This is a genomic window from Pseudomonas sp. LS_2 (genome assembly GCF_042709235.1).
In the GTDB taxonomy this organism is placed as follows: Bacteria; Pseudomonadota; Gammaproteobacteria; order Pseudomonadales; family Pseudomonadaceae; genus Aquipseudomonas.
In genome coordinates, this window is record NZ_JAVAYC010000020.1 from 1 (window position 1) to 57671 (window position 57671).

At 63.5% G+C, this 57671-nt stretch carries 53 protein-coding genes (1 of these 53 running past the window's edge); 25 read left to right on the plus strand and 28 right to left on the minus strand.

Annotation, left to right across the window (positions count from 1 at the left end; all coding sequences use genetic code 11):
• Positions 1-775 (minus strand): rod shape-determining protein MreC (mreC, locus tag RAC97_RS17585; RefSeq protein WP_379671499.1); only part of this gene is annotated, 775 nt, incomplete at its 3' end.
• A gap of 216 nt (positions 776-991) precedes the next feature.
• Positions 992-2029 (minus strand): rod shape-determining protein MreB, encoded by a 1038-nt coding sequence (gene mreB / locus RAC97_RS17590; RefSeq protein ID WP_003255163.1) that lies wholly within the window; start codon positions 2027-2029, stop codon positions 992-994.
• A gap of 203 nt (positions 2030-2232) precedes the next feature.
• Here mreB and gatC point away from each other — a divergent pair, with 203 nt between their 5' ends.
• From gatC to RAC97_RS17620, 6 genes are all read left to right on the plus strand, one after another.
• The gene (gene gatC, locus RAC97_RS17595) at positions 2233-2520 is read left to right on the plus strand and encodes an Asp-tRNA(Asn)/Glu-tRNA(Gln) amidotransferase subunit GatC (RefSeq protein ID WP_375099785.1); all 288 of its coding nucleotides are present in this window, start codon (positions 2233-2235) and stop codon (positions 2518-2520) included.
• Between the two features lie 15 nt (positions 2521-2535).
• A complete protein-coding gene (gene gatA, locus RAC97_RS17600; RefSeq protein WP_375099786.1) occupies positions 2536-3987 on the plus strand; it encodes an Asp-tRNA(Asn)/Glu-tRNA(Gln) amidotransferase subunit GatA in 1452 nt (483 codons plus the stop codon).
• Positions 3988-3998: 11 nt separating this feature from the next.
• Positions 3999-5444 carry an Asp-tRNA(Asn)/Glu-tRNA(Gln) amidotransferase subunit GatB gene (gatB, locus tag RAC97_RS17605; RefSeq protein WP_375099788.1) on the plus strand — a complete coding sequence of 482 codons (1446 nt, stop codon included), beginning with the start codon at positions 3999-4001 and terminating at the stop codon, positions 5442-5444.
• A 165-nt stretch (positions 5445-5609) separates the two neighbouring features.
• The gene (locus RAC97_RS17610) at positions 5610-5984 is read left to right on the plus strand and encodes a septal ring lytic transglycosylase RlpA family protein (RefSeq protein ID WP_375099790.1); all 375 of its coding nucleotides are present in this window, start codon (positions 5610-5612) and stop codon (positions 5982-5984) included.
• Positions 5985-6045: 61 nt separating this feature from the next.
• A complete protein-coding gene (locus RAC97_RS17615; protein ID WP_375099862.1) occupies positions 6046-7089 on the plus strand; it encodes a calcium/sodium antiporter in 1044 nt (347 codons plus the stop codon).
• A 9-nt stretch (positions 7090-7098) separates the two neighbouring features.
• On the plus strand, positions 7099-7476 hold the full coding sequence (locus RAC97_RS17620) for a carboxymuconolactone decarboxylase family protein (RefSeq protein WP_375099793.1): 378 nt from the start codon (positions 7099-7101) through the stop codon (positions 7474-7476).
• A gap of 102 nt (positions 7477-7578) precedes the next feature.
• Here RAC97_RS17620 and RAC97_RS17625 read toward each other — a convergent pair whose 3' ends face one another.
• The 4 genes from RAC97_RS17625 to RAC97_RS17640 all read right to left on the minus strand — a co-directional run bounded on the left by RAC97_RS17625 (position 7579) and on the right by RAC97_RS17640 (position 11967).
• Positions 7579-8940: an amino acid permease gene (locus RAC97_RS17625; RefSeq protein ID WP_375099794.1), complete on the minus strand. Its 1362-nt coding sequence runs from the start codon at positions 8938-8940 to the stop codon at positions 7579-7581.
• A gap of 55 nt (positions 8941-8995) precedes the next feature.
• Positions 8996-9937: an AEC family transporter gene (locus RAC97_RS17630; protein WP_375099795.1), complete on the minus strand. Its 942-nt coding sequence runs from the start codon at positions 9935-9937 to the stop codon at positions 8996-8998.
• Between the two features lie 213 nt (positions 9938-10150).
• A complete protein-coding gene (locus tag RAC97_RS17635) occupies positions 10151-10711 on the minus strand; it encodes a response regulator transcription factor (protein WP_375099796.1) in 561 nt (186 codons plus the stop codon).
• A complete protein-coding gene (locus RAC97_RS17640; RefSeq protein ID WP_375099797.1) occupies positions 10708-11967 on the minus strand; it encodes an ATP-binding protein in 1260 nt (419 codons plus the stop codon). The genes RAC97_RS17635 and RAC97_RS17640 overlap by 4 nt, the downstream gene beginning before the upstream one ends.
• A 196-nt stretch (positions 11968-12163) precedes the next feature.
• Here RAC97_RS17640 and RAC97_RS17645 point away from each other — a divergent pair, with 196 nt between their 5' ends.
• The 9 genes from RAC97_RS17645 (at position 12164) to RAC97_RS17685 (ending at position 23856) form a co-directional block, all read left to right on the plus strand.
• Positions 12164-12880, plus strand: coding sequence for an SIMPL domain-containing protein (locus RAC97_RS17645; RefSeq protein ID WP_375099798.1), 717 nt, complete (start codon positions 12164-12166; stop codon positions 12878-12880).
• A gap of 342 nt (positions 12881-13222) precedes the next feature.
• The gene (locus RAC97_RS17650; protein WP_375099799.1) at positions 13223-14851 is read left to right on the plus strand and encodes an ABC transporter substrate-binding protein; all 1629 of its coding nucleotides are present in this window, start codon (positions 13223-13225) and stop codon (positions 14849-14851) included.
• Between the two features lie 212 nt (positions 14852-15063).
• Entirely contained in the window at positions 15064-16656 is a 1593-nt protein-coding gene (locus RAC97_RS17655) for an ABC transporter substrate-binding protein (protein ID WP_375099800.1), read from the plus strand.
• A 221-nt stretch (positions 16657-16877) separates the two neighbouring features.
• Positions 16878-18206, plus strand: a complete 1329-nt coding sequence (locus RAC97_RS17660) for an OprD family porin (protein WP_375099863.1) — start codon at positions 16878-16880, stop codon at positions 18204-18206.
• Positions 18207-18280: 74 nt separating this feature from the next.
• The gene (locus RAC97_RS17665; protein WP_375099801.1) at positions 18281-19876 is read left to right on the plus strand and encodes an ABC transporter substrate-binding protein; all 1596 of its coding nucleotides are present in this window, start codon (positions 18281-18283) and stop codon (positions 19874-19876) included.
• Positions 19877-19961: 85 nt separating this feature from the next.
• The gene (locus RAC97_RS17670; RefSeq protein WP_375099802.1) at positions 19962-20972 is read left to right on the plus strand and encodes an ABC transporter permease subunit; all 1011 of its coding nucleotides are present in this window, start codon (positions 19962-19964) and stop codon (positions 20970-20972) included.
• Positions 20973-20982: 10 nt separating this feature from the next.
• Positions 20983-21909: an ABC transporter permease subunit gene (locus RAC97_RS17675; RefSeq protein WP_375099803.1), complete on the plus strand. Its 927-nt coding sequence runs from the start codon at positions 20983-20985 to the stop codon at positions 21907-21909.
• 10 nt (positions 21910-21919) lie between these two features.
• Positions 21920-22888, plus strand: coding sequence for an ABC transporter ATP-binding protein (locus RAC97_RS17680; protein ID WP_375099804.1), 969 nt, complete (start codon positions 21920-21922; stop codon positions 22886-22888).
• Positions 22888-23856, plus strand: coding sequence for a peptide ABC transporter ATP-binding protein (locus tag RAC97_RS17685; RefSeq protein ID WP_375099805.1), 969 nt, complete (start codon positions 22888-22890; stop codon positions 23854-23856). Before RAC97_RS17680 ends, RAC97_RS17685 begins: the two co-directional genes overlap by 1 nt.
• A 144-nt stretch (positions 23857-24000) precedes the next feature.
• Here RAC97_RS17685 and RAC97_RS17690 read toward each other — a convergent pair whose 3' ends face one another.
• Positions 24001-24651 (minus strand): NADPH-dependent F420 reductase, encoded by a 651-nt coding sequence (locus tag RAC97_RS17690; protein WP_375099806.1) that lies wholly within the window; start codon positions 24649-24651, stop codon positions 24001-24003.
• Complete coding sequence (locus RAC97_RS17695; RefSeq protein ID WP_375099807.1) at positions 24651-25409, minus strand: SDR family NAD(P)-dependent oxidoreductase; 759 nt, start codon at positions 25407-25409, stop codon at positions 24651-24653. Before RAC97_RS17695 ends, RAC97_RS17690 begins: the two co-directional genes overlap by 1 nt.
• A gap of 208 nt (positions 25410-25617) precedes the next feature.
• On the opposite strand from RAC97_RS17695, the gene RAC97_RS17700 reads away from it, so the two are divergent.
• The 4 genes from RAC97_RS17700 (at position 25618) to RAC97_RS17715 (ending at position 29406) form a co-directional block, all read left to right on the plus strand.
• Complete coding sequence (locus RAC97_RS17700; protein ID WP_375099808.1) at positions 25618-26427, plus strand: helix-turn-helix domain-containing protein; 810 nt, start codon at positions 25618-25620, stop codon at positions 26425-26427.
• 64 nt (positions 26428-26491) lie between these two features.
• On the plus strand, positions 26492-27898 hold the full coding sequence (locus RAC97_RS17705; protein ID WP_375099809.1) for an NAD(P)/FAD-dependent oxidoreductase: 1407 nt from the start codon (positions 26492-26494) through the stop codon (positions 27896-27898).
• A 31-nt stretch (positions 27899-27929) separates the two neighbouring features.
• Positions 27930-28271 carry a cupin domain-containing protein gene (locus tag RAC97_RS17710; protein ID WP_375099810.1) on the plus strand — a complete coding sequence of 114 codons (342 nt, stop codon included), beginning with the start codon at positions 27930-27932 and terminating at the stop codon, positions 28269-28271.
• 55 nt (positions 28272-28326) lie between these two features.
• A complete protein-coding gene (locus RAC97_RS17715) occupies positions 28327-29406 on the plus strand; it encodes a polyamine ABC transporter substrate-binding protein (protein WP_375099811.1) in 1080 nt (359 codons plus the stop codon).
• 129 nt (positions 29407-29535) lie between these two features.
• On the opposite strand, the gene RAC97_RS17720 is transcribed toward RAC97_RS17715, so the two are convergent.
• Both RAC97_RS17720 and RAC97_RS17725 read right to left on the minus strand, forming a co-directional pair.
• On the minus strand, positions 29536-31119 hold the full coding sequence (locus RAC97_RS17720) for a peptide chain release factor 3 (protein WP_375099812.1): 1584 nt from the start codon (positions 31117-31119) through the stop codon (positions 29536-29538).
• A 98-nt stretch (positions 31120-31217) separates the two neighbouring features.
• Positions 31218-31898, minus strand: coding sequence for a type II toxin-antitoxin system RelE/ParE family toxin (locus tag RAC97_RS17725; protein ID WP_375099813.1), 681 nt, complete (start codon positions 31896-31898; stop codon positions 31218-31220).
• A 418-nt stretch (positions 31899-32316) separates the two neighbouring features.
• On the opposite strand from RAC97_RS17725, the gene RAC97_RS17730 reads away from it, so the two are divergent.
• Genes RAC97_RS17730 through RAC97_RS17745 form a run of 4 tightly spaced genes read left to right on the plus strand, consistent with a single transcriptional unit; the run spans position 32317 to position 35732 of the window.
• Complete coding sequence (locus tag RAC97_RS17730) at positions 32317-33003, plus strand: ABC transporter permease (RefSeq protein ID WP_375099864.1); 687 nt, start codon at positions 32317-32319, stop codon at positions 33001-33003.
• A gap of 13 nt (positions 33004-33016) precedes the next feature.
• Positions 33017-33928: a glycine betaine ABC transporter substrate-binding protein gene (locus RAC97_RS17735; RefSeq protein ID WP_375099814.1), complete on the plus strand. Its 912-nt coding sequence runs from the start codon at positions 33017-33019 to the stop codon at positions 33926-33928.
• Positions 33925-34578 (plus strand): ABC transporter permease, encoded by a 654-nt coding sequence (locus RAC97_RS17740; RefSeq protein ID WP_375099815.1) that lies wholly within the window; start codon positions 33925-33927, stop codon positions 34576-34578. The genes RAC97_RS17735 and RAC97_RS17740 overlap by 4 nt, the downstream gene beginning before the upstream one ends.
• Positions 34575-35732 carry a betaine/proline/choline family ABC transporter ATP-binding protein gene (locus tag RAC97_RS17745; protein ID WP_375099816.1) on the plus strand — a complete coding sequence of 386 codons (1158 nt, stop codon included), beginning with the start codon at positions 34575-34577 and terminating at the stop codon, positions 35730-35732. The genes RAC97_RS17740 and RAC97_RS17745 overlap by 4 nt, the downstream gene beginning before the upstream one ends.
• Positions 35733-35847: 115 nt before the next feature.
• Here RAC97_RS17745 and RAC97_RS17750 read toward each other — a convergent pair whose 3' ends face one another.
• The 3 genes from RAC97_RS17750 to RAC97_RS17760 all read right to left on the minus strand — a co-directional run bounded on the left by RAC97_RS17750 (position 35848) and on the right by RAC97_RS17760 (position 39893).
• Entirely contained in the window at positions 35848-38277 is a 2430-nt protein-coding gene (locus RAC97_RS17750) for a TonB-dependent siderophore receptor (protein WP_375099817.1), read from the minus strand.
• A 108-nt stretch (positions 38278-38385) separates the two neighbouring features.
• Positions 38386-39336 (minus strand): FecR domain-containing protein, encoded by a 951-nt coding sequence (locus RAC97_RS17755; protein WP_375099818.1) that lies wholly within the window; start codon positions 39334-39336, stop codon positions 38386-38388.
• A gap of 17 nt (positions 39337-39353) precedes the next feature.
• Positions 39354-39893, minus strand: coding sequence for an RNA polymerase sigma factor (locus RAC97_RS17760; RefSeq protein ID WP_375099819.1), 540 nt, complete (start codon positions 39891-39893; stop codon positions 39354-39356).
• Between the two features lie 568 nt (positions 39894-40461).
• Between RAC97_RS17760 and RAC97_RS17765 the strand changes: the two genes are divergently transcribed.
• Positions 40462-41625, plus strand: coding sequence for a type III PLP-dependent enzyme (locus tag RAC97_RS17765; protein WP_375099821.1), 1164 nt, complete (start codon positions 40462-40464; stop codon positions 41623-41625).
• Positions 41626-41771: 146 nt separating this feature from the next.
• Here the strand turns inward: RAC97_RS17765 and RAC97_RS17770 are convergent, their stop codons facing one another.
• Positions 41772-42311, minus strand: a complete 540-nt coding sequence (locus RAC97_RS17770; protein ID WP_375099822.1) for a hypothetical protein — start codon at positions 42309-42311, stop codon at positions 41772-41774.
• A 168-nt stretch (positions 42312-42479) separates the two neighbouring features.
• Here RAC97_RS17770 and RAC97_RS17775 point away from each other — a divergent pair, with 168 nt between their 5' ends.
• Positions 42480-45032: a PepSY domain-containing protein gene (locus RAC97_RS17775; RefSeq protein ID WP_375099823.1), complete on the plus strand. Its 2553-nt coding sequence runs from the start codon at positions 42480-42482 to the stop codon at positions 45030-45032.
• A gap of 112 nt (positions 45033-45144) precedes the next feature.
• Here the strand turns inward: RAC97_RS17775 and RAC97_RS17780 are convergent, their stop codons facing one another.
• The 14 genes from RAC97_RS17780 to hscA form a co-directional block, all read right to left on the minus strand.
• Positions 45145-45936, minus strand: coding sequence for an amidohydrolase (locus RAC97_RS17780; RefSeq protein WP_375099824.1), 792 nt, complete (start codon positions 45934-45936; stop codon positions 45145-45147).
• On the minus strand, positions 45924-47072 hold the full coding sequence (locus RAC97_RS17785; RefSeq protein WP_375099825.1) for a pyridoxal phosphate-dependent aminotransferase: 1149 nt from the start codon (positions 47070-47072) through the stop codon (positions 45924-45926). Before RAC97_RS17785 ends, RAC97_RS17780 begins: the two co-directional genes overlap by 13 nt.
• 119 nt (positions 47073-47191) lie before the next feature.
• Entirely contained in the window at positions 47192-48658 is a 1467-nt protein-coding gene (gene der / locus RAC97_RS17790) for a ribosome biogenesis GTPase Der (RefSeq protein WP_375099826.1), read from the minus strand.
• A 115-nt stretch (positions 48659-48773) separates the two neighbouring features.
• A complete protein-coding gene (bamB, locus tag RAC97_RS17795; protein ID WP_375099828.1) occupies positions 48774-49916 on the minus strand; it encodes an outer membrane protein assembly factor BamB in 1143 nt (380 codons plus the stop codon).
• Position 49917: 1 nt separating this feature from the next.
• On the minus strand, positions 49918-50559 hold the full coding sequence (locus RAC97_RS17800) for a tetratricopeptide repeat protein (protein WP_375099829.1): 642 nt from the start codon (positions 50557-50559) through the stop codon (positions 49918-49920).
• A 39-nt stretch (positions 50560-50598) separates the two neighbouring features.
• Complete coding sequence (hisS, locus tag RAC97_RS17805) at positions 50599-51888, minus strand: histidine--tRNA ligase (protein ID WP_375099830.1); 1290 nt, start codon at positions 51886-51888, stop codon at positions 50599-50601.
• A gap of 24 nt (positions 51889-51912) precedes the next feature.
• Positions 51913-53022, minus strand: a complete 1110-nt coding sequence (ispG, locus tag RAC97_RS17810; RefSeq protein WP_375099831.1) for a flavodoxin-dependent (E)-4-hydroxy-3-methylbut-2-enyl-diphosphate synthase — start codon at positions 53020-53022, stop codon at positions 51913-51915.
• A gap of 3 nt (positions 53023-53025) precedes the next feature.
• Positions 53026-54054 carry a RodZ domain-containing protein gene (locus tag RAC97_RS17815; RefSeq protein WP_375099832.1) on the minus strand — a complete coding sequence of 343 codons (1029 nt, stop codon included), beginning with the start codon at positions 54052-54054 and terminating at the stop codon, positions 53026-53028.
• On the minus strand, positions 54051-54812 hold the full coding sequence (gene pilW / locus RAC97_RS17820) for a type IV pilus biogenesis/stability protein PilW (protein WP_375099833.1): 762 nt from the start codon (positions 54810-54812) through the stop codon (positions 54051-54053). Before pilW ends, RAC97_RS17815 begins: the two co-directional genes overlap by 4 nt.
• Positions 54813-54825: 13 nt before the next feature.
• Positions 54826-55971: a 23S rRNA (adenine(2503)-C(2))-methyltransferase RlmN gene (gene rlmN / locus RAC97_RS17825; RefSeq protein WP_375099835.1), complete on the minus strand. Its 1146-nt coding sequence runs from the start codon at positions 55969-55971 to the stop codon at positions 54826-54828.
• Between the two features lie 24 nt (positions 55972-55995).
• A complete protein-coding gene (gene ndk / locus RAC97_RS17830) occupies positions 55996-56427 on the minus strand; it encodes a nucleoside-diphosphate kinase (RefSeq protein ID WP_013971021.1) in 432 nt (143 codons plus the stop codon).
• Positions 56428-56514: 87 nt separating this feature from the next.
• Positions 56515-56715: a Fe-S cluster assembly protein IscX gene (iscX, locus tag RAC97_RS17835; protein ID WP_375099836.1), complete on the minus strand. Its 201-nt coding sequence runs from the start codon at positions 56713-56715 to the stop codon at positions 56515-56517.
• A gap of 9 nt (positions 56716-56724) precedes the next feature.
• On the minus strand, positions 56725-57066 hold the full coding sequence (fdx, locus tag RAC97_RS17840) for an ISC system 2Fe-2S type ferredoxin (RefSeq protein WP_375099837.1): 342 nt from the start codon (positions 57064-57066) through the stop codon (positions 56725-56727).
• A 3-nt stretch (positions 57067-57069) separates the two neighbouring features.
• Positions 57070-57671: the final stretch of a Fe-S protein assembly chaperone HscA gene (gene hscA, locus RAC97_RS17845; protein WP_375099838.1), read on the minus strand. It continues 1261 nt past the right edge of the window; 602 of the gene's 1863 nt are visible here — the last part of the coding sequence; its start codon lies off the right edge, out of view; it ends in the stop codon at positions 57070-57072.

Here is a 57671-nt window from a genome sequence, read left to right on the forward strand (position 1 = left end):
TGCGCCGATCGCTGAACACCAGCAACATGTAGCGGCTGCGGTTGAGGGCGGCGGTGGGAATGGCGCGGACGATGGCGAACGGCTGGCCGGAGTCGTGGATCACTTCATTGACCGTGGCCACAGGGTAGCCGGCGGGGAAACGCTGGCCCATCCCCGAGCTGACCAGCAGGTCGCCTTCCTTGATGTCGGCGGTGTCGGCCACGTGGCGCAGCTCCAGGCGCTCGGGGTTGCCGGTGCCACTGGCGATGGCGCGCAGGCCATTGCGGTTGACCTGCACAGGAATGCTGTGGGTGGTGTCGGTGAGCAGCAGTACGCGGGAGGTGTAGGGCATGAGCTCGACCACCTGGCCCATCAGGCCGCGGGCATCGAGCACCGGTTGGCCGAGAAACACGCCATCACGTTCGCCCTTGTTGATCAGGATGCGATGGGTGAACGGGTTGGGGTCGACGCCGATCAGTTCGGCCACCTCGACCTTCTCGTTGACCAGCGCCGACGAGTTGAGCAGCTCGCGCAGACGTACGTTCTGCTCGGTCAGGGCTGCCAGCTTTTGCAGGCGCCCTTGAAGCAGCAAGGCCTCGGTCTTGAGTTTCTCGTTCTCGGCGATCAGTTCGGTGCGGCTGCCGAACTGCCCGGCCACGCCCTGCCAGGCACGCTGCGGCAAGTCGGTGACCCAATAGGATTGCATCAGCACCAGGCCCATCTGGCTGCGTACCGGCTTGAGCACGTCGAAGCGCGAGTCGACCACCATCAGCGCGACCGACAGCACCACCAGCACGAGCAGACGAACGCCCAGCGAAGGGCCCTTGGAGAAAAGCGGTTTAATGGGCCGTTCCTCGTCGACGACGTTTCAGGGGGTCATTGGACATGGGGCAATGCACCGATTCGCCTGCGGGTAGATGGAAAAGGCGCCCGAATGGGCGCCAGCCAGCACATACAGGTAGCACCGCAAGGGCCACCTGTAAACCGCGCATGCCTGCACCTGCGCGTGGAATCACTCGCTGGAGAGCAGGTCCATGGCGTGCTTGTCCATCATTTCCAGCGCACGGCCACCACCACGGGCGACGCAGGTGAGCGGGTCTTCGGCGACGATCACCGGCAGGCCGGTTTCCTGGGCAAGCAGTTTGTCCAGGTCGCGCAGCAGCGCACCGCCACCGGTCAGCACCAGGCCGCGCTCGGCGATATCGGAGGCCAGCTCCGGCGGCGATTGCTCCAGGGCGCTCTTGACCGCCTGGACGATGGTCGCCAGCGACTCCTGCAGGGCCTCGAGGACCTCGTTGGAGTTCAGGGTGAAGGCACGCGGTACGCCTTCGGCCAGGTTGCGGCCACGCACGTCGACTTCACGGACTTCACCACCTGGGTAGGCGGTGCCGATTTCCTGCTTGATGCGCTCGGCGGTGGATTCGCCGATCAGGCTGCCGTAGTTACGGCGCACGTAGGTGACGATGGCTTCGTCGAAGCGGTCGCCCCCGACCCGTACGGATTCGGCATAGACCACGCCGTTCAGCGAGATCAGCGCGATTTCGGTGGTGCCGCCACCGATATCGACGACCATCGAGCCGCGCGCCTCTTCGACTGGCAGGCCGGCACCGATGGCAGCGGCCATCGGCTCTTCGATCAGGAACACTTCGCGGGCACCGGCACCGAGGGCCGATTCACGAATGGCGCGGCGCTCGACCTGGGTCGATTTGCACGGCACGCAGATCAGCACGCGAGGGCTGGGCTGCAGGAAGCTGTTTTCGTGCACCTTGTTGATGAAGTACTGCAGCATCTTCTCGCAGACGCTGAAGTCGGCGATCACGCCGTCTTTCATCGGACGAATGGCGGCGATGTTGCCAGGCGTACGGCCCAGCATGCGTTTGGCCTCGGTACCGACTGCCACGACGCTTTTCTGGTTGCCGTGGGTACGAATGGCAACGACCGAGGGCTCATTCAGGACGATACCGCGCTCACGCACGTAGATAAGGGTGTTGGCAGTACCCAGGTCGATGGACAGATCGCTGGAAAACATGCCACGCAGTTTCTTGAACATGGGAAAGTGACCCTGGGGAAAGCGTGGGTAAAAAAGTGCGGCAAACTCTAACAATGGCAGGGATTTTGGGCAAGGAGCCAATATGTTAAATTGGCAGTTTTTCCGAGCACGCCTGCCGATGATCGCGGCCGTATGACCGCCAGAAGCCCGGCATGTTCCTGATCACGGCCCTAATCCGTTTTTTGTTTCCCTGGAGATCCCCCATGGCGCTTCAACGCTCCGACGTGGAAAAGATCGCCCATCTGGCCCGCCTGGGCCTGAATGAAGGCGAGCTGCCACGCATTACCGATGCCTTGAACAGTATTCTCGGGCTGGTCGACCAGATGCAAGCTGTCGACACCGACGGCATCGAGCCCCTGGCCCACCCCTTGGAAGCCACCCAGCGCCTGCGCCCCGACCAGGTCACCGAAAGCAACCAGCGCGATCGCTACCAGGCCGTCGCACCCTCGACCGAAAGTGGTCTGTACCTGGTTCCGAAAGTCATCGAGTAAGGGATAAAGCCTGCCATGCATCAATTGACCCTGGCCGAGATCGCCCGCGGGCTCGCCGACAAGTCCTTCTCCTCCGAAGAGCTGACCGGCGACCTGCTGTCGCGCATCAAGAGACTCGACCCGCAAATCAATAGCTTCATCAGCATCACCGAGGAACAGGCCGTGCAACAGGCCCGCGCCGCCGACGCCCGTCGCGCCGCAGGCGAGTCCGGCACGCTGCTGGGCGCGCCGATCGCCCACAAGGACCTGTTCTGCACCAGCGGCATCCGTACCAGCTGCGGCTCGAAGATGCTCGACAACTTCAAGGCGCCCTACGACGCCACCGTGGTCGCCAAGCTGGCCGAAGTCGGCATGGTCAGCCTCGGCAAGACCAACATGGACGAATTCGCCATGGGCTCGGCCAACGAGTCCAGCCACTACGGCGCGGTGAAGAACCCATGGAACCTCGAGCACGTCCCGGGCGGTTCGTCCGGCGGCTCGGCCGCTGCCGTGGCCGCGCGCCTGCTGCCCGCCGCCACCGGCACCGACACCGGCGGCTCGATCCGCCAACCGGCGGCGCTGACCAACCTCACCGGTCTCAAGCCCACCTACGGCCGCGTGTCGCGCTGGGGCATGATCGCCTACGCCTCCAGCCTCGACCAGGGTGGCCCGCTGGCCCGTACCGCCGAAGACTGCGCCCTGCTGCTGCAAGGCATGGCCGGCTTCGACGCCAAGGACTCCACCAGCGTCGACGAGCCGGTGCCGGACTACTCCGCCAACCTCAATGCCTCGCTGCAAGGCCTGCGCATCGGCGTGCCGAAGGAGTTCTTCGGCGCCGGCCTCGACCCACGCATCGCCGAACTGGTCCAGTCCAGCGTCAGGGAGCTGGAAAAACTCGGTGCGGTGGTCAGGGAAATCAGCCTGCCGAACATGCAGCACGCCATTCCGGCGTACTACGTGATCGCCCCGGCCGAGGCCTCCTCGAACCTGTCGCGCTTCGACGGTGTGCGCTTCGGCTATCGCTGCGAAGAGCCGAAGGACCTCACCGACCTGTACAAGCGCTCCCGCGGCGAAGGCTTCGGCACCGAAGTACAGAGGCGCATCATGGTCGGCACCTATGCCCTGTCGGCCGGCTACTACGATGCCTACTACCTCAAGGCGCAAAAAATCCGCCGCCTGATCAAGAACGACTTCATGGCCGCCTTCGAAGGCGTCGACCTGATCCTCGGCCCGACCACGCCGAACCCGGCCTGGAAACTCGGCGCCAAGAGCAGCGACCCCGTCGCCGCCTACCTGGAAGACGTCTACACCATCACCGCCAACCTGGCGGGCCTGCCGGGCCTGTCGATGCCAGCCGGCTTCGTCGATGGCCTGCCGGTCGGCGTGCAACTGCTGGCCCCGTACTTCCAGGAAGGCCGCCTGCTCAACGTCGCGCACCGCTACCAGCAAGTCACCGACTGGCACACCCGCGCCCCTAACGGCTTCTGAGGAATTCACACATGCAATGGGAAGTTGTGATCGGGCTGGAGATTCATACCCAGCTCGCCACCCAGTCGAAGATCTTCTCCGGCAGCGCCACCACCTTCGGCTCCGAGCCGAACACCCAGGCCAGCCTGGTCGACCTTGGCATGCCCGGCGTGCTGCCGGTGCTGAACCAGGAAGCCGTGCGCATGGCGTGCATGTTCGGCCTGGCGATCAACGCCGAGATCGGCCCGCGCAACGTGTTCGCGCGCAAGAACTACTTCTACCCGGACCTGCCCAAGGGCTACCAGATCAGCCAGATGGAGCTGCCGATCGTCGGCAAGGGCTACCTGGACATCGCCTTGGAAGACGGCACCATCAAGCGCATCGGCGTTACCCGTGCGCACCTTGAGGAAGACGCCGGCAAGAGCCTGCACGAAGACTTCAGCGGCGCCACCGGCATCGACCTGAACCGTGCCGGCACCCCGCTGCTGGAGATCGTCTCCGAGCCTGACATGCGCAGCGCCAAGGAAGCCGTGGCCTACGTCAAGTCGATCCACGCCCTGGTGCGCTACCTGGGCATCTGCGACGGCAACATGGCCGAAGGCTCGCTGCGTTGCGACTGCAACGTGTCGGTACGCCCGAAAGGCCAGACCGAGTTCGGCACCCGCTGCGAGATCAAGAACGTCAACTCGTTCCGCTTCATCGAGAAGGCGATCAACTACGAGATCCAGCGTCAGATCGAGCTGATCGAGGATGGCGGCAAGGTGGTCCAGGAAACGCGCCTGTACGACCCGAACAAGGACCAGACCCGCTCGATGCGCAGCAAGGAGGAAGCCAACGACTACCGTTACTTCCCCGACCCGGACCTGCTGCCGGTGGTCATCGAGCAGAGCTTCCTCGACAGCGTGCGCGCAGGCCTGCCGGAGCTGCCGCAACAGAAGGTCGAGCGCTTCCAGAGCCAGTACGGCCTGTCGGCCTACGACGCCAACGTGCTGGCGGCCAGCCGCGAGCAGGCCGACTACTTCGAAGAAGTGGTGAAGATCGGTGGCGATGCCAAGCTGGCCGCCAACTGGGTGATGGTCGAGTTGGGCAGCCTGCTGAACAAGCTGGGCGTGGAGATCGACCAGTCGCCGGTGAGCGCTGAATTGCTCGGCGGCATGTTGCTGCGCATTCGCGACAACACCATCAGCGGCAAGATCGCCAAGACCGTGTTCGAAGCCATGGCCGCCGGTGAAGGCACCGCCGACAGCATCATCGAAAGCCGCGGCCTCAAGCAGGTCACCGATACCGGTGCGATCGACAGGATGCTTGACGAGATGCTCGCCGCCAACGCCGAGCAGGTCGAACAGTACCGCGCCGCCGATGAAGCGAAGCGCGGCAAGATGTTCGGCTTCTTCGTCGGCCAGGCCATGAAGGCGTCCAAGGGCAAGGCCAACCCGGGGCAGGTGAACCAATTGCTCAAGGCCAAGCTCGAAGGGTGACGGTTTTACCCCTGTAGACCGGCGAGGGCTTCGCCCTCGTTCGCGGGTAAACCCGCTCCCACAGGTATTGCGCTGCTCGATGAGACGCTGCGGTACTTGTAGGAGCGGGTTTACCCGCGAAGGGCCGCCAAGCGGCCCCGAATGGGCAGCCCTGGAGTACTCGCCTTGATCAAGCGTTCCCTGACCACCCTCGCGCTCTTCTCCCTCCTGGCCGGCTGCGCCAGCCACGACATCGACCCAACCGGCTACGACCAGACCGGCGTCGCCTCCTATTACGGCGCTCGCCACCACGGCAAGCGCACCGCCAGCGGCGAACCGTTCAACCAGCACGGTCTTACCGCCGCCCACCGCAGCCTGCCATTCGGCACCCGTGTCGTGGTCACCAACCTCAACAACCAGCGCAGCGTGGTGGTCCGCATCAACGACCGCGGCCCGCACATTCGCGGCCGACTGATCGACCTTTCCCGCGCGGCGGCAGAAAAAATCGGCATGCTCCGTAGCGGAACGGCGCGCGTCCGGGTACAAGGTCTGAGCGACTGACCCTAGCGGAGCCTCCACCATTTTCGACTTGGCCACCCTCCCCACCTTCAGCCTCCTGCAACTGGGCTTCGGCCTGGTACTGCTGGTCATCGGCGCCGAGCTGCTGGTGCGCGCAGCCCTGCGCCTGGCCGCACGCCTGCATGTGCGGCCACTGATCATCGGCCTGAGCCTGGTGGCGCTGGGCAGTACCGCGCCGCAACTGACCGTCAGCTTGCAGGCCGCCTACCTGGGCGCACCCGACGTGGCGGTGGGTAGTGTGATCGGCAGCAATATCTTCAACGTCCTGGTCATCCTGGGCCTCGCGGCACTGATCATTCCCTTGCGGGTATCCCGCCAACTGGTACGCCTGGACATCCCGCTGATGATCGCCGCCAGCGTGCTGGTGTACCTGCTGGCGGCCAACGGCGAGCTGGGCCGACTGGAGGGCGCGCTGCTACTGGCAGGCCTGGTCGGCTATCTGGTGATGCTCTGGCACCAGTCGCGTCACTATGCGCGCACATACCCCACCCCCGAGGCAGTGTCCATCAACCCCACTCGCTTCTGGAGCAAGACGCTGACCCAGGCGTTGCTGGGCTTGCTCCTGTTGAGCCTGGCCGGCCACCTGCTGCTGGAAGCGGCGGTGGAAGTAGCGACCGACCTGGGGCTTTCGGAGCGCGTCATCGGCCTTACCGTGGTCGCCGTGTGTACCTCGTTGCCAGAGCTCGCAACTGCGCTGATCGCAGCCTTGCGCGCAGAGCGGGAAATCGCCGTGGGCACGGTGATCGGCAGCAACCTGTTCAACCTGCTCGCCGTGCTGGGCCTGACCGCGCTGGTTACCCCGCAGCCGCTGTCGATCTCGCCCAACGCACTGGCATTCGACCTCCCAGTGATGCTCGGCGTGGCCGCCTTGAGTCTGCCGGTGTTCTATTCCGGCTACCGGGTCACCAGGGCGGAGGGCCTGGTGTTCCTGTGCCTGTACCTGGCCTACGGCCTGCACATCGTTGCGTTCACCACCGGCATGCCGCTGGCAGGCCGCCTGGAGCAGCTCATGCTGTTCTACGTCTTGCCGGTACTGGCGCTGGTCTTGCTGTACACCACCGTGCGTGCCTGGCGCCGCCAACATTGAGGAAGCAACATGGCTGATATCGACAAGCAGAACGGTGAGCGAGTCCGCCGCCAGGTGATGGGCGATGCCTTCGTCGACCGCGCCTTGGGCAATGCCACCGAATTCACCCAGCCGCTGCAGGATTTCGTCAACGAGCACGCCTGGGGCAGCGTCTGGTCTCGCGAGGGTTTGCCGTTGAAGACCCGCAGCCTGATCACCCTGGCTGCGCTGACCGCGCTGAAATGCCCGCAGGAGCTCAAGGGCCATGTGCGTGGCGCGTTGAACAATGGCTGCACGGTGGAGGAAATTCGCGAGGCGCTGTTGCATTGCGCGGTGTACGCGGGCGTGCCGGCAGCGATCGATGCATTCCGTGCGGCGCAGGAAGTGATCGACAGCTACCAGGCCTGAAACCGCGCCGCCCCTTTCCCGGGCCAGCCCGCTCCTACAGGGGTTTTGCAATGCCTGCAGGAGCGGGCTTGCCCGCGAAAGGGGCGGCGCATCGGCCGCAGGTCAAGCCGTGGTCTGACGCTTCTTCTTCAAACGGAAGGCTACCCAAAGCACCGCGATCCACAGCGGAATCAGCATCACCGAGATGCGCACCGGCGGCGTCAGGTACATCACCACCAGGATCAGCACGATGAACGCCAGGCACAGGTAGTTGGTGAAAGGGTGCCCCCAGCTCTTGTAGAACGGGGCGATACCCGCCGTCAGCTTGGCCTTGCGGAACTTCAGGTGGGTGATGCTGATGCTCGCCCAGTTGATCACCAGCGCCGACACCGCCAGGGCCATCAACAGGCCGAAGGCCTCGCCCGGCATCAGGTAGTTGATGACCACGCACAGGCCGGTCGCCAGTGCCGAGACACCCAGCGCCACCAGCGGCACGCCGCGACGGCTGACCTTGAGCAGCTGGCGCGGTGCATCGCCCTGGCTGGCCAGGCCGAACAGCATGCGGCTGTTGGCGTAGACGCAGCTGTTGTAGACCGACAGCGCTGCCGTCAGCACCACGATGTTGAGCACCGTGGCCACCAGGCTGCTATCCAGTTCATGGAAGATCATCACGAACGGGCTGCCGCCCTGCACCACCTTCTGCCAGGGGTACAGCGACAGCAGCACGGCCAGGGCGCCGATGTAGAAGATCAGGATGCGGTAGACCACCTGATTGGTGGCCTTGGGGATGCTCTGGCGTGGGTTCTGCGCCTCGGCCGCGGTGATACCCACCAGCTCCAGGCCGCCGAACGAGAACATGATCACCGCCATGGCCATGACCAGGCCGGCCACGCCATTGGGGAAGAACCCGCCATGCTGCCACAGATTCGCCACGCTGGCCTCGGGGCCGCCCTGGCCGCTGCCGAGCAGCCAGGCGCCGAAGACGATCATGCTGACGATGGCGACCACCTTGACCAGCGAGAACCAGAACTCCATCTCGCCATACACCTTCACCTGGGTCAGGTTGATGGCGTTGATCACCACGAAGAAGATCGCCGCCGTCGCCCAGGTGGGAAAATCCGGCCACCAGTACTGCACGTAGATGCCCACGGCGGTCAGTTCGGCCATGCCTACCAGCACATAGACCACCCAGTAGTTCCAGCCCGAGACGAAGCCTGCGAACTCGCTCCAGTAGTGGTGGGCGAAGTGGCTGAAGCTGCCGGCGACCGGCTCCTCGACCACCATTTCACCCAGCTGGCGCATGATGAAGAAGGCCATCAGGCCGGCGATGGCGTAGCCCAGCAGGATCGCCGGTCCAGCCAGCTGGATGGTCTGGGCTACGCCCAGGAACAGGCCGGTGCCGATGGCCCCGCCCAGCGCGATCAGCTGGATATGACGGTTTTTCAGCCCGCGCTGTAGACGCTCGGGCGTGCTCTGGTCTTGCATGAAGTGTCCTTTAGCTCAAGGAGGCAGTGTTATTGGAATAGTGGGTCGCCAGCATCTAGATCCATCCGCCCCACTGCAAGATGAAGATGCCGATATTGGTGGTGAGCGCCGCCATCAGCGTGGTGATCACGATGATCGACGCCGCCAGCTCGTGGTTGCCGTTCGCCGCCCTCGCCATCACATAGCTGGCCGCCGCGGTCGGGCTACCGATGTAGAGAAACAGAATCCCCAGCTCCGCCCCGCGAAACCCGCACAGCCAAGCCCCAAAAGTACCCAGCAGGGGCATCCAGACCATTTTCACCAGGCTCACATCGACAGCCAGCTTGCCGCTGTCGCGCAACGCTGCCAGCGACAAGGTGCCGCCGATGCAGATCAACGCCAGGGGCAGGGTCATCTGCGCCAGGTAGTCGCCGGAGGTCAGCAGCCAGTTGGGCAACGGCACCTGGCCGTAGGCCATGGGCGTGGCGACCAGCACGCTGATGATCAACGGGTTGCTGAAGATGCTCTTGCAGATGCTCCAGGGGTCGGACTTCAAGCTTGGGCTGTAGACCGCCAGCACCACGGCGGACAGCGAGTTGTACAACAGGATCACCAACCCGGCCAGCACCGCCCCAAGGGATATACCGTAGTCGCCGTACAAACTGGCCGCCAAGGCCAGGCCGATCACGCCATTGTTTCCGCGAAAAGCGCCCTGGGCGTAGATACCCCGGTCTTCAAGCGGGCAACGCCATATCGCCAGGCCCCAGGCCATGGCAAAGCCGACCACGGTGGCGGCGGTGAAGTAGAGGATGACGCCGGGTTTGACCGCCGAAGACAGGTCGGCGTGATAGATGCCGAGGAACAACAGCGCCGGCATGCACACGTTGAACACCAGCGAGGAGGCGACCCGGTTGAAGTTGTCGTCGATCAGCCCTATGCGCTTGAGCAGGATGCCCATGAACAGCATGGCGAACACCGGAGCCGTGATATTCAGCGTCTGGATGAGAAGAGCGAGCATTGCGCGCGATCCTGGGGGTGGTTGCCGTTAGGGAGCTAATGATACGCCAGTGGCAAGGGGTTGCGCGTGGTTGGAGCCAGGAAAACGGTGGTGGCCTCTCGCGGGTAAACCCGCTCCCACAGGATTCTCCGTTGCCCTTGAGTGCGACGCAGTACCTGTGGGAGCGGGTTTACCCGCGAAGAGGCCACCACCAATCTGGGAGCTTGCCGCCGTTCAGCGCCGCACCGGCCGCTTCTGCAACTTGCGCTGCAAGGTCCGGCGATGCATTCCCAGCGCCCGCGCGGTAGCCGAGATATTGCCCTCGTGCTCGTTGAGCACACGCTGGATATGCTCCCACTGCAAGCGGTCAACCGACATCGGGTTTTCCGGCACCAGGGTATCGAGGTCGGCATGCTCGGACAGTAGCGCCGCCAGCACATCGTCGGCGTCGGCCGGCTTGCACAGGTAGTTGCAGGCGCCGCGCTTGATCGCTTCCACTGCCGTGGCGATGCTCGAATAGCCGGTGAGGATCAGCACGCGCATCTCCGGGTCCAGCTCCAGCAGCTTGGGCAGCAGCACCAGGCCCGAGTCGCCGTCCATCTTGAGGTCGAGCGTGGCATAGTCGGGCAGGTCCTGCTGCGCCAGTACCAGCCCTTCCTCGGCGCTCGACGCGGTACTCACGCGGAAACCACGGCGGCTCATGGCGCGGGCCATGACGCGGGTGAAGGTGGCATCGTCGTCCACCAGCAGCAGGTGCGGCAGTTCTTCGCCTTCGACCTGGTTCTCTTCGCTCATCGTTCTTCTCCTCGCGTGCCACGGGGCAGTCGCAGTTCGGTCAGGGTGCCGCCCTGCTCATGACTATAGAGTTTCACCGAGCCGCCTGCGCGGGTCACGCTGGCCTTGCTCAGGAACAGGCCCAGGCCGAAGCCTTTGCCCTTGGTGGTAAAGAATGGCTTGCCGATAGCCTCGGCGATGGCCACCGGCACGCCGGGGCCATGGTCGCGGATACTGATCAGGATGTCCTGGGCGTCCCAGTCCAGGCGCACCTCCAGGTCGTCCGGGCAGGCATCGGCGGCATTGTTCAGCAGGTTCAGCAGGGCCTGGGTCAGGTCCGGCGGCGGTGTCAGCCTTGGCACAGTACCGTCGCGCAGGCGCTGGAAACGGTAGCTGGCTTCGGGGCGCATCAGGTGCCAGCGGTTGAGCGCCTCGTCGAGCCAGGCGGTGACGTCCTGCTCCTGCAGGTTCATGCGCCGGTTGGCCTCGGCGGCGCGTACCAGCTGTTGCAGGGTTTCCTTGCACAGCTTGACCTGGTCCTGCAGTACCTGGAGATCCTCCTGCAACTGCGGGTCCGCGTGGTCCTGGCGCATCTCGTTGAGCAGCACGCTCATGGTCGCCAAGGGCGTGCCCAGCTCATGGGCGGCGCCGGCGGCCTGGGTGGCCACGGCCAGAAGTTGCTCATCGCGCAGGCTGTCTTCGCGACGCTCGGCGCGCAGCTGCTCTTGGCGGCGCAGCTCCTCGGCCATGCGCGCGGCGAAGAAGGTGATGACCGCCGCGGCCAGGGCGATGCTCAGCCACATGCCGTACACCTGCATCTTGTCCCGCGCCATCGGCAGCGTCTCGAGCGGGTAGAACTGCACCAGCAGCAGGCTGTAGGCCGCCAGGGCAATGCCCGATAGCACCAGCGAATAGAGCCATGGCAGGGTCACCGCGGCGATCGCCAGCGGCACCAGGTAATAGGAGACGAAGGGGTTGGTCGAGCCGCCGGAGTAGTACAGCAAGGCGCTGTGGATCAACAGGTCGCAGGCCAGTTGGAAGGCGTATTCCAGTTCGGTGACCGGCAGCGACAGGCGCAGACGCAGGGCGGTGAAGGCGCACAACAGCGACGACAGCGCCAGGGTGGCGACCAGCGACAGCCAGGGCAGCGGCAGCAGTTCGGTCCAGTAGGCAACGCCCACGGAGCCGGCCTGGGCGGCCAGCACCAGGATGCGGATGACGGTCAGGCGCCAGAGGTTCTGGCGGGTAGCGGACAACGGATGTGCGGCGGCGAGCATGAGCTCTCCCGGTCAGTGCTGCAAAAAAACGCCTGGAGTATACCCAAGCCGGGAACCTCGCTGTAGCAATGCGGCAAAGCGCCACAGTTTGTAACAGCTCAATGATGGCACTGTTGAACCCACTACACTGTTTCCGGTCTCATCGGCCATGCGTGGAACGGACGTCCACTCCACGCGTTCATTCAAGGAGTCATACATGCAAATTTCCCGTCACGGCGCCGCCCTGGTCCTTTCCTGTGGCCTACTCACCAGCCTGTCGGCCTTGGCCGCCGACGAGCCACGCTACAACCAGGTGTCGCTGCGTGCCGAGGTCAGCAAGGAAGTGGCACGCGACCTGATGGTGGTGACCCTGTACAGCGAAGCGCAGAACACCGACCCGGGCAAGCTCGCCAAGCAGATCACCGAGACCATGAACAAGGCCGTGCAGCAGGCCCGTGAGGTCAAGGACGTGAAGATCAGCCAGGGCAGCCGCAACAGCTATCCGATCTACGACACCAAGGGCCAGAAGATCACTGGCTGGCGCGAGCGCGCCGAGCTGCGCCTGGAAAGCGCCGACTTCCCGGCCCTGTCCAAGCTCACCGGCGAGCTGCTGAGCGACCTGAAGATGGGCGGCATGGACTTCTCCATCGCCCCTGCCACCCGCAAGGCCAGCGAAGACGAGCTGCTCAAGGATGCGGTCAACGCCTTCAAGGCCCGTGCCCAGCTGGCTACCGAAGCATTGGGCGGCAAGGGCTACAAGGTAGTCAGCCTTAACCTCAACAGCAGCGGCTACCCACGCCCGTACCTGCGCAGCGCGCCGATGGCGATGAAGGCCATGGGTGCCGACGAGGCTGCGCCGTCGCCGGACATCGAAGCCGGTACCAGCGAAGTCAGCATGAATGCAGACGGCCTGATCGAAGTACAGATGCAGTAACCCCTCCGCCGTCGGGTGACGCCCGTTGAAAGCGTCATCCGATGGCACTTGGCCTCATCTGGCCACCCGCCTGCTATCCATTTGGATAGGTCACGTGCACCGAATTAGCGCAATTATTGACCTCATTTGCCTCGTAATATTGCGCAAAAGAAGTTTTATTGACGCACGCAAACGTTCAACAAGCGTCAAATTTACATCAATGCGACATTGATGTACGTCCGTGCCACCTTTTAGGTGCCGCCTATCCCTTCGAGTGTTGCATTGGGTACACCCCCTGCATAAGTATCCGCAGGTCGGCTCACGAGGCCACCTCAAACCAAAAATGACAACAATGAGGCCACAATGCTCAAACACGCAGTCATTCCGTTCCTGGTCGGCGCAGGCTTGCTCGCCGGCGCGCCCTTCGCCCTCGCCGCCCCCTCCAACCTGGTGTTCTGCTCCGAAGGCAGCCCGGCCGGCTTCGACCCAGGGCAATACACCACCGGAACCGACTTCGACGCCTCGGCCGAAACCATGTTCAACCGCCTGACCCAGTTCGAACGCGGCGGCACCGCCGTGGTCCCGGGCCTGGCAACCAAATGGGACGTGGCCGACGACGGCAAGACCTACACGTTCCACCTGCGCGAAGGCGTGAAGTTCCACACCACCGACTACTTCAAGCCAAGCCGCGAATTCAACGCCGACGACGTGCTGTTCACCTTCAACCGCATGCTCGACAAGGACATGCCGTTCCGCAAGGCGTACCCCACCGAATTCCCGTACTTCACCGACATGGGCATGGACAAGAACATCGCCAAGGTCGAGAAGGTCGATGACCACACCGTGCGTTTCACCCTTAACGAAGTAGACGCCGCGTTCATCCAGAACCTGGCCATGAGCTTCGCCTCGATCCAGTCCGCCGAGTACGCCGAGCAGTTGCTCAAGCAGAACAAGGCCGCCGACATCAACCAGAAGCCGATCGGTACCGGCCCGTTCGTGTTCAGCAAGTACCAGAAGGACGCGCAAATCCGCTTCAAGGGCAACAAGGACTACTGGAAGCCCGACGACGTGAAGATCGACAACCTGATCTTCGCCATCAGCACCGATGCCTCCGTACGCATGCAGAAGCTGAAGAAGAACGAGTGCCAGGTCACCCTGTTCCCGCGTCCGGCGGACATCCAGCCGCTCAAGTCCGACCCGAAGCTGCAGATGCCTGACCAGGCCGGCTTCAACCTGGGCTACATCGCCTACAACGTGATGGACAAGATCAAGGGCAGCAACGAGCCCAACCCGATGGCCCAGCTGAAGGTGCGCCAGGCACTGGACATGGCCGTCGACAAGAAGAAGATCATCGAGACCGTGTACCAGGGTGCAGGCCAGCTGGCGGTCAACGCCATGCCGCCGACCCAGTGGTCCTACGACACCAGCATCAAGGATGCACCGTTCGACCCTGAGAAAGCCAAGCAGCTGCTCAAGGAAGCAGGCGTCAAGGAAGGCACCGAGATCGACCTGTGGGCCATGCCGGTACAGCGCCCCTACAACCCCAATGCCAAGCTCATGGCCGAAATGCTCCAGGCCGACTGGGCCAAGGTGGGGATCAAGGCCAAGATCGTCAGCTTCGAATGGGGCGAGTACATCAAGCGCTCCAAGGGCGGTGAGAACGGCGCCATGCTGATTGGCTGGAGCGGTGACAACGGTGACCCGGACAACTGGCTGGGCACCCTGTTCGGCTGCGATGCGCTGGCCGGCAACAACTTCTCCAAGTGGTGCTACAAGCCCTATGACGACCTGATCAAGCAGGCCAAGGCCACCTCCGACCAGGCCAAGCGCACCGAGCTGTACAAGCAGGCGCAGCACATCCTCAAGGAGCAGGTGCCGATGACCCCTATCGCCCACTCCACGGTCTACCAACCGATGAGCGCCAAGGTGAAGGACTTCAAGATCAGCCCGTTCGGCCTGAATTCCTTCTATGGGGTAAGCGTGGAGAAATGACGAACATCGTCGCCCTGTTGGCGTTAAACCCGACAGGGCGATGATATTCCCGCAGAAGTAGTAGGAAATTTCTCTGGCTCAGCCGGAAATCTCCCTCGCCAACAGAAGCCTTTCGAACCTGTCAGCCGCATCCTGGCGCACCTATCGTCAGGAACGGCCTTCTGTTGCCGCGATTCGAGCTTCGTACCCCATAAACGGACAAAGGAATTGCCATGCACCACCTGACCTTGCTATCCGCTGTACTCGGCCTGGGCCTGCTGGCCAACGCTCCGCTGACGATGGCCAAGAGCCTGGTGTTCTGCTCCGAAGGCAGCCCGGCCGGCTTCGACACCGCTCAGTTCACCGCCGCCACCGACAACGACGCCGCCGAGCCTATCTACAACCGCCTGGTGGAGTTCGAACGCGGCGGTACCGCCGTGCAACCTGGCCTGGCCGAGAAATGGGAGGTGGCCGACGACGGCCTGAGCTACACCTTCCACCTGCGCGAAGGTGTGAAGTTCCACGCCAACAAGACGTTCAAGCCGAGCCGCGAGTTCAACGCCGACGACGTGTTGTTCACCTTCCAGCGCATGCTCGACCGCAACCACCCGTTCCGCCTGGCCTATCCGACCGAGTTTCCCTACTTCGTCAGCATGGGCCTGGACAAGAACATCAAGTCGATCGAAAAGCTCTCTCCGCTGACCGTGAAATTCACCCTGAACAACGTCGATGCCGCGTTCATCCAGAACCTGGCCATGAGCTTCGCCTCGATACTCTCGGCCGAGTACGCCGAACACTTGCTCAAGGCAGGCAATGCCAGTGACATCAACCAGCTACCGATCGGCACCGGCCCGTTCGTGTTCCAGCGCTACCAGAAGGATTCGCAGATTCGCTACAAGGGCAACAAGGAGTATTGGGCCCCTGGCAGAGTGAAACTGGAGAACCTGGTGTTCTCCATCAACGTCGACCCCTCGGTGCGCATCCAGAAACTGCGTCGCGACGAGTGCCAGGTGACCCTCAACCCGCGCCCGGCCGACCTGCCTGCGCTCAAGCAGGACAAGAAGCTCAACGTGATGGAGCAGGCCGGCTTCAACCTCGGCTACATCTCCTACAACACCGAGCGCGCGCCGTTCAACCAGTTGTCGGTACGCCAGGCACTGGACATGGCGGTGAACAAGGACGCAATCATCAGCGCCGTGTATCAGGGCGCCGGGCAGAAGGCGGTAAACGCCATGCCGCCGACCCAGTGGTCCTATGACACCACCATCAAGGACGCCGCCTACAACCCCGACAAAGCCAAGCAAATGCTCAAGGAAGCTGGCGTCAAGGAAGGCACCGAGATCACCCTGTGGGCCATGCCGGTACAGCGCCCCTATAACCCCAACGCCAAGCTCATGGCCGAGATGCTGCAATCGGACTGGAACAAGCTGGGCTTGAAGGTGCGCATCGTCAGCTACGAATGGGGCGAGTACCTCAAGCGCATGAAAACCGGCGAGCACGACATCGCCCTGATCGGCTGGACCGGCGACAACGGTGACCCGGACAACTGGCTGGGTACCCTGTTCGGCTGCGCCGCCATTGGCAGCAACAACTATTCCCGCTGGTGCGACACCGAGTACGACGCGTTGGTCCTCAAAGCCAAGCAAGTGTCCGACCCCGAGCAACGCACCACGCTCTACAAACAGGCACAACAGCGTCTCAAGCAACAGGTGCCGATCACCCCGGTTGCCCATTCCACCGTCAACCAACCGATCAGTGCCAAGGTACAGGACTTCAAGGTCAGCCCCTTCGGCCGCAACGTCTTCTCGGAAGTCAGCGTCGACTGAACCTGTCTCGCTGGCCGGGCATGCTCCTGAGCATGCCCGCGCTGGCGTGCAGCCCGAATTTGCCCAAAGGAACCCGGGCAAACCTTTGCAACACCGTGTTAACCGCCATACGCCCAGCCCTCGATGCCGGGTGATAACTAAAAAAAAGCCGTAAGGGAGCTACAACCTTGAGACAGTACAAAATCACCGCACTGGCGTTGTCGATCGGCGCGTTCTCGGCCATGGCCCACGCTGACCCCGTGAGCCAGGACTTCTTCCCGCTGAGCCTGAAATCCGGCAGCGAGCAGGCCGAAGCCACCGGTTTCTTCGACGGCCAGAGCCTGTCGGGTACCACCCGCAACTGGTACGCCCGCGAACGCGCCACCCGCGCACCGCTGTGGCGCTACTACAAGAGCGACGGCGTGACCCGCCGCGCCACCCACAGCCGCGACAACTGGGTGCAGGGCACCATCCTCAACTACAGCTCCGGCTTCACCCAGGGCACCGTGGGCTTCGCCACCGAAGTCGCGGTATTCAATGCCCTGGCCCTCGAGCGTGGTCGCGCCGCCATCGCCGGCCCGAACAACCGCACCCTGACCCACAGCGACGGCGAGCCGGTCGACCAGTGGAGCAAGGCAGGCCTGGCCAACGTCAAGGCGCGGATTTCCAACACCACCCTGACCGTCGGCCGCCAATCGCTGGACACCCCGATGCTCGCCTACATCGGCAACCGTGCGCTGCCGTCGACCTTCCAGGGTGCGGCCCTGCACAGCGCCGAGTTCGAGAACCTGTCGTTCGACTTCGCCAGCTTCGACCGCGTGTCGCCGCGTAGCGAACAGAGCCTGAGCAAGTTCCGCAGCGAATACAGCGCCACGGGCGTGGAAACCGACCGCGCCAGCACCGCCGGCGTGAACTACCAGCCGTTCAAGAGCCTCACCACCAGCCTGTACGCCACCAAGGTCGACGACTTCTGGAACCAGTACTACTTCGGCGCCAACCACGTGCTGGGCGACAGCGCGGTGCTGAGCCTGACCACCGGTCTCAACTACTACAAGACCGTGGAGGAAGGCAGCAAGAAGATGGGTGAGATCGACAACGACACCTACAGCCTGTCGTTCGGCCTGACCCACCAGGGCCACACCCTGAGCGCCTCGTGGCAGCAAGTGAACGGCAACGAGTACTTCGACTACCTGCACGAGACCAACGGCATCTACCTGGCCAACTCCCTGCTGTCGGACTTCAACGGCCCGAACGAGAAATCCCTGCAGATCTCCTACGTGCTGAACATGGCCCCATACGGTGTGCCTGGCCTGAAGTTCAACCTGTACAACGCCCGCGGCTGGGGCATCGACGGTACTCACTACCGTGGCACTGCCTACGACGTGAACGGCATGGACGGCGAAACCCACTACGAGTGGGGCATCGGCACCACCTACGCAGTGCAGAGCGGCGCGCTGAAGGACACCACCATCCGCGCCACCTACACCGCCCACCGTGCCAGCAAGGCCCAGGCCGATGGCAGCCTGGACGAGCTGCGTATCGTCACCACCATTCCGTTCAACATCCTCTGACCGTATGACGCCACGGCCTGCGCGCATCGCGGGCCGTGGCGTCTACGCTGGAACATTCAGCGCAGGGAGGTTCCATGACATCGCTACCGCTACGTGCTGCCATTGCAGCAGTCATATTCGGCGCCACGTCCCATGTCGCGGCAAAGCCACTGGTGGTGTGTACCGAGGCCAGCCCCGAAGGCTTCGACATCGTCCAGTACACCACGGGGGTCACCGCCGACGCCTCGGCCGAAACCGTGTTCAACCGCCTGGTCGACTTCAAGCCCGGCACCACCGAGATCCAGCCGGCCCTGGCACAAAGCTGGGAAATCAGCGCCGACGGCCTGACCTACACCTTCCACCTGCGTGAAGGCGTGAAATTCCACACCACCGACTACTTCAAGCCCACCCGCGCGTTCAACGCCGACGACGTGCTGTGGAGCCTGAACCGCCAGTTACTCAAGAACCATCCGTGGCACGACAAGACCAGCGTCGGCTACCCCTATTTCGAGAGCATGGCCTTCCAGGACCTGCTCAAGTCGGTGGAAAAAACCGACGATCACACCGTGGTCATCACCTTGACCCGCCCGGAGGCGCCATTCCTGCGTAACCTGGCCATGGCCTTTACCTCGATCTACTCGGCCGAGTACGGCGACCAGTTGCTCAAGGCCGGCAAGACCGGCGAGCTCAACAGCAAGCCGATCGGTACCGGGCCGTTCATCTTCCAGCGTTACAGCAAGGACGCCCAGGTTCGCTACAAGCCCAACCCGGACTACTTCCGTGGCAAGCCGCCGAGTGACGGGCTGATTTTCGCCATCACCCCGGACAACAACGTTCGCTTGCAGAAGCTGCGCGCCAACGAATGCCAGGTGGCGCTGTACCCCAAGCCTGACGACGTGCCATCGATCAAGGCCGACCCGAAGCTGAAGATCGCCGAGATGGAAGCCCTGATCACCAGCTACATCGCCATGAACACCCAGCACAAGTACCTGAGCGATGTGCGCGTGCGTCAAGCCATCGACATTGCCTTCGACCGCCAGACCCACGTCGATCAACTGTTTGGCAAAGGCAACGCACTGGTCGGCATCAACCCCTATCCGCCAAGCATGATCGGTTTCAACACCGAGAACCGTAATCCGCCCCGCGACCTCGACAAGGCCCGTGCCCTGCTCAAGCAAGCCGGTGTGCCGGAAGGCACCACCATCACCCTGTTCACCCGTAACAATGGCGGCCAGACCAACCCCAACCCGCGCATGTCCGCCGAGTTGCTGCAACAGGACCTGGCCAGGATCGGCCTCAAGCTCGACATCCGTGTCATGGAGTGGGCCGAGATGCTGCGCCGCGCCAAGAACGGCGAAGCCGACCTGGTGTCGGCGGGTTGGGCGGGCGACAACGGCGACCCGGACAACTTCCTCACCCCGATGCTCAGCTGCGATGCGGCGAAAACCGGCGAGAACTATGCTCGCTGGTGCAACTCTGATTTCCAGAAGTTGATCACCGAGGCCCGCCGGGTCAGCGACAACGATGAACGCGCCAAGCTCTATCGCCAGGCCCTGGCGGTGTACGATGCAGAAAAACCGTGGATCAGCCTGGCGCACCCCAAGCTGTTCGCGGCCATGCGCAGCAACGTTGAGGGTTACCAGATCAACCCTCTGACCAATAACAACTTCGCCACTACCCAGGTGAAGTAGAGAAAAACAACGACCGCCGAGCGCACGGGCCACGAGCCCGGCATCGGCGGCACTGCCTTGACCGGCTGATGAGGTACCTCCAACGATGTTGAGTTTTATTGCCCGACGCCTGGGCCTGTTGATACCGACCTTCTTCGGCATCACCTTGCTGACCTTTGCGCTCATACGCCTGATCCCCGGTGACCCGGTGGAAGTGATGATGGGCGAACGCAGGGTAGACCCGGAAATGCACGCCCAGGCCATGGAACGCCTCGGCCTTAACAAACCCTTGCCGGCCCAGTACCTGGACTACATCGGCAAGCTCGCCCAAGGCGACCTGGGTGAATCGCTGCGTACCCGCGAAAGCGTGTGGAACGAATTCCTCACCCTGTTTCCCGCCACCCTGGAACTGGCCTTCGCCGCCCTGCTGTTTGCCGGCATCGTCGGCCTGCTGGCCGGGGTGATCGCCGCCCTCAAGCGTGGCTCGCTGTTCGACCACGGGGTGATGGGCGTTTCCCTGGCCGGCTACTCCATGCCGATCTTCTGGTGGGGCCTGATCCTTATCATGTTCTTCTCCGTAAGCCTGGGCTGGACCCCGGTTTCCGGGCGCATCGACCTGCTCTACGACATCGAGCCGAAAACCGGCTTCATGCTCATCGACACCTTGCTCAGCGACGAGGAAGGCGCGTTCAAGGACGCGGTGATGCACCTGATCCTGCCGGCCATCGTGCTCGGCACCATCCCGCTGGCGGTGATCGCCCGCATGACCCGTTCCTCGATGCTCGAAGTGCTGCGCGAGGACTACATCCGCACCGCCCGCGCCAAGGGCCTGTCGCCGGCCCGCGTGGTCTTCGTGCACGGCCTGCGCAACGCGCTGATTCCGGTGCTGACGGTGTTCGGCCTGCAGGTCGGCACCTTGCTGGCCGGTGCGGTACTCACCGAGACCATCTTTTCCTGGCCGGGCATCGGCAAGTGGCTGATCGAAGCCATCGGCGCCCGTGACTACCCCGTGGTCCAGAACGGCATCCTGTTGATCGCCTGCCTGGTGATCCTGGTCAACTTCGTCGTGGATATCCTCTACGGCCTGGCCAACCCACGCATCCGTCATCAGCGCTGAGGTCTTCGCCATGACAAGCCCTGTTCCCAATGCTGTAACCCAGGCCCCGGTGGCCGACCAAAGCCTGCTCTACCCCTCCCCGTACAAAGAGTTCTGGCACGCCTTCTCGCGCAACAAAGGCGCGGTGGCAGGCCTGGCCTTCATGGTGGTGATCGTGTTCTGCGCGCTGTTCGCCCCGTGGGTGGCGCCGCACAACCCGAGCGAGCAATACCGCGACTTCCTGCTCACCCCGCCAGTGTGGCTCGAAGGTGGCACCTGGCAGTTCATCCTCGGCACCGACGAGCTGGGCCGCGACCTGCTGTCGCGCCTGATCCAGGGTGCGCGACTGTCGCTGCTGATCGGCCTGTCGTCGGTGGTGATGTCGCTGATTCCCGGCATCCTGCTGGGCTTGTTCGCCGGGTTCTTCCCGCGCCTGCTCGGCCCCTCGATCATGCGCCTGATGGACGTGATGCTGGCCCTGCCTTCGCTACTGCTGGCCGTGGCCATCGTCGCCATCCTCGGCCCTGGCCTGATCAACACCGTGATCGCCATTGCCGTGGTCTCGCTGCCCTCCTACGTGCGCCTGACCCGCGCCGCGGTGATGGGCGAGCTGAACCGCGACTACGTGACCGCCGCGCGCCTGGCCGGTGCCGGCCTGCCACGGCTGATGTTCGTCACCGTGCTGCCCAACTGCATGGCACCACTGATCGTGCAGGCAACCCTGAGCTTCTCCTCGGCGATCCTCGATGCCGCTGCCCTGGGCTTCCTCGGCCTTGGCGTGCAGCCGCCAACGCCGGAGTGGGGCACCATGCTGGCCTCGGCCCGCGACTACATCGAACGTGCCTGGTGGGTGGTGAGCCTGCCTGGCCTGACCATCTTGCTCAGTGTGCTGGCAATCAACCTGATGGGCGACGGGCTGCGCGATGCGCTGGACCCGAAACTCAAGAACGCCGCCTGAGGAGAACGCCATGTCACTGTTGCAGATCAACAACCTGAACGTGCGCTTCGGCGACGCCAACGCCGTGCCGGTGGTCGACGGCCTGGACCTGTCGGTGGATGCCGGCGAGATCCTGGCCATCGTCGGCGAGTCCGGCTCCGGCAAGTCGGTGACCATGATGGCCCTGATGGGCCTGATCGACGCCCCCGGGCGCATCACCGCCGACGTGCTCAATTTCGACGGCACCGACATGCTCAAGCTCAGCGGCCGCCAGCGTCGCAAAGTGGTGGGCAAGGACATCGCCATGGTCTTCCAGGACCCGATGACCGCCCTGAACCCCAGCTACACCGTGGGCTACCAGATCGAGGAAGTGCTGCGCCAGCACCTGGGCCTGAAGGGCAAGGCTGCCCGTCAACGCGCCCTCGAGCTGCTCAAGAAAGTGGAAATTCCGGCCGCCGAAAGCCGCCTGGACGCCTACCCGCACCAGCTCTCCGGCGGCATGAGCCAGCGCGTGGCGATCGCCATGGCCATTGCTGGCGAACCCAAGCTGCTGATCGCCGACGAACCGACCACCGCGCTGGACGTGACCATCCAGGCGCAGATCATGGAACTGCTGGTGAACCTGCAGAAAGAACGCAACATGGCGCTCATCCTGATCACCCACGACCTGGCCGTGGTCGCCGAAACCGCCAAGCGCGTGTGCGTGATGTACGCCGGCCAAGCCGTGGAAGTGGGCCAGGTGCCGGAGCTGTTCGACATTCCCGCGCACCCGTACAGCGAAGCGCTGCTGGCGGCGATTCCCGAGCACAGCATCGGTGCCGAGCGCCTGGCGACCTTGCCCGGCATCGTGCCGGGCCGCTACGACCGCCCGCAGGGTTGCCTGCTGTCGCCGCGCTGCCCGTACGTGCAGGACAACTGCCGCCGACAGCGCCCGGCCCTCGATCCCCAGGCCCATAGCCTGGTGCGTTGCTTCTACCCGTTGAACCAGGAGGTGGCGTGATGACTGTCGTTCTGTCCGCCCGTGAACTGACCCGTCACTACGAAGTCTCCCGCGGCCTGTTCAAGGGCCATGCACTGGTACGCGCGCTCAATGGCGTGTCGTTCGAGCTGGAGGCCGGGAAAACCCTGGCCGTGGTCGGCGAGTCTGGCTGCGGCAAATCCACCCTGGCCCGCGCCCTGACGCTGATCGAAGAGCCCTCTTCCGGTTCGCTGCAAATCGCCGGGCACGAGGTGAAAGGCGCCGACAAGGCCCAGCGCAAGCAGCTGCGTCGCGATGTGCAGATGGTCTTCCAGAGCCCCTACGCGTCGCTCAACCCACGCCAGAAGATCGGCGACCAGTTGGCCGAACCGCTGCTGATCAACACCTCGCTGAGCAAGGCCGAGCGCCGCGAGAAAGTGCAGAAGATGATGCAGCAGGTGGGCCTGCGCCCTGAGCACTACCAGCGTTACCCCCACATGTTCTCCGGGGGGCAGCGCCAGCGTATCGCCCTGGCCCGGGCGATGATGCTGCAACCGAAGGTGCTGGTGGCCGATGAGCCGACCTCGGCGTTGGACGTGTCGATCCAGGCGCAGGTGCTGAACCTGTTCATGGATTTGCAAAAAGAGTTCAACACCGCCTATGTGTTCATCTCCCATAACCTGGCGGTGGTGCGTCATGTCGCCGACCAGGTGCTGGTGATGTACCTGGGCCGCCCGGCGGAAATGGGGCCCAAGGAAGACATCTACGAGAAACCCCTGCACCCGTACACCCAGGCGCTGCTGTCGGCGACCCCGGCGATCCACCCGGACCCGCTCAAGCCGAAGATCCGCATCGCCGGTGAACTGCCCAACCCGCTCAACCCGCCCGATGGCTGCGCCTTCCACAAGCGCTGCCCGTATGCCACCGAGCGTTGCGCCAAGGAAATTCCGGCGCTGCGTGCGGTGGGGACGCGGCAGGTGGCGTGTCATTACGCCGAGCAGTTTCTCTAGTTCGGCGTAAAAAGCTTCGCGGGTAAACCCGCTCCCACAGATGCCGCGCAGTCCTTGAGAACGGCGCAGTACCTGTGGGAGCGGGTTTACCCGCGAAGAAGCCACTGCGTTGTATGGCCGGGGCCTAGCCCCGACCAACTGGCTTTACCCCAGAATAATTGGTCTGGCCTTACCAAGGTTGGCCGCCAATTCGGCGCGAGTCTGCCGCTCCTGCTTCCACGCCGGTTGCCCCGGCGCGTTACGCCACGACTCACTCAGCGGGCTGTGGTCGACCGCATCGAAGCCAAACTGGTCGTACAGCCGTGTAACCAACGCCACCGCCTCGGGATAGTCGCTGGAAACCGACAACGCCAAACGCTCCGGGGAACCGGCAGGCCTGCCCCACAGGTTGATGCGCGGCGCCTGGATATGGGTGAAGGCCTTGACCACCTTGGACGTGGGCAGGTGCTCCTGGCGCAACTCGTGCACAGTCTTCTCGCCCGAGTCGACCATCGGGTAATGGCCGTCGCGCCAGATCATGTAGTTGTTGGTATCGATCACCACCTTCCCAGCCAGCGCCTCGACGGGCATGTCGTTGGCCAACTTCAGCGCCACCGCTACCACCACGAAATCCCCGGCAGCAGCGGCTTCGACAGCAGTTGCAGCATGGGCGGCCGGGCCAAGCTCGGCAATCAGAGCAGCCAGTGTTTCAGGGCCGCGCGAGTTGGCGATGACCACGTCATAGCCACAGGCGATGGCCGCGCGAGCGACCTCGCTGCCGACCTCGCCCGCACCGATGATGCCGATGACGGCCATCAGATACCCAGGCCACCGGCCACGTCGATCACACCACCGGTGGTGTAGCCGCCGTTCGGGCCAACCAGGAAGCTGACAGTAGCGGCCACTTCTTCGAGGGTGGCGATACGGCGGATAGGGTGCAGGTCGAGCAAGGGCGCAGGCACACCATCGCCCAGCACTTCTGCGGCCATGTCGGTGGGCATCACACCCGGCTGGACGACATTGACCGTGATATTGCGGCCACCCAGGTCACGCGCCACACCTTTGGCGTAACCAATGAGCGCCGCCTTGGTGCCCGCGTAGTCTGCAGCGCCAGGGAACGGCAGGCGGGTACCCAGCAACGAGCCGATGTAAATGATGCGGCCACCGTCAGAAATCACAGGCGCCACAGCACGGGTGGTGGCGACTGTACCCAACACGTTGACCTGCCACTGACGGTCGAGGTTGACGACGTCCAGTTGCGGGTCGTCGACGGTCTTGCCCTGTACCGCGATGGCCGCGTTGGCCACCAGGATGTCGAGCTTGCCGAAGTGCGCCAGCACCTGCTCGACCAGCGGTTTTGCCGCAGCGGTTTCGCCCTGGTCGCTCTGGATGGCGATAGCACGAACGCCCTTGGCCTTGAGGGTTTCGACAACGGCCTCGGCCTTCTCGGCAGATGCCACGTAGCTGATCGCAACATCAGCGCCTTGCTTTGCGAACGCCTGCGCAATGACCGCTCCCAAGCCGCGCGATCCACCGGTAACCAGCGCCACTTTGCCCGACAATGCCTTCTGCATGAAAAACCTCATGATGGATGATTACCCCCTCTTCGAGCGGGCACGTTTATTTATGTATCGAACGACATACTAATAAACTGTATGAGGGCGACTGCACCCTGTCAAAGATTTTTGAATCGATCAATACACAAATAGGCCAATCCACTGCCTTCGCTGCCGTCGGCCGCACGACCTTGTCACTCCAGCCCACCCCAGGCACTATTCCGCCATGATCGCCTCTACCCTCCCCGACGGCCCCGAGCAGACCTCGCTCACCGCCGACACCGTGCTGCGCTACCACCTTTGCTGGAAGCATCGCGACCTGGACGGGGTGATGGCGCTGTACCACCCGGATGTCCAATACCACGACTTCTTCCAGAACCGCGTGCTTGGCTACCGCGAGCTGCGCGACTACGTGAAGGCCTGCCTGCCCCACGAGGCGGGCGAAGACATCGTGCACAGCGACCGTATTCGCATCGATGGCTGTACCGCGTTCATCCAGTACCAAGTCACGGTGCAAGGCGGTGACGGCCTGGTGGCGTTCCAGTCCAGCGAAGCGATCACCGTCAAGGACGGGCTGATCTGGCGGGTCAACGAATACGCCACCTTGGTACGCCAACCCGCAAGAGGCGCACGCAGCGATGGCCCGCGCCCGGCCACCAGCCGCCTGGGCCTGTCGCCGCGCCAGCTGAGCACCATGGCCCAGGACCTGGAGCACTACTTCCAGCGCCAGCGCCCCTACCTCGACCCGGAACTCGACCTGCAACAGGTGGCCAAGGACAGCGGCTACAGCCGCAACCAGATCTCCTACCTGCTCAACCAGGTGCTCGGGCAAAGCTTCTATCGCTACGTCAACCAGGCCCGCCTGCAACACCTGCTGGCCAGCCTGGACCAGCACAGCGCCAGCGCCCCCATCGACGCGCTGGCGTTCGATGCCGGGTTCAATTCGCTGTCGGCGTTCTACAAGTGCTTTCGCGAACACACCGGGCTTTCGCCCAAGGCCTACGTGAAGCAGGTTTCTCTGCGTGCACGCACGTAAGACAACCCACCCGCCCCGCCACTAGCATCGAGCCCAGACCTTACGTGGATGTGGAGCAGTACCGATGCAAGCCTGGCGCACGATCAGCCTGTGGATGGACCAGCTCGACGAGCCACTCGACGCCCGCCCGGCCCTCGAGCAGGACCTGGACGTCGACGTGTGCATCATCGGCGCTGGCTACACCGGCCTGTGGACCGCCTACTATCTCAAGCGCCAGGCGCCGCACCTGCGTATCGCCATTCTCGAAGCACAGACCGCAGGCTTTGGCGCCTCCGGCCGCAACGGTGGCTGGCTGATGGGCAACCTGCTTGGCGAAGACCGCCTGCTGGCCACCCTCTCGCCACAGCAGCGCCGCGCCAGCGTCGACCTGCTGCACGGCATTCCCGATGAAGTCCACGCCGTGCTGCAACGCGAAGGCCTGGACTGCGACTACCGCAAGAGCGGCGTGCTCTATTGCGCCGCGCGCTACCCGGAGCAGGAGCGCAACCTGCGCGCCTACCTCGACGACCTGTACCGCCAGGGCATGAACGAAGACGACTACCGCTGGCTCAAGCCCGAGCAACTGGCCGGGCAACTGCGCGTCGCCAATGCCTATGGCGCGGTGTTCAGCCCGCACGTCGCGACCATCAATCCGGCCAAGCTGGTGCGTGGCCTGGCGCGGGCGGTGGAAAACCTGGGCGTGCCGATCTTCGAGAACACCCCGGCCCTCGACTGGCAGACCGGCAACGTGCGCACCGCCAAGGCCAGCGTGCGCTGCCAATGGGTGGTGCCCGCAGTGGAGGGCTACGCCGCCAGCCTGCCGCCGCTGGGCCGTCATCAATTGCCGGTACAGAGCCTGTTGGTGGCCACCGAGCCGTTGCCCGAATCGGCCTGGGAGCAGATCGGCCTGAGCCAGGGCCAGGCGTTCAGCGAAGGCAGCCGCCAGGTCACCTACGGCCAGCGCACGGCCGACAACCGCCTGGTGTTCGGCGCCCGTGGCAGCTACCGCTTCGGCGGCCGTCTGCGCGAAGACTTCAGCCTCAGCGACAGCGAAATCGAACTGCGCCGCTACCTGTTCGGCGAGCTGTTCCCGCACCTCAAGCAGGTGCGCATCACTCACGCCTGGGGCGGCAACCTCGGCATGGCCCGGCGCTTCCGCCCGCACATGCTGTGCGATCGCCAGCGTGGCCTGGCCCTGGCCGGCGGCTTCGGCGGCGAAGGCGTCGGTGCCAGCAACCTGGGCGGACGCACCCTGGCCGCATTGATCCTCGACCAGCACAACGAGCTGACCGCGCAGCCCTGGGTGCACGACAACCGCCCGCTCTCGAGCCTGGCCAGCTGGCCGCCCGAGCCCTGCCGCTGGCTGGGCTACAACGCGATCATCCAAAGCTTCGTGCACGAGGACCGGACCCTCGCCAACCCCGGCAGCGCGCCCTGGCGTCGACGCCTGGCCAGTGGCCTGGCCGACTTCATGGAAAGCTTCATGCACTGATCCATCACCCCCTACACGAGACGCCGTGGTCATGAGCATCACCCAGTTCAAGCACACAGAAAGCGCCACCCTGGACACCACCAACCCAGTCGCCGTGCCCCTCGGCGAGCCCGTCGCGGTCACCTCGGTCACCTGCGTCGAGCGCAACGATGGGGTGGAGACCGGCATCTGGGAATGCACCCCAGGGCGCTGGCGCCGGCAGATCGTGCAACAGGAGTTCTGCCACTTCATCAAGGGCCGCTGCACCTTTACCCCCGACGGTGGCGAGCCCCTGCAGATAGAAGCCGGAGACGCACTGATGCTACCGGCCAACAGCACCGGCATCTGGGATATCCACGAGACGGTGCGCAAGACCTACGTTCTGATTTTCTGATCCGCTGATCGTCTGCCGCCTTTGATAACAACACTCACAGCAAGGTAAACCGGACATGCGCACCCTCCTCATCGCCCCACTGATGCTGGCCGCCTGCGTGGCCAACGCCGCCGACACGGTGAAGATCTACAACTGGTCCAGCTACATCGCGCCGGACACGCTGAAGAACTTCCAGCAGGCCACCGGTATCATCCCGACCTACGACGTGTACGACAGCAACGAAACACTCGACGGCAAGCTGATGACCGGCAACTCCGGCTACGACGTGGTGTTTCCGTCCAACCATTTCATGGCCCGACAGATCCAGGGCAAGGCCCTGAAGAAGCTCGACAAGAGCCAGTTGCCAAACTGGCAGCACCTCGACCCGCGCCTGCTCAAGGTGCTGGAGGTGAACGACCCGGGCAACGAGCATGGTTTCCCTTACCTGTGGGGCAGCACCGGCATCGGCTACAACATCGACAAGGTCAAGGCAGCACTCGGTGCCGACGCGCCAGTGGACTCCTGGGACCTGATCTTCAAACCCGAGTACCTGAGCAAGCTCAAGAGCTGCGGCGTAGCGGTGCTGGACAACGGACCGGAGCTGCTGCCGATCGCCCTGAACTACCTGGGCCTGCCCCACCACAGCAAAAATCCCGACGACTACGAAAAGGCCAAGGCACTGCTGATGCAGGCGCGGCCGAACATCGCCTATTTCCACTCCTCGAAGTACACCGGCGACCTGGCCAATGGCGACGTGTGCGTGGTGGTGGGCTTCTCGGGCGATGTGTTGCAGGCGAAGAACCGCGCGGAAGAAGCGAAGAATGGGGTGAAGGTGGGCTATTCGATTCCCAAGGAAGGGGCACCGCTGTGGTTCGACATGGTTGCCATGCCGGCCGATGCGCCTGACGAGAAGGCGGGCTACGCCTATATGAACTACCTCTTGCAGCCAGAGGTGATGGCCAACATCAGCAACTCGGTGCAGTACGCCAACGGCAACCTGAAGGCCGATGCGCTGGTGGACCCGGCGATGAAGGCCAACACCATGATCTACCCGAACCAGGATGTGATGGGCAAGCTGTTCACCCTGGAGGCCATGCCGGCGAAGATCGACCGTCTGCGGACTCGCATCTGGACCAGCATCAAGTCCGGGAGCTGATTTCGAGCTTTACGAACTTCCTGTGGGAGCGGGTTTACCCGCGAACCAGGGCGACGCCCTGGCCATACACCGCGGTGTTTTTTTCGCGGGTAAACCCGCTCCCACAGGGTCAGGTGAAAACGCTGAAACTCAGTGATGCTCGCGCGTCGCGCGGAATTTCACATCCGGCCAGCGCTCTTCCATCAGCGACAGGTTGACCCGGGTCGGCGCCAGGTAGGTCAGGTGACCGCCCCCGTCGATGGCCAGGTTCTCCATGGCCTTGTTCTGGAAGTCCTCGAGCTTCTTCTTGTCGTCGCAGGTGATCCAGCGCGCCGACCATACGGTGATCGGCTCGTAGGCGCATTCGACCTTGTACTCTTCCTTCAGGCGGCTGGCGACCACATCGAACTGCAGCACACCCACGGCGCCGAGAATGATGTCGTTGCTGCGCTCGGGGAAGAACACCTGGGTCGCGCCTTCCTCGGCCAGCTGTTGCAGGCCTTGGCGCAATTGCTTGGATTTCAGCGGGTCTTTCAGGCGCACGCGGCGGAACAGTTCCGGGGCGAAGTGCGGGATACCGGTGAAGCCCAGCGCCTCGCCTTCGGTGAAGGTGTCGCCGATCTGGATGGTGCCGTGGTTGTGCAGGCCGATGATGTCGCCGGCATAGGCTTCTTCCAGTTGCTCGCGCTCGGAAGAGAAGAAGGTGAGGGCATCGCCGATGCGCAGGTCCTTGCCGGTACGCACGTGACGCATCTTCATGCCCTTCTCGTACTTGCCCGAGCAAATGCGCATGAAAGCGATGCGGTCACGGTGTTTCGGGTCCATGTTCGCCTGGATCTTGAACACGAAGCCTGTGAACTTCTCTTCCACCGGCTCCACGGTGCGCTCGTGGGCCACGCGGGGCAGCGGGCGCGGCGCCCAGTCGACCACGGCGTCGAGCACATGGTCGACCCCGAAGTTGCCCAGCGCGGTACCGAAGAACACCGGGGTCAGCTGACCGTTGATGAATTCGTCCTGGTCGAATTCATGGCAGGCGCCCTGTACCAGCTCGAGCTGCTCGAGGAAGCGATCGTATTCGTCGCCCAGGTGCGCACGGGCTTCATCGGAGTCGAGCTTGTCGATGATCTTCGCCTCGGTACGCTCATGGCCGTGGCCTGGGGTGTAGACGATGATGTAGTCGCCAGCCAGGTGGTACACGCCCTTGAAGTCGCGGTAACAACCAATTGGCCAGGTGATCGGCGCTGCCTTGATCTTCAGTACCGCTTCGATCTCGTCCAGCAGTTCGATGGGGTCGCGGATGTCACGGTCGAGTTTGTTGATGAAGCTGACGATGGGCGTGTCGCGCAGGCGGCACACGTCCATCAGGGCGATGGTGCGCGGCTCTACGCCTTTACCGCCGTCCAGCACCATCAGCGCCGAGTCCACCGCGGTCAGGGTGCGGTAGGTGTCTTCAGAGAAGTCTTCGTGGCCAGGGGTGTCCAGCAAGTTGACCATGTGCTCGCGGTAGGGGAACTGCATCACCGAGGTGGTGATGGAGATACCGCGCTGCTTCTCCATTTCCATCCAGTCGGAGGTGGCGTGGCGATCGGACTTGCGCGACTTCACGGTACCGGCGACGGCAATCGCCTTGCCCATCAGCAGGAGCTTCTCGGTGATGGTGGTCTTACCGGCGTCGGGGTGGGAAATGATTGCGAAAGTGCGGCGCTTCGCGACTTCGGCGGCCTGGTGGGTCATGGGAAATCGCCTGACTGGGGGATTTGAAAGGGGCAGTATCATACCTGAATCGAACACCAGACCCAAATAAGCGCCGACAGATTGAATGCCCCAGCAGCCTACTCCCGGGAGGCTCGCCCCTCGGCAAGCCCTTCGATGGTAATGGGTGCACGACCGGGCAGATGCGCAACCAGCTCAAGCTTTCCGCCCATGGCTTCAAGGTAATTGCGCAAGGTCGAGATCAACATGTCTCCCCGGCTCTCGACCTTGGAGATATTGCCCTGTCGGATCTCAAGCCGCTCGGCCATGTTTTCCTGGGTGATCTCAAGCTGCTTGCGCAGAACTTGTAGCGTCAGCTCCTCGCGGATCAGTTCACGGCCTCGCGCCTCTATTTCCTTTCGACGCCGGGGGGGCATCTCACTCATTACTTCGTCAAGTGTCTTGTACATCTCTTGGCCTCTGGATAAATGTCGATCGAATCGCTCATCAGCACGTTTGATCAAACGTCGATAAAACAGGCGCTCACTGATCCCGGCCTTGTCCCCAGCAACCAGCAAGAGGGCACATCGAGCAGGGTCGAATGCGAAGGCTACTCTCCACACCCCGTCATCAGCACTGAAGCGCAACTCTTTCATCTTCGAATGCCGAGAGCCGCCGAGCGTATCCACATGGGGGCGCCCTAAGGCCGGACCAAGATGCTTAAGCATGTGAAGCTTGGCCAGCAACTCATCTTGCACTTCTTCAGGCAACGCTTCGAAATCAGACTCGAACTCAGGACACATCTCAACCGACCACAACATCAAAATACCTCACAAAGAATATTCCTCAAAGAGAATATTTAAAGTTTGAGTATTCTGCGTACTGGGCCCACGGCTAAATATCAGGTAATTCAACGCCTGGAAGTAGGTTTTTTCCGTCATTTTCGTGAGAAATATCACCTCTGCCAGTGATTAACACTGGCCAAATGCCGCCTCAGATGGGAACCTTTAGATCAACGGAGACGTCCACTCCCCTGCAACCCATTTCGGTTCAGGGCTGGTTTCACCCGCATTTCGGACCTGACGGGGTTCGGCTCATGGCCTGATCGCAGCCTTCGGCTGCCTCGCGCCGCTACTCGCGAACACACCACCCGCCGCCAGCATTGGCCGGCTTCAAAGAAGTGTGCTCGCCGACAACACAAGGAGTCCACCTGTGGCTAGACGCTACGGAAAGGGGCTGATGGGATGGGCCGCCGTGCTCGTCATCCTGGCCCTGCTGATCCACTGGATCGGCCTCGACACGATCGCCCGCTACCGCGACGATCTTGGGTTCTACCTGCAAGCGCACCTGGTACTGGTGCTGGCTTCGATGGCGGCGGCGCTGGCCGTGGGCATCCCCGCTGGCATTGCCCTGAGTCGACCGCACCGGGTCGACAAAGCCGAGCGCTTCATGCAGTTCTTCAACGTAGGCAACACCATTCCTCCCCTGGCCGTCCTGGCCATTGCCCTGAGCGTGCTGGGTATCGGCGCCGGGCCTGCGATCTTCGCGCTGTTCCTCGCCTCGCTGCTGCCCATCGTGCGCAACACCTACGAAGGCCTGAAAAACGTCCCTGCTTCGCTCAAGGAAGCCGCCACCGGCATCGGCATGACCCCGCGTCAACAGCTGTGGCAGGTGGAGTTGCCCAATGCCGTGCCGATCATCACCGGCGGCGTGCGCGTGGCCCTGGCATTGAACGTGGGCACTGCACCGCTGGCCTTCCTGATTGGCGCCAACAGCCTGGGCAGCCTGATCTTTCCCGGCATCGCCCTGAACAACCAGCCGCAACTGCTGCTGGGCGCGGCGTGTACCGCTTTGCTGGCCCTGGCGCTCGATGCGCTGGTGAGTTTCTCCAGCAAGCGCTGGCTGGAACGTGGCCTGGCCCAATAAGCAGAGAGATCCTATGAAGAAGACCATCGCCTTGCTCCTGGGCGCGGCCCTGCTTTGCGCAGGTATCGCCCAGGCAGCGGAAAAACCGCTGATTCGCATCGGCGCGCGGGTGTTCACCGAACAGACCGTGCTCGCCGAAATCACCGCCCAGTACCTGCGCGCCAATGGCTACCAGGTGCGCGTCACCGGAGGCCTGGGCAGCAGCCTGGCGCGCCAGGCCCAGGAAACCGGGCAGCTCGACCTGATGTGGGAATACACCGGGGTGTCGCTGGTGTCCTACAACCACATCGAAGAACGCATGCCCAGCGCCGAGGCGACCTACGCCAAGGTCAAGGAGCTGGACGCGAAGAAAGCGCTCATCTGGCTGACCCCGTCGAAGTTCAGCAATACCTACGCCCTGGCCCTGCCACGCAAGGTCGCCGAGGCCTACCCGCAGATCGGCAACATCAGCCAGCTCAACCAGGTGCTGCGCGACGAGCGACAACGCACGCACCTGGTGGCGCTGGACACCGAGTTCGCCAACCGCCCCGACGGCCTCGACGGCCTGAAGCAGCTTTACGACCTGCAAGTAGGCCGCGCCAACATCCGCCAGATGGATGCGGGCCTGGTGTACACCGCGCTGCGCAACGACCAGGTGTTCGCCGGGCTGGTCTACACCACCGACGGGCGCCTGAACGCCTTCGACCTCAAGCTGCTGGAAGACGACAAGCAATACTTCCCCGATTACACCGCAGCCCCCGTGGTGCGCAAGGCCATCCTCGACGCCAACCCGAACCTGGCCGCCCTGCTCAAGCCACTGGCCGAGCAGCTCGACGACGAGACCATGCGCCAGCTCAACGCCAAGGTCGACGTGGAACACCAGAGCCCAAGCGTCGTGGCCGCCGCCTTCCTGCGTGAACACCCGCTCAGCGAGGTACAGCCATGAACCTGCTCGACACCTTCGCCCACCTCGACTGGGCCCAGGTCCTGCAACTGACCGGACAGCACATTGCCCTGGTCGGCATCGCCGTGGGCCTGGCGATCGTCATCGGTGTGCCGCTGGGCATCCTGATGACACGCTTCCCTTCCCTCGCAGGTCCGCTGCAAGCCAGCGCCACCGTGTTGCTGACCATCCCGTCGATCGCCCTGTTCGGCCTGTTGCTGCCGTTCTACTCCACGTTCGGCCAGGGCCTGGGGCCGCTGCCGGCGATCACTGCGGTGTTCCTGTATTCGCTGCTGCCGATCCTGCGCAACACCTACCTGGCCCTGACCAACGTCGAGCCCGGCATCCGTGAAGCCGCACGCGGCATCGGCATGACCTTCGCCCAGCGCCTGCGCATGGTCGAGTTGCCCATCGCGGTGCCGGTGATCCTGGCCGGCGTACGCACGGCGGTGGTGATGAACATCGGTGTCATGACCATCGCCGCCACCATCGGCGCCGGCGGCCTGGGCGTCCTCATCCTCACCTCCATCAGCCGCAGCGACATGTCGATGTTGCTGGTCGGCGCCGTGCTGGTCAGCCTGCTGGCGATCGTCGCCGACCTGCTCCTGCAAACCCTGCAACGTGCCCTGACTCCAGAAGGACTGCGCTCATGATCGAATTGAAGAACCTCAGCAAGACCTTCAACGCCAACGGCAAGGACGTCAAAGCCGTCGACTCGGTCAGCCTGACCGTCAACGAAGGCGAAATCTGCGTGTTCCTCGGCCCCTCGGGCTGCGGCAAAAGCACCACGTTGAAGATGATCAACCGCCTCATCACCCCCACCTCCGGCCAGGTATTCATCAATGGCGAGGACACCACCGGGCTGGACGAAGTCACCCTGCGCCGCCACATCGGCTACGTGATCCAGCAGATCGGCCTGTTTCCCAACATGACCATCGAGGAAAACATCACCGTGGTGCCGCGCCTGCTCGGCTGGAACAAGCAGAAGTGCCACGAGCGCGCGCACGAACTGATGAACATGATCAAGCTCGAGCCCAAGCAGTATCTGCAGCGCTACCCGCGCGAGCTGTCCGGTGGCCAGCAGCAGCGTATCGGCGTGATCCGCGCGTTGGCCGCCGAGGCGCCGGTGCTGTTGATGGACGAACCCTTCGGCGCGGTCGACCCGATCAACCGCGAGCTGATCCAGCATGAGTTCTTCGAGATGCAGCGGGCGCTGAACAAGACCGTGATCATGGTCAGCCACGACATCGACGAGGCGATCAAGCTGGGCGACAAGATCGCCATCTTCCGCGCCGGCAAGCTGTTGCAGCTGGACCACCCCGACACCCTGCTGGCGCACCCGGTGGATGACTTCGTGAGCAACTTCGTCGGCCAGGACAGCACCCTCAAGCGCCTGCTGCTGGTGCGTGCCGAGGATGCGGCGGACAACGCGCCGTCGGTCAGCCCCGAGACCTCGGTGAGCGATGCGCTGGAGTTGCTGGATGAACACGACCGTCGCTACGTGGTGGTGACCGATGCGGCGAACAAGGCGCTGGGTTATGTGCGTCGGCGCGACATGCACCGCCAGCAGGGCAGTTGTGCGGACTTCCTGCGCCCGTTCAACGCCACGGCTTCCCATGACGAGCACCTGCGCATCCTGCTGTCGCGCATGTACGAGTTCAACCGGGCGTGGCTGCCGGTGCTGGATGCCGAGCAGGTGTTCCTCGGTGAAGTGACCCAGGAGTCGATTGCGGCGTACCTGAGTTCAGGGCGCTCTCGCGGGGCCAAGACCAGCATCGTGTCGCCAGCGGAGGCTGCGGCGTCCTGATAGGACGGTGCTGAAATCTTCGCGGGTAAACCCGCTCCCACAGGTACCGCGCCGCGCTCAAGGGCAGCGCTGAACCTGTGGGAGCGGGTTTACCCGCGAAGAGGCCAACTTGGTATCAGAACCCTACACTGGCCTGCACATAGAACGTACGCGGCTCACCCACGTAGATCCCGGCGTTGTTGTCGCTGGAGCGGGTGTAGTACTGCTTGTCGAAGAGGTTCTTCACCCCCGCCGCCAGCTTCAGGTTCGACACCTGCGGCCCAAAGTCGTAGCCGCCGCGCGCATGCCAGGTCACGTAGCCTGGAATGTCGCCGAACTGGCCATCGGCACTGGGCCTGGTGATGTAGTTGTTGTTGAAGCTACCGTCGGCATTCACCCCGGTACCCGGCGCACGCTGCTTCGATTGGGCGAAGGCATCCAGGTTCCAGGTCCAGCGGTTGATCTCGTAGCGCAGCCCGGCAGTCAACACCTGGCGCGAATAGAACGGCAGGTCGCGGCCTTTGAAGCCCGGAATCTCGCCTTCATAAGTCGCGCGGGTATAGGTGAAACCAGCGTTGGTCGACAGGCCCTGCAAGCGTGCATCCAGGCCCGCCAGGTCATAGCGCAGCGACGCCTCGACCCCCTGGTGCTTGGTCGCGCCCAGGTTTGTCCAGCCCACGTCGTTGCTGATGTATTGCAGTTCATCGTCGAAGTCGATGTAGAACGCGGTCAGCTCACCGGCGAAACTGCCGTTGTCATAACGCGTACCGATCTCGTAGGTTTTGGCCTTCTCCGGCTCCAGGCCGTTGGCAGTGCTGTCGCCCACCCCGCCCTGGCCGAGCTGGAAGTACTGCAGGCTGCCGAACGACGTTTGGTAGTTGGCGAACAGCTTCCACGCATCGGACAGGTGGTACATCACGCTCAAGGCCGGTAGCGGCTCGTTGCTGGTGATGCTGCGGTTCTTCTCCGGCACCGGCCGGTTGCTGGTATCCAGCACCGGGCGGTCGCGCCAGTCGGTATTGATGTGCTCGAAGCGGATGCCTGGAGTGATGGTCCAGTTGCCGATGTCGATCTTGTCGTCGATGTAGTAGGCGCTGGCCTCGGTGCCGCCGGTACGGTCCTGGAACACATGGCCGTCGGAGGTCGGGGTGACGGTCGGCACGTTGTTCACCAGGGCCAGGCGAGAAGCCTGTTCACGCATCGCTTCCTTCAGGTAGCGGTAGCCGACGCTGACTTCCTGGGTAGCGGGGCCGGTGAAAAAGATCCGCGACACCCGTGGCTCGATGGCGAAGGTGTAGTAGTTGCGCGGAAATGCCGACAAGGTGCGCTGGTCGCGCGCGGCAATGGCGCTGCCGCGGAAGCTGTCGGTGTAGTAGGTCAGCACTTCGAACTGGGTGGCGTCGTCGACCTGGCGCTGCCACTTGAACGAGAAGTCCTTGCGCCGGCCACTGAAGTAGTCGTAGTCGCGTACCGACTGGTAGGGATCCTGGTCGTACTGGGCCTGGGTCAGTCCGCCGGGCATGTCGGCGCGACCATCGTAGTAGTGGAAGTTCAGCCAGAACTCGTCGCGGTCGGTGGGTGCCCAGTGAGTCTTGAGCAGCACGTCGTCGATGTCGTTGTCGTTGTTGCTGCGCCGGTAGCCATTGCCATTGACCCCGGAATACAGCAACGCGACGCCGATGCCGTTGTCTGCCGTGCCGCCGACGAACGCCGACTCGGTGTGCTTCCAGCCGCCGTACTTGGAAGTTTCCAGGGTGGTGGACAGCTCTGCGGTGGCTTTTTCAGGAATCGCCCGGGTCACGAAGTTGATCACCCCGCCGACGTTCTGCGGGCCATAGCGCACCGAACCTGCACCGCGTACCACGTCGATGCTGTCGAGGTTGCCCGAGGAGATCGGTGCCATCGACAGCTGCGGCTGGCCGTAGGGTGCGAAGGCCGCCGGTATGCCGTCGATCAACACGGTCGAGCGTGGCGACAGGCGCGAGGTCAGGCCACGTACACCGACGTTCAGCGACAGGTCGCTGCCGCCGGTGCCGTTGGAGTCCTGTACCTGCACGCCGGGAATACCGCGCAGTGCGTCACGCACGTTCATCGTGCCCTGCTCCACCATCTCCTGGCGGCGTACCACCGAACGGGCGCCAGCGTGGTTGTGCACCACGGCCTGGTCGGCATCGCCCAGCCAGTCACCCACCACCTTCACGTCGGTGGGTGCCAGCTCCAGGCTGCCGGTGGTCAGGGTACCGGCGGCCTGCAGGGGCTTGACCACCGCCGTGTCCTGGGAAATCTCGTAGGTCAGCCCGCTGCCCTGCAGCAACTGCTGCAACGCCTGCTCGGGCGCCAGGTTGCCGGTCACCGCCGGAGCCTGCTTGCCAGCCACCAGTTCCGGGCTGAAGAACAGTTGCAGGTTGGTCTGCTGGCCCAGCTGGGCCAAGGCCTCGGCCAGCGGCTGGGCCTGAATCTGGATGCTCGCGGGGGCTTGTTCGGCGTAGCTGTTGACGGCGGCAGCGCTCACCGCGACGGCCAAGGCCAGGCGGCGCAAGTGAAGCAGGGGCTTGTTGTTGTTCACGTCTTCGTTCGGTCCTGGAAGTCTGGATAAATGCCAACCGCACGCAAATGGGAATGCTTGGCAGTTGCAGCTGGCGGGGAAGACGAACGAGCGGAAAAAAACCTGAATCTATTTCGCGATTATTTCGCTGGAGCCGTCGGCATGGGCCTTGACGGTGACTGGCAGAATGCTCGGCAAGGCCCGCAGCAGAGCGTCCGTGTCGTCGACACTGAAGGTACTGGAAAGGCGCAGGTTGGCGACCTTGCCCGGTGCTACGCGCAATGGCTGCGCGCGATAGCGCGACACCTGCGCGACCACTTCAGCCAAGGTGGCGTTGTCGAACACCAGCTTGCCCTGGCGCCAGGCCGTGAAAGCGGCGGCATTGACGGCATAGGGTTCGGCCACCCGGCCCTGGGCGTCGATCCGCGAACCTTGCCCAGCGCCCAGTTGCGCCCTGGAGCCCGCCGCACCTTCGACCCGCACCGAGCCCTGCTCCACGGCCACGCGGGTTTGCAGGGCATCCTGGCGCACGTCGAAGCGCGTACCGGTGACGGTGACACTGCCTTGGGCGGTGCCAACCACGAATGGCCGGGCGCTGTCATGGGCAACGCTGAACATCGCCTCGCCCGCCTCCAACTGCACTTGGCGCTGCCCCGCACTGAAGGCCACGGTCAGCCGCGTAGCACTGTTGAGTTCCAGGTGCGAGCCGTCCGGCAGTTCGACCTGGCGGCGCTCGCCCAGTGCAGTGCTCAGTTGTTGGTGATGGTTCAGCCGCTGGTACTGCCAGCCGCTCCAGCCCAGCCCAAGCGCGGCCACCGCCACGCTCGCGGCCAGAACCTGGCGCAGCAGGCGACGGCGCGGCAACGGGTGGACAGGTTGGGTCTGGCACAGGGCCTCCAGGCGCTGGCGCGGCACCCGCTCGGCGGCGCACCACAGCTGGCCCAGCACTTCGTACTCGCGGCGGTGCTGCGGGTCGGCGTCCAGCCACTGACGCAGCCTGGCCTGCAAACCGGCGTCGCCGGGAGCGTCCTGCACGCGGGCGAACCATTCGGCTGCCTGTTCGCGTACGTGCTGTGTCATCGCAAGGGTCTCCTGACTCATCTGGTGCTCACATCCAGGTGCTCACGCAAGTGTCGGAGCGTGCGAATCATATACTTTTCGACCGTGTTCTTGGTCAAACCCATGCGCTCGGCGATTTCCGCCTGGCTCAGGCCCTCGAGTTTCTGCCAGATGAATACCCGCCGGCAATTGACCGGCAACTCGGACAGCGCCCGCTCCACGGTGTCGGCCAGTTCCAATGCGTGCACATAGGCCTCCGGGTCACCACTGGCGCTTGCACCGTCGTCGAACAAGGTCTGCTCCAGGGCCTGGCGGCGGTCCTCGCGGCGATAGCCATCGACAGCGATGTTGCGTGCGGTCTGGTGCAGATAGGCACGCGGCTGCTCGACCTGCGCGCGCGGATTCTCCAGAACCCGCACGAAGGCATCGTGGGTGAGGTCCTCGGCCTGCTGTCGACTGCGCAACTTGCGCGTCCAGGTGCCGATCAGCTCATGGTAGTGGTCGAGGAAGCCTTTGTGTCCGGACACGTTCGGGGTCGTCGGGAGGCGGGAAAGGGTACGAATAATAATGTGTCTCATATTCATCGGCAATCTGCGGAACGAACTGCCGACAAAGGGCGACAAAGCGCTCGGTAACAAAAATTTTATCGATATTCAGGCGTGCCGTTCGGCGGGCTCGCCGTGGCCATAAATGTGAACACCTGGGCGATATACGGCTGCTGCTTGCAGCGCACGATGAAGGCCTGCGGGCAAGTCGTAAAAGCCCTTTCGCGGCGATTCTCGGCGAACTTGCCGGCTGCGAAGGTTTCGGCGTATCCCTGCGAGATCCCTGCCTATTCCACAATTTTTAACGCCTGGCGCGCTTTCAGGAACATCTGCCTGTCATCAGGGTCGGTTATCACAAGAGCGCTGCCCGATTGCCTGTTGATATTGAAATCCTCAAGTCCTAAAGTGCGCGCCGAACGTCCATGCTGGAAACGATCCATCCGGCTCAAGTACTGACGACGAGACAGCAAGGCCACCGGCAATACCGGCCTTCTTGCTTTCGGCGACATGCCTTGGGAAGTAGGCGAACCAAAGTGGGGATACGGAGGGCGTTCAGTTTGCAGCCACTTATTTTTTCAGTTTGCCCATGGAGCCCACGAGCATGTCGATCCAGGTCGAAGACTACTTCGCGCGCGATACCTTCCAGAAAATGAAGGCGTTCGCCGACAAGCAAGAAACCCCGTTCGTACTCATCGATACCCAGATGATCAGCCAGGCCTATGACGACCTGCGCGCCGGTTTCGAGTTCGCCAAGGTCTACTACGCCGTCAAGGCCAACCCGGCGGTCGAGATCATCGACCTGCTCAAGGACAAGGGTTCGAACTTCGACATCGCCTCGATCTACGAACTGGACAAGGTGATGAACCAGGGCGTCAGCGCCGACCGTATCAGCTACGGCAACACCATCAAGAAGTCCAAGGACATTCGCTACTTCTACGAGAAGGGCGTGCGCCTGTACGCCACCGACTCCGAAGCAGACCTGCGCAACATCGCCAAGGCCGCTCCTGGCTCGAGAGTCTACGTACGCATCCTCACCGAAGGTTCCACCACCGCCGACTGGCCGCTGTCGCGCAAGTTCGGCTGCCAGACCGACATGGCCATGGACCTGCTGATCCTGGCCCGTGACCTGGGCCTGGTGCCCTACGGCGTGTCGTTCCACGTTGGCTCGCAACAACGCGACATCAGCGTGTGGGACGCGGCCATCGCCAAGGTCAAGGTGATCTTCGAGCGCCTGCGCGAAGAGGACGGCATCGAGTTGAAGATGATCAACATGGGCGGCGGCTTCCCGGCCAACTACATCACCCGCACCAACAGCCTGGAAACCTATGCCGAGGAAATCATCCGCTTCCTCAAGGAAGACTTCGGCGACGACCTGCCGGAAATCATCCTCGAGCCTGGCCGTTCGCTGATCGCCAACGCCGGCATCCTGGTCAGCGAAGTGGTGCTGGTGGCGCGCAAGTCGCGCACCGCGGTCGAGCGCTGGGTATACACCGATGTGGGCAAGTTCTCCGGCCTGATCGAAACCATGGACGAGTCGATCAAGTTCCCGATCTGGGTCGAGAAGAAAGGCGAAGTGGAAGAAGTTGTCATCGCCGGCCCGACCTGCGACAGCGCCGACATCATGTACGAACACTACAAGTACGGCCTGCCCCTGAACCTGGCCATCGGCGACCGCCTGTACTGGCTGTCGACCGGCGCCTACACCACCAGCTACAGCGCGGTGGAGTTCAACGGCTTCCCGCCGCTGAAGGCGTACTACCTGTAATAAACAGCGGGGCCGCTTTGCGGCCCTTCGCGAAACAAGGCCGCTTCCCCCAGCGATCATGCGAAACCCATTTCAAGGGTGCGCCTGGACACTGCGGGAGCGGCCTTGTGTCGTGATGGGCTACGCAGCAGCCCCACTCCCACACCTCACCCGGTCGGTTCCTCCACCCATTGCAGCAGGAAATCGCTCGGCGGCAAGTCGCCTGGCTCTGCCATTCTCAACAGGTCAGTGGCGCGCGGCTCGTAGCGGGTAACGTTTTCGTACGGGTGCAACGACCACCCGCTCCACGGCTTGACCTTCCGCTCGCTAATGGCCACCTGCTCGTAGAGGGTGATGAAACGCGTGTCCAAGGTCTGCAACCTGACCCAGTGCAGGTTCCCCTCGCCCGCCACGTCTTGGTGCAAGATGCGACATGCCGGCCCCGGCACCGCAAGCTCTCGCTGAGCCTCACGCAACACATTGCCACCCGCCCCCGTCACCTGACGCCCCGACGCCGTTCGGAACTCAAATGCCGTCTCCCCGCCGATACTCGGGTGCGAGAGCATGGTGATGGTAAACGTCTCGCCTTCAACATCGCCGAAGATCACCTGCAGGTAACCGTCGTTGTTGACGCAGATGGGGTAGAGCACGTTTTCATGCTTCACCCAAAGCTTGCCGTACTGCACCTGCTGTACCGAATCGTTCATGGCTGAGCTCCTGTGCCGGATAGTGAGCCACGCACGCTAGCCCTCTGGCAGGCGCCGAATAAGCGGCCGCCAATTCCCCTCCAAACACCGAGCCAGGCAGGCGCAGCGTGCCGTCTCAAGGCATAATGCCGCCCGCGTAGAAACAACCCGCAACACAAGGTGAACGATGTGGTGAAAAAGGCGCTGTTCCAATTGCACTGGTTCTTTGGCATCACCGCAGGCCTTGTGCTGTCGCTGATGGGCATTACCGGCGCCACCTACTCGTTCCAGGAAGAACTGCTACGCCTGTTCAACGCCGACGTGCTCAAGGTCGAAGTACGCGAGACCGGTGTATTGCCCCTGCCCGAACTGGTGCGCCGCGCCGAGCTGGCCCAGGGTGACAAGGTGGCGATGGTCTGGGTCGACACCCAGGCAGGCACGGCGGCGCGTATCTTCTTCACCCCGCCGCCCGGCGAGCGCCGTGGCCCGCTGCGCTATGCCGACCCGTACACCGGCGAACTCAAGGGTGAAGTGGCCGGCGTTGGCTTCTTCAACTTCGTGCTGCAACTGCACCGCTTCCTGGCCATCGGCGACACCGGCCGGCAGATCACCGGAGCCTGCACCTTGATGCTGATTTTCTTCTGCTTGTCCGGGTTGTACCTGCGCTGGCCGCGCAAGGCCCTGAACTGGCGTACCTGGCTGACCCTCGACTGGGCCAGGAAAGGCCGAGCCTTCAACTGGGACCTGCACGCCGTATTCGGCACTTGGTGCCTGCTGTTCTACCTACTGCTGGCGCTTACCGGCTTGTTCTGGTCCTACGACTGGTACCGCCAGGGGCTGAACAGGCTGCTCGCCGATACACCGGCTGCGGCAGAGCTGCAAAAGCGCGGCGAGGGCCGTGGTCGCCAAGAACCTCAACCTGAGGCCAAGGCCGCACCGCTGGTGGTCGACTACGACGCTGTCTGGCAGAACTTCCAGCAGGCCGCGGGCCCGCGCATGACCGCCTACAACCTGCGCCTGCCGCCTGCCGCTGGCCAGCCCGCGACTCTCTTCTACCTGCTCGAAGGCGCCCGCCACGACCGCGAACTCAACACTCTCACCCTGGACCCGGCCAGCGGCCAGGTAAAACGCCACGAGCGCTTCGCCGACAAGTCGTTCAAGGCGCAGTTGCTGCAAAGCGTCTATGCCCTGCACGTCGGCAGCTACTTCGGCTTGCCAGGGCGAATCGCCGTCACCCTCGCCGCCCTGACCATGCCGCTGTTCTTCGTCACCGGCTGGCTGCTGTACCTCGACCGACGCCGTAAGAGACGCCAGGTTCGCGCCGCACGAGGCAGCGTGGCCAACACCGGCGGCAACCAGGACAGCTGGCTGATCGGCTTCGCCAGCCAGAGCGGCATGGCGGAGCGACTGGCCTGGCAGAGCGCCAGCCAGCTACAAGCGGCCGGCCTGGCGGTCCAGGTGCACCCGTTGGCGGAGCTTGGCGAGGCGCAACTGCGCCAAGCTCAGCGGGCACTGTTCGTGGTCAGTACCTTTGGCGACGGCGAAGCCCCCGACAGCGCTCGGGGCTTTGAACGCAAGGTACTGGGCCAGCCGTGGGCGCTAGGTCACTTGAACTATGCCGTGCTGGCCCTGGGCGATCGCCAGTACGCGCATTTCTGCGGTTTCGCCCGCAGGCTTCAGGCCTGGCTGAGCGAGCGCGGCGCCTCCAGCGCCTTCAGTGCGGTGGAAGTGGACAACGCCGACCCGGTTGCGCTGCAGCAGTGGCAGCAATCGCTGGCACAACTGACTGGCGCCCAGCCCGTAACCGCCTGGCAGCCCCCCGCCTTCGGCAACTGGCAGTTGGTTGATCGCCAGCAGCTCAACCCTGGCAGCACAGGCGGCCCGGTGTACCTGCTGGGCCTGCGTAGCGCCGAGCCCACCACCTGGGAGTCGGGCGACCTGATAGAGATACTGCCGCGCAACGCCCCGGCGCGTATCGAAACCCTGCTGCTCGGCCTGGGCCTGGATGCCAGCTCGCCGGTGCAGGTAGGCGGCCTCCAGGAAACCCTCGGCCAGGCGCTGGGCGCCCGCCAACTGCCCATTCACCGCGCGCACCTGGTGGGCCTGCATGCCCAGGCGCTGATCGATGCGCTGGTGCCGATCACAGCCCGGGAGTATTCGATTGCATCGATTGCCAGCGATGGTGTGCTGGAGCTGATCGTGCGCCAGGAGCGTCATGGCGACGGGCTACTGGGGCTGGGCTCGGGTTGGTTGACCGAGTACTTGCCAGTCGATGGCTCGCTAAGCGCACGCCTGCGCCGCAACAGTGGCTTCCAACTGCCGGGCGCGCCAGCGCCGATGATCCTGGTCGGCAACGGTACGGGCCTGGCCGGCCTGCGTAGCCTGCTCAAGGCGCGCATCGCCGACGGCGAGCGGCGCAACTGGCTGCTGTTCGGCGAGCGCACCCGCGAACACGATTTTCTCTGTGCCGATGAGCTTCAGGCCTGGGTGCAGGCCGGTGACCTGGCGCGGCTGGACCTGGCGTTCTCGCGGGACCAGGCCGAGAAGGTGTACGTGCAGGATGTGTTGTTGCAGCAGGCCGAGGTGTTCAAGGCCTGGATCGCCGATGGCGCCTATGTGTATGTCTGCGGCAGCTTGCAAGGCATGGCGGCCGGGGTGGATGCGGCGCTCAAGGGCATTCTCGGCGAACACGCTGTGCAGCAAATGATCGAGGATGGGCGGTATCGGCGGGATGTGTATTGAGCCAGTGCCGGCCTATTCGCGGGTAAACCCGCTCCCACAGGTACCCCACTGCTCTTGAGATCAGTGGGGTACCTGTGGGAGCGGGTTTACCCGCGAAGAAATCGACGCGGTTTCAATGTAGATCGAAGGTATCGGCATCCAGGTTAGCCGGGAACCTTGCCCGGTACGCCGCCAGTTCCGCTGCCCGCAGTACCACGGTGAACACCCCGTCGGCCTCCCCCGCGCTCAGCAGGTTTTCGCCCTGGAAGTCCAGCACCTGGCTGTCACCTGAATAGGCGAAGCCCTTGCCATCGGTACCCACCCGGTTCACCGCTGCCACGAAGCACAGGTTCTCGATCGCCCGCGCAGGCAACAAGCGGTTCCAATGCTGGCGCCGCGCCGCCGGCCAGTTGGCGGTGTACAGCAGCAGGTCGGTGTCTTGGGCATCGCGGCTCCACACCGGGAAACGCAGGTCGTAGCAGATCAGCGGGCGAATGCGCCACCCCTTGAGTTCGAACTGCACCTGCCGCTCGCCAGGGGTGTAGTGCTTGTGTTCGCCGGCCATGCGGAACAGATGGCGCTTGTCGTAATGCAGTATCTCGCCATCCGGCCGTGCCCACAGCAAGCGGTTACGGTGGCTGCCATCGGCGGCCTGGATGATCACGCTGCCGGTGACCACCGCATCAAGTCGCTTGGCCTGGGCCTTGAGCCACTTGTAGCTCGGCCCGTTCTCGGGCTCGGCCAGGCTTTCGGACGCCATGGAAAAACCGGTGGTGAACATCTCTGGCAACACCACCAGGTCCACCTCGCCCACCTGCTCGAGCAGGCTTTCGAAATGCAGGTAGTTGGCCTCGCGGTCGTGCCAGGCCAGGGTCGTCTGCACCAGGGCGATACGCAGGTTGGGCAATTCACTCAGATCGCGCATAGTATCGAAGCTGCTTGGCGCAGCGTCTCCTCGCGTTTGGCAAAGCACAGGCGCACCAGGCGTTGCTCGGGGACGGGTTGTTGGTAGAACACCGACACCGGAATGCTCGCCACGCCGTGTTCGCGGGTCAGCCACAGGGCCATGTCGACATCGTTGAGGTCTGGGCGGATGTGCGAATAGTCCACCAGCTGGAAATAGGTGCCCGCCGTGCGGGTGAAGCTCAAGCGCGAACCCTGTAGCAGGTCGCAAAACAAGTCGCGCTTGGCCTGGTAGAAGCCCGGCAGCTCGTCGAGGTGCGCAGGGTGCTCGGCCATGAAATCGGCCAGCGCCGCTTGCAGCGGGGTCACACCACAGAAGTTGACGTACTGGTGCACCTTGCGCAGCTCGACGCTCAAGGCCGGCGGAGCAATCGCGTAGCCGGTCTTCCAACCGGTGACGTGGTAGGTCTTGCCGAACGAGCTGACCACGAAGGCCCGCGCATACAGTTGCTCGTGCGCCAGCACGCTGGCATGGCGCACGCCGTCGTAGACCAGGTGCTCGTAGACCTCGTCGCAGACCAGGTAGATATCGCGATCGGCAATCAGCTGTGCGAGCTGGTCGAGGTCCTCGCGGCTGATCAGCGCACCGCTGGGGTTGTGCGGCGAGTTGAGAATGACCATGCGCGTGCGCGGGCTCAGGGCATCGCTGAATTTCTGCCAGTCGATGTGGAAACTGCCGTCGCTGAGCTGAACGTGTACACAGCGACCGCCGGCCAGTTCCACCGAAGGTTCGTAGCTGTCGTAGCACGGGTCGAAGACGATCACCTCGTCGCCCGCCTGAACCACGGCCTGGATCGCACAGAAGATCGCTTCCGTGGCGCCGGGGGTGATGGTCACTTCCTGGTCGGCATCGACCTGCGCGCCATACAACCGCGCGACTTTCGCCGCTACCTGCTGGCGCAATGCCGGCAGGCCAGTCATGGGCGCGTACTGGTTGTTGCCAGCGGCGACATGCCGCGCCACTGCATCGAGTAGCGGCTGCGGGCCGTTGAAGTCGGGGAAGCCTTGGGAAAGGTTGAGCGCGCCGGTTTGCGCGGCGAGCTGCGACATGGTGGTGAAGATGGTCGTGCCGACGTTCGGCAATTTGCTGCGGATCATGGAGCCCTCTTTCCTGGGGGTATATCCGGCACGGGGATGAAGCCCGAGCATAGCGGATCGAGGGGTCAGGAAAAAGGTTGAAACAAATGGGGCCGCGTCGCACGGCCCCCTCACAGCAGTTACTTGCGCTTGTCGCGGCGCTTCTTCTCGGCCTTCTTGTGGTGCGACATCAGCCGGCGCTTCTTGTTGACCTGGCGGTCGGTAAGGGTGTTCTTCTTGCCCTCGAACGGGTTCTCGCCACCCTTGTACTCGATGCGGATCGGCGTACCGACCAGCTTCAGCACCCGGCGGTAGGTATTTTCCAGGTAGCGCGAGTACGAGTTGGGAATCTTGTCGGTCTGGTTGCCGTGGATCACGATCAGCGGCGGGTTGGCGCCCCCCAGGTGGGCATAGCGCAGCTTGATACGGCGACCATTGACCAGCGGCGGCTGGTGCACGCTGATGGCGTCTTCGAGGATCTGCGTCAGGCGGCTGGTCGGCCAGCGGGTCACCGCCGACTTGAACGCAGCCTGCACCGACTTGTACAGGTGGCCCACGCCAGTACCATGCAAGGCAGAGATGAAGTGGATGTCGGCGAAGTCGACGAAGAACAGCCGACGCTCCAGCTCGGTCTTGACGTAGTCGCGCTCGCCCGGCTCCATGCCGTCCCACTTGTTCAGGGCGATGACGATGGCGCGGCCTGCTTCCAAGGCAAAGCCCAACAGGTTCAGGTCGTGATCCACCACGCCTTCGCGAGCGTCCATGACGAAGATCACCACGTTGGCGTCCTTGATCGCCTGCAGCGTCTTGACCACCGAGAACTTCTCGACTTCCTCATGGATCTTGCCGCGCTTGCGCACGCCTGCGGTGTCGATGAAGGTATACTTCTCGTCGTCGCGCTCGAACGGGATGTAGATACTGTCGCGGGTGGTGCCCGGCTGGTCGTACACCACCACGCGCTCTTCGCCGAGCATGCGGTTGACCAGGGTCGACTTGCCCACGTTGGGGCGGCCAATGATGGCGATCTTGATGCCATCCTTCTCGCTTGGGCCAGGAATACGCGCCGCTTCCTCGCCTTCGGCGACGTCTTCGTCGAGGGCTTCCTCGACCTGGTCGCGCGGTATGTGGCCGAGCACCGATTCCATCAGGGCATTGATACCACGGCCCTGGGAACCAGCCACCGGAATCGCGTTGCCCATGCCCAGCGGCGAGAACTCGGCGCGAGCCACGTCGGCATCGATGTTGTCGATCTTGTTGGCCACCAGGATCGCCTGCTTGTTCCGCTTGCGCAGGTGCTCGGCGATCATCTGGTCGGCGGCGGTCATGCCGGCGCGGGCATCGACCAGGAACAGCACGTAGTCGGCTTCCTCGATGGCCATCAGCGACTGCTCGGCCATCTTCTCGTCCATGCCCACTTCGTCGCCGGTGATACCACCAGTGTCGATCAGGATGTAGGAACGACCCTGCCAGGAGGCATCGCCATACTGGCGGTCACGGGTCAGGCCCGACAAGTCGCCGACGATGGCATCGCGGGTCTTGGTCAGGCGGTTGAACATGGTGGATTTGCCGACGTTCGGCCGTCCTACCAGGGCGATTACGGGAACCATGCGGCTCTCCACTCTTGAATTCTTGAAAATGCAAAGGCCGCTGCAGGGCAGCGGCCGGAGTTCGGGCGGCGCCTCATGCGCCGCGGCTCGGGGCCATCAGTCCCCAAGCTTAGCTTCAGCGGATGGTCAATGCCTCGAGCTTGCCGCTGTTGCCAAAGACATAGATGGTGTCGCCGACCACCAGGGGCCGGGCGCGCAGGCCATCGCTGTCGATACGCTCGCGGCCGACGAAGCGGCCGTCGACCTGGCTGAGCAGGTGCAGGTAGCCTTCGAAATCGCCCACCGCCACGTAGCTGGAGAACACTTCCGGTGCCGACAATTGGCGACGAGCCATGGTGTCGTTGCTCCACAGCGAGCTGGAGGAACGCTCGTCGATGCTCTCGACGGTGCCCGAGGCTTCGCTGACGTAGACGTTGCCAAAGCCCTGGGCGACACCAACGTAGCTGGAAGCATCGCGCTGCCACAGCACGCGGCCGCTTTCCAGGTCCAGGCCAGCAACACGGCCCTGGTAGGTGCCAACGTACAGCACTTCGCCCGACAGCAGCAGGCCGCCGTCGATGTCCACCACACGGTCCAGTTCGGAACGGCCCTGCGGAATGGCCACGCGGCTTTCCCAGACCGGCACGCCGTTCTGGGTATCCACGGCGATCACCTTGCCGGTGGACAGGCCAGCCACCGCCAGGCGGTTGGTCACGATCGGCGCGCCGGTACCACGCAAGGTGAGCACGGCCGGGGTGCTTTCGTAGATCCAGCGACGGTCGCCAGTGGCGGCATCGAGGCCGATCAGGCGGTCGTCCTGGGTCTGCACCACGACGATGTCACCGTTGGTTGCAGGCGGCGCCAGCACTTCGCTGGTGACGCGGGAGCGCCAGCGCTCCTCGCCGGTGCTCGAGTCCAGGGCGATCACCTCGCCCTTCAGGGTGCCGAGCATGACCAGGCCGTAGCCTACGCCGACCGCGCCGGAAACCGGCAGCTCCAGGTCCTTCTTCCACACCACGTCGCCATTGAGGCGATCCAGGGCGAAGACCAGGCCGTTGACGTCGGAGGCATAGATGCGGTCGTTCTCGATCGCCGGTACCAGGGTGTTGTAGGTCTCACCCTGGCCGTCGCCGATCGAGCGGCTCCACTGCTTCTTGAGCACCACTTCCTCGGTGAACTGGGTCAGCTCGGCCGGGGGCAGTTCCTTCTTGCTGTTGCTGCTGCAACCCGCGGCCAGTACGGCCAGGGTGAGCACTGCTGCTTGTTTCCAACCGATCACTTCAGGCGTCCCCTTTGGCCAGGTCATCCAGCTTCAGCTGCAAGGTACCGATCGCGGCGTCATCGGACAGCGCGGCCTTGGCTTTTTCGTAAGCGCTATGGGCATCGTCGGCACGACCCAGCTGTACCAGCAGGTCGCCCTTCAATTCTTCGCGGCTGGCCAGGAACGCCTTGTCGGCATCGCCGTCGAGCAGCTTGAGGGCTTCTTCGGCCTTGCCCTGGGCCGCGAGCACGCGGGCCAGGCGCTGGCGCGAGATCTCGCCGAGGGTGACGTCGGCCGGCTTGTCGAACACGCTCTTGAGCTCGGCGGCGGCGTCGTCCAGCTTGCCGCTGTCGACCGCGACCTTGGCGACGAACAGGCTGCCGTACTGGGCGTAGGCGGTGCCACCAAACTCACTCTTGAGCTTGCCGGACAGCTCGGCGACCTTGCTCGCGTCAGGCTCGCCGCTTGGCGTCAGGGTGGTTTCCAGCAACGCCTGGTACAGCACCGAAGCGCCATGCGACTGGTTGCTCTGGTACTTCTGCCAGGCCTGCCAGCCCATCACCACCGCCGCGGCCAGCAGGGCACCGGTCAGCAGCGGCTTGCCGTTGCGGTTCCACCAGTCCTTGGCCGCAGCCAGGTCACCATCATCAGTACTCGACACCCCAATACTCCTTTTCAGCAATTCGGCTGTTTGACCGCTTCACGCCTGGGCGAAAGCGGCGTCCAGGTGCTCGGCCAGAGCATCCCAGGCAATGTTCTGTTGTTCGCCCTGGCCACGCAGGGGCTTGACACCTATCACTTGCTGCGCCAGTTCATCGTCGCCAAGGATCAGGGCATACAGCGCGCCGCTCTTGTCGGCCTTCTTGAACTGGCTCTTGAAGCTGCCGCCGCCGGCGTTCACCGCCAGGCGCAGACCCGGCAGACGGTCGCGCAGGCTTTCGGAAAGCGTGAGGCCTGCAAGTTCGGCCTGCTCACCGAAGGCGCACAGGTAGACGTCCACGGTACGGCTGATCGACTCGGGCACCTTGCCCAGGGTCTCGAGCAGCAGGATCAGGCGCTCGATACCCATGGCGAAGCCTACGCCCGGGGTCGGCTTGCCGCCCATCTGTTCGACCAGGCCGTCGTAGCGGCCGCCGGCACACACGGTGCCTTGGGCACCGAGCTTGTCGGTGACCCACTCGAACACGGTCTTGCTGTAGTAGTCCAGGCCGCGCACCAGCTTGGTGTTGAGCACGAATGGAATACCGGCGGCCTTCAGGCGGGCCTTCAGGCCCTCGAAGTGCACACGCGAGTCTTCGTCCAGGTAGTCCTCGAGCTTCGGCGCGCCGACCAGCACAGCCTGGGTGCCCTGGTCCTTGCTGTCGAGGATGCGCAGCGGGTTGCTCTTGAGGCGGCGCTGGCTGTCTTCGTCCAGTTGCTCCAGGCGCGCCGAGAGGAACTCGACCAGCGCGTCACGGTAGCGGGCGCGGGCTTCGCTGGTGCCCAGGCTGTTGAGCTCGAGCTTGACCGCGTCCTGGATGCCCAGCAGGCCCCACAGGCGCCAGGTCAGCAGGATCAGTTCGGCGTCGATGTCCGGGCCGTCGAGGTTGAACACTTCCACGCCGATCTGGTGGAACTGGCGATAGCGACCCTTCTGCGGGCGCTCGTGGCGGAACATCTGGCCGATGTACCAGAGCTTCTGCACCTGACCGTTGCCGGTGATGCCATGCTCGAGCACAGCGCGCACGCACGCGGCGGTGCCTTCGGGGCGCAGGGTCAGCGAATCGCCGTTGCGGTCCTCGAAGGTGTACATCTCTTTCTCGACGATATCGGTGACCTCACCGATCGAGCGTTTGAACAGCTCGGTGAACTCGACGATAGGCGTGCGGATCTGGCTGTAGCCGTAGGTGTCCAGCAGGCCGGCCACGGTGCCCTCGAAGTAGCGCCACAGCGGCGACTGCTCGGGCAGGATGTCGTTCATGCCACGGATGGCTTGCAGCGATTTGCTCACGAAAAATCCTTACGAATCTGTGTATCAGCCACGGGCGATCAGCGCCGCGTCGGCCTCGACCTTCTCGGCCGCTTTCTGGCGGATGAGCTTTTCGAGCTCGTCGACCAGGTTGTCGTTGGTCAGCTTCTGTGCCGGCTTGCCATCGATGTACACCAGGTTTGGCGTGCCACCGGTCAGGCCGACATGGGACTCCTTGGCCTCACCCGGGCCGTTGACCACGCAGCCGATCACGGCGACGTCCAGCGGCACCAGCAGGTCTTCCAGGCGCCCTTCCAGCTCGTTCATGGTCTTGACCACATCGAAGTTCTGCCGCGAGCAGCTCGGGCAGGCGATGAAGTTGATGCCACGGGAACGCAGGTGCAGCGACTTGAGGATGTCGTAGCCGACCTTCACTTCCTCGACCGGGTCGGCGGCCAGGGAAATACGAATGGTATCGCCAATGCCTTCGGCCAGCAGCATACCGAGGCCGACGGCGGATTTCACCGTTCCCGAGCGCAGCCCACCGGCTTCGGTGATGCCCAGGTGAAGGGGCTGGACGATCTGCTTGGCCAGCAGGCGGTAGGCTTCGACGGCCATGAACACGTCGGAGGCCTTGACGCTGACTTTGAAGTCCTGGAAATCCAGGCGGTCGAGGTGCTCGACATGGCGCAACGCCGACTCGACCAGTGCAGCGGGGGTCGGCTCGCCGTACTTCTTCTGCAGGTCTTTTTCCAGGGAACCGGCATTGACCCCGATACGAATCGGGATGCCCCGGTCGCGGGCTGCGTCGACCACGGCGCGCACGCGGTCTTCACGGCCGATGTTGCCGGGGTTGATGCGCAGGCAGTCGACGCCGAGCTCAGCCACGCGCAGGGCGATCTTGTAGTCGAAGTGGATGTCGGCGACCAAGGGCACGCTGACCAGCTGCTTGATCTTGCCGAAGGCTTCGGCGGCGTCCATGTCCGGCACCGAGACGCGAACGATGTCCACACCCGCATCGACCAGGCGCTGGATCTGCCCGACGGTGGCGGCGACGTCGTTGGTGTCGGTGTTGGTCATGCTCTGCACCGCGATGGGGGCATCGCCGCCCACCGGCACATTGCCGACCCAGATTTTCCGCGATTCGCGACGTTTGATCGGAGATTCGCCGTGCATGACTTACTGTCCCAACTTCAGGCGAGCGGTCTCGCCACTGGTGAACGGGGCTACGTCGACCGCCTGACCGTTGTAGCTGACCTGCGCGCCGCGGGCGAAGCCCAGGCGTACCGAGAACGGCGGTTTGCCGGTCAGCTCCAGGCTGTCGCCCTTGCGCTTGATGGCGCTGAACAACACCTTGCCGTTGCCATCGGTGACCTGGGTCCAGCAATCGGCGGTGAATTGGATAGCGACGCGGCCATCGCCAGCTGGCAGTACGCTCGGCTGGGCGGCTGGCGCAGGGGCAGTGGCAACTGGCGGGGTAGCAGGTGCTGAGGGGGTTGGTGCGGGAGCGGCAGCAGGCGCATGAGGCTGTGCGGCTGCGACGGCCGGGGTCTGTGGCGCAGCAGGGGCAACAGGTTCGGTGCTCGCAGTGGCTTCCGGGGTGGTATCCGTGTTGGTTTCCTGGGCTTGCTCGCCCGCAGCGGGCTCAAGCGGCAACGGCGCGCTTTCCGGTTGCTGGCCAGCGCTCACGGCCTGGTCTTCAGGCTCGTCCAGGGGGTGTATCTGGGTAGTACCGTCGGCACTCTCGACCTCGACATGCTCCAGCGCGATCTTGGCCAGGTCCTTGGTACGCAAGCTGCCCTGGTCCTGCCACCAGAAGAAGCCACCACCGATCACCGCCACCAGCAGCAGCAGGCTCACCACTCGCAGGATGTTGTGGGACAGCCGCACCGGCTCCTCGATGCGTCCCAGGGCATGTACGTCGCTGCCCTTGGCGTGGGTGCCGGTGACTTGGTCGAAGGCCTCGACCAGCGGCGCCTGGTCCATATCCATCAGCTTGGCGTAGGCACGAATGTAGCCACGGGCGAAGGTATGCCCAGGAAGCTTGTCGAAGGCACCGTTTTCCAGGTTGTTCAGCGAAGTTACCGTGAGGTTGAGCTTGCGGGCCACTTCGGCCTGCGACCAGGCGCGGGTTTCGCGGGCCTGGCGCAAGACTTCACCGGGGTTCTGGTGAGTCGCTGCTGCTACTTCTGGGTGCGCGGCTTTCATCGTTGCTCCGACAGGTATTGCTGATATTCCGGCGTACCGGGATAAAGTCGTTGTAATTGCTGGCCAAGCTGCGCCGCGTTGCCGTGTTCTTCAAACACGCGGGCAAGGCGGCTGCCCAACAGCAGGCTGCGGGCATTGGGGTCGCTGTACTGGCTGAAGCGATCGTAATAGTCCCGAGCGGGCACATAATGCCTGTTTTCGTAGGACAACTCAGCCATTTCCAGCAGTGCCCCGGGTTGACGCTGGTTGAGCTGCAGCGCCTTGATCAGGTATTCGTGCGCCTGTTCGCGACGCCCCTGCTTCAAGGCAGTCAAGCCCAGGTTCTCGTAGACCCGGGAACGCTCAGGATACAGGGTATCGGCAGCGGCTTGGCGAAAGATCTGCTCGGCCTGGTGAAGCCGGCCCTGAGCATATAGGAAACTGCCGTAGTTGTTGCGAATGCGGGTGTCGCCGGGGCGCGCGGCAAGGGCTTTATGAAAATGCTCCTCGGCAAGCGCCGGTTCGCCTTCGGCCTGAAAGGCCAGTGCCAGGGCGGCATGGGCATCGGCATCGCTGGCGTTGAGGTCCAACGCCTTGACCAACGGCACCTTGGCCTGACCGGTCAAACCTTGTTGCAAATACCCAAGGCCCAATTGCACATAGGCGCGCCCTGCATCATCCCGTCCCTGGCGGCTGCCCAGTGGATCGCTGGCGCCACCGGACACACAACCGGCCAACAGCACGAGCGTCAGGAGCGATAGCGCGGCGCGCAGGGTCATGGGCAGGCCCCGGTCAGTGGCGCACGGCGCTGTCTTGCTGCTCGCCTTCGGCGCTCAGCTGGCGCACGGCAATGTAGCGCTCGCTACGACGGGTGCGGTCCATGACCTGGCCGACCAGCTGGCCACAGGCGGCGTCGATGTCTTCACCACGGGTGGTACGGGTGGTGACGTTGAAGCCGCCATGGTGCAGCAGGTCCTGGAAGCGGCGGATGGCATTGTTGCTTGGCCGCTCGTAGCCCGAGTGCGGGAACGGGTTGAACGGGATCAGGTTGATCTTGCACGGAACATCGCGCAGCAGCTCGATCATTTGAGCGGCGTGCTCGGGCTGGTCGTTGACGTCCTTGAGCAGGGTGTACTCGATGGTGAGCACGCGCTTGCCGCCGAGGGTGGACATATAGCCCATGCACGACTCCAGCAGCATCTTCAGCGGGTACTTCTTGTTGATCGGTACCAGCTTGTTGCGCAGCTCGTCGTTCGGCGCATGCAGCGAGAGGGCCAGCGACACGTCGATGTGCTTGGCCAGCTCGTCGATCATCGGCACCACGCCCGAGGTGGACAAGGTGACGCGACGCTTGGAAATGCCATAACCCAGATCTTCCATCATGATCTTCATGGCGGCGATGACATTGTCGAAATTCAGCAGGGGCTCGCCCATGCCCATCATGACCACGTTGGTGATGGCGCGGTCGATCTTGGCCGGTACGGTCCCGAAGGATTTGTTCGCAAGCCACACCTGGCCGATCACTTCGGCGGCGGTGAGGTTGCTGTTGAAGCCTTGCTTGCCGGTGGAGCAGAAACTGCAATCCAGGGCACAGCCGGCTTGGGACGACACGCACAGGGTGCCGCGGTCGTCAGTGGGGATGTAGACGGTTTCGACGCAACTGCCGGAGGCAACGCGGACCACCCACTTGCGGGTGCCGTCGGCGGAAATGTCTTCGCTGACCACTTCCGGTCCCCGAATCTCGGCAACGGCCTCGAGCTTTTCGCGCAAGGCCTTGCCGACGTTGGTCATGGCGGCGAAATCGTCGACGCCATAGTGGTGAATCCATTTCATGACCTGACCGGCACGAAAACGCTTCTCTCCGATCGAATCGAAGAATTTTTCCATTTCCTGGAGGGTCAGGCCCAACAGGTTGATCTTGCCAGTCATGTCACTCATGGAATCACCCAAGACCTGCTTCGCTTAGCGAATGCGGTCGCACAGCTCGGTAGCGGAGAAGAAGTAAGCGATTTCGCGGGCAGCGGAGGCTTCCGAGTCGGAACCGTGTACGGCGTTCTCGTCGATGGATACGGCGAAGTCGGCGCGGATGGTGCCGGCAGCAGCTTCCTTCGGGTTGGTGGCGCCCATCAGCTCACGGTTGGCCAGAACGGCGTTCTCGCCTTCCAGAACCTGGACGATGACCGGACCGGAAGTCATGAAGGCAACCAGATCGCCGAAGAAACCGCGCTCTTTGTGCTCAGCGTAGAAGCCTTCGGCTTCGGCCTTGGACAGTTGCTTCATCTTCGAAGCGACGACGCGCAGGCCAGCTTTTTCGAAGCGAGTGGTGATCTCGCCGATGACGTTCTTGGCAACGGCGTCAGGCTTGATGATGGAGAAAGTACGTTGAACAGCCATGGAAAACTCCAGAATTTGAGTATTGCGAAAAATTAAACCCGCGAATTATACGCGGGTTCCAGGGGATTGCCTAACCTGCAGAGACGCTCAGTCGGCTTCTTCGATCCAGGCCGCCTGGATGGCCTCGAGCACCTTCTCGCCGCCGCGGGACGGATCGTCGCTGAATTCTGGCAAGGCCAGCACCCAACGGTGCAGATCGACGAAATTCACGTAACGAGGATCGACTTCCGGCTTGCTTTCCGCAAGCTGGATGGCGATCTCAAGTACATCAATCCATTTCAAAGTCATGCTGAACCCTCAGTGCGGCGCTTCTGCGGCATGGTTGAGCGAATATTTCGGGATCTCGATGGTGAGGTCCTGGTCGCCCACGACCACCTGGCAACCCAGTCGCGACTGCGCTTCCAGGCCCCAAGCCTTGTCCAGCATGTCTTCTTCCAGCTCATCGGCCTCCTCGAGGGAGTCGAACCCCTTGCGCACGATGCAGTGGCAGGTGGTGCAGGCCTTCACGCCGCCGCAGGCACTTTCCATCTCGATGTGATGGTCGTGGGCCAGCTCCAGGATGTTGGTCCCGATGGGCACTTCCACGGTCAGCCCCTCGGGGCAGAATTTTTCATGCGGCAGGAATGTCACCAGCGGCATCGGTTACTCCTCGATCTCATTCAGGTTGCGCCCGGCCAGTGCGGCTTTGACCGTCGAATCAAGGCGACGGGCGGCAAAAGCATCGGTCACCTGCGACAGACGCTTGGTCTGTTGCTCGATGGCCGCGCCATCGGTGCCGCTGAGCAAATCACGCAATTCTTGCATCTGGAAGGCGATAGCCTCGCGCTCCTCGGCGCTGAGCAGGCGCTCGCCGTCGGCATCCAGGGCGCCCTGCACCGCTTCGAGCAGACGCTCGCCGTCGACCTGGTGCTCGCGCAGCTGACGCGCCTGCTTGTCGACGCCTGCATGCTCGAAGGAGTCCTTGAGCATGCGCGCGATCTCGCCATCGGTCAGCCCGTAGGATGGCTTGACCTGGATGCTCGACTCCACGCCCGAGCCCAGTTCACGGGCCGCGACGCTGAGCAGGCCGTCGGCGTCGACCTGGAAGGTCACGCGGATCTTCGCGGCACCGGCGACCATCGCCGGAATGCCACGAAGCTCGAAACGAGCCAGGGAGCGGCAGTCGCTGATGAGCTCGCGCTCACCTTGCAGCACATGGATCATCATGGCCGACTGGCCATCCTTGTAGGTGGTGAACTCCTGAG

Bases quoted from the DNA above. Each gene is read 5' to 3' on its own strand.
- RAC97_RS17760 (WP_375099819.1), bottom strand. From the start codon at position 39,893: ATGAGACACATTATTATTCGTACCCTTTCCCGCCTCCCGACGACCCCG.
- fdx (WP_375099837.1), bottom strand. From the start codon at position 57,066: ATGCCGCTGGTGACATTCCTGCCGCATGAAAAATTCTGCCCCGAGGGG.
- RAC97_RS17620 (WP_375099793.1), top strand. From the start codon at position 7,099: ATGGCTGATATCGACAAGCAGAACGGTGAGCGAGTCCGCCGCCAGGTG.
- ndk (WP_013971021.1), bottom strand. From the start codon at position 56,427: ATGGCTGTTCAACGTACTTTCTCCATCATCAAGCCTGACGCCGTTGCC.
- gatA (WP_375099786.1), top strand. From the start codon at position 2,536: ATGCATCAATTGACCCTGGCCGAGATCGCCCGCGGGCTCGCCGACAAG.
- rlmN (WP_375099835.1), bottom strand. From the start codon at position 55,971: ATGAGTGACATGACTGGCAAGATCAACCTGTTGGGCCTGACCCTCCAG.
- RAC97_RS17755 (WP_375099818.1), bottom strand. From the start codon at position 39,336: ATGACACAGCACGTACGCGAACAGGCAGCCGAATGGTTCGCCCGCGTG.
- RAC97_RS17720 (WP_375099812.1), bottom strand. From the start codon at position 31,119: ATGACCCACCAGGCCGCCGAAGTCGCGAAGCGCCGCACTTTCGCAATC.
- RAC97_RS17745 (WP_375099816.1), top strand. From the start codon at position 34,575: ATGATCGAATTGAAGAACCTCAGCAAGACCTTCAACGCCAACGGCAAG.
- RAC97_RS17660 (WP_375099863.1), top strand. From the start codon at position 16,878: ATGGCCCACGCTGACCCCGTGAGCCAGGACTTCTTCCCGCTGAGCCTG.
- RAC97_RS17630 (WP_375099795.1), bottom strand. From the start codon at position 9,937: ATGCTCGCTCTTCTCATCCAGACGCTGAATATCACGGCTCCGGTGTTC.
- der (WP_375099826.1), bottom strand. From the start codon at position 48,658: ATGGTTCCCGTAATCGCCCTGGTAGGACGGCCGAACGTCGGCAAATCC.
- RAC97_RS17625 (WP_375099794.1), bottom strand. From the start codon at position 8,940: ATGCAAGACCAGAGCACGCCCGAGCGTCTACAGCGCGGGCTGAAAAAC.
- ispG (WP_375099831.1), bottom strand. From the start codon at position 53,022: ATGCACGGCGAATCTCCGATCAAACGTCGCGAATCGCGGAAAATCTGG.
- RAC97_RS17695 (WP_375099807.1), bottom strand. From the start codon at position 25,409: ATGCAGAAGGCATTGTCGGGCAAAGTGGCGCTGGTTACCGGTGGATCG.
- RAC97_RS17700 (WP_375099808.1), top strand. From the start codon at position 25,618: ATGATCGCCTCTACCCTCCCCGACGGCCCCGAGCAGACCTCGCTCACC.
- RAC97_RS17650 (WP_375099799.1), top strand. From the start codon at position 13,223: ATGCTCAAACACGCAGTCATTCCGTTCCTGGTCGGCGCAGGCTTGCTC.
- RAC97_RS17685 (WP_375099805.1), top strand. From the start codon at position 22,888: ATGACTGTCGTTCTGTCCGCCCGTGAACTGACCCGTCACTACGAAGTC.
- pilW (WP_375099833.1), bottom strand. From the start codon at position 54,812: ATGACCCTGCGCGCCGCGCTATCGCTCCTGACGCTCGTGCTGTTGGCC.
- RAC97_RS17735 (WP_375099814.1), top strand. From the start codon at position 33,017: ATGAAGAAGACCATCGCCTTGCTCCTGGGCGCGGCCCTGCTTTGCGCA.
- RAC97_RS17715 (WP_375099811.1), top strand. From the start codon at position 28,327: ATGCGCACCCTCCTCATCGCCCCACTGATGCTGGCCGCCTGCGTGGCC.
- RAC97_RS17725 (WP_375099813.1), bottom strand. From the start codon at position 31,898: ATGTTGTGGTCGGTTGAGATGTGTCCTGAGTTCGAGTCTGATTTCGAA.
- RAC97_RS17675 (WP_375099803.1), top strand. From the start codon at position 20,983: ATGACAAGCCCTGTTCCCAATGCTGTAACCCAGGCCCCGGTGGCCGAC.
- RAC97_RS17780 (WP_375099824.1), bottom strand. From the start codon at position 45,936: ATGCGCGATCTGAGTGAATTGCCCAACCTGCGTATCGCCCTGGTGCAG.
- gatB (WP_375099788.1), top strand. From the start codon at position 3,999: ATGCAATGGGAAGTTGTGATCGGGCTGGAGATTCATACCCAGCTCGCC.
- RAC97_RS17655 (WP_375099800.1), top strand. From the start codon at position 15,064: ATGCACCACCTGACCTTGCTATCCGCTGTACTCGGCCTGGGCCTGCTG.
- RAC97_RS17785 (WP_375099825.1), bottom strand. From the start codon at position 47,072: ATGATCCGCAGCAAATTGCCGAACGTCGGCACGACCATCTTCACCACC.
- RAC97_RS17640 (WP_375099797.1), bottom strand. From the start codon at position 11,967: ATGCTCGCCGCCGCACATCCGTTGTCCGCTACCCGCCAGAACCTCTGG.
- RAC97_RS17690 (WP_375099806.1), bottom strand. From the start codon at position 24,651: ATGGCCGTCATCGGCATCATCGGTGCGGGCGAGGTCGGCAGCGAGGTC.
- gatC (WP_375099785.1), top strand. From the start codon at position 2,233: ATGGCGCTTCAACGCTCCGACGTGGAAAAGATCGCCCATCTGGCCCGC.
- RAC97_RS17670 (WP_375099802.1), top strand. From the start codon at position 19,962: ATGTTGAGTTTTATTGCCCGACGCCTGGGCCTGTTGATACCGACCTTC.
- mreB (WP_003255163.1), bottom strand. From the start codon at position 2,029: ATGTTCAAGAAACTGCGTGGCATGTTTTCCAGCGATCTGTCCATCGAC.
- RAC97_RS17705 (WP_375099809.1), top strand. From the start codon at position 26,492: ATGCAAGCCTGGCGCACGATCAGCCTGTGGATGGACCAGCTCGACGAG.
- iscX (WP_375099836.1), bottom strand. From the start codon at position 56,715: ATGACTTTGAAATGGATTGATGTACTTGAGATCGCCATCCAGCTTGCG.
- RAC97_RS17770 (WP_375099822.1), bottom strand. From the start codon at position 42,311: ATGAACGATTCGGTACAGCAGGTGCAGTACGGCAAGCTTTGGGTGAAG.
- RAC97_RS17765 (WP_375099821.1), top strand. From the start codon at position 40,462: ATGTCGATCCAGGTCGAAGACTACTTCGCGCGCGATACCTTCCAGAAA.
- RAC97_RS17710 (WP_375099810.1), top strand. From the start codon at position 27,930: ATGAGCATCACCCAGTTCAAGCACACAGAAAGCGCCACCCTGGACACC.
- RAC97_RS17665 (WP_375099801.1), top strand. From the start codon at position 18,281: ATGACATCGCTACCGCTACGTGCTGCCATTGCAGCAGTCATATTCGGC.
- RAC97_RS17680 (WP_375099804.1), top strand. From the start codon at position 21,920: ATGTCACTGTTGCAGATCAACAACCTGAACGTGCGCTTCGGCGACGCC.
- RAC97_RS17815 (WP_375099832.1), bottom strand. From the start codon at position 54,054: ATGAAAGCCGCGCACCCAGAAGTAGCAGCAGCGACTCACCAGAACCCC.
- RAC97_RS17635 (WP_375099796.1), bottom strand. From the start codon at position 10,711: ATGAGCGAAGAGAACCAGGTCGAAGGCGAAGAACTGCCGCACCTGCTG.
- RAC97_RS17740 (WP_375099815.1), top strand. From the start codon at position 33,925: ATGAACCTGCTCGACACCTTCGCCCACCTCGACTGGGCCCAGGTCCTG.
- RAC97_RS17645 (WP_375099798.1), top strand. From the start codon at position 12,164: ATGCAAATTTCCCGTCACGGCGCCGCCCTGGTCCTTTCCTGTGGCCTA.
- RAC97_RS17730 (WP_375099864.1), top strand. From the start codon at position 32,317: ATGGGATGGGCCGCCGTGCTCGTCATCCTGGCCCTGCTGATCCACTGG.